The following is a 57,671-nucleotide window of genomic DNA, read 5'->3' as shown; positions in this document are numbered from 1 at the left end:
TAACGTAGTCCGAATTGACGTTAGGAATCTCTTTTTCAAGATAAACCTTATAGATGGGGAGGTTAAACCCCGGAACTTCGATGGTAAAGTCATAACCTAAAGCTCCATTGACGGCAGTTGAACCGTAACTTTGACGTCCTGTTGACGCATTGAAGTAGATGTTTGCCGGATCCATGCCGTTGCTCCGGAGATATTGGGCAATATTGGCTTCGGCGTTCTGGGTCAGACAGCCGTTGGCTTTGATCGACTCCTCGACCCGTTTGGCTCCTTCACCCAGATAGCCCTTAATCTCTGCCGCTTTATCGTATTCCACAAAGACGCCCAAGCCAACGCCGATCAGTAAAATGATCCCGAAAACCCATTGTATGGGTTTACTGACCATTGCTTTCCCCCCTTTCGTGAAAATGCAAAGAGCATAACCGAGGTTTTTTGAGAACCGGCTATGCTCTTTTGCTTGCCTTTTTCTATCCTTTCGAATTAGCTTAAGCCGGTAATTTTACCAAACTCAGTCACCAGGGTTGAACTTAGATTTCCGTTAATAAAGAGTACGATGATCCCAATGATAATTGCGACAACCACGGCCTCTCCAATCTGCCATAGAACTTCTTTAAGCATGCGCTCCCCCCCTTTCAAGTCTCTTATAGATCGTTCTATCTTTAATAAGAGCGCTTCCCACAAACGTTCCCTTTCTATTTCATCAAATTCTTGAAGGCTAGCGCTCCCACAGGAACCCCGATTCTAAGGACATTCCCGACCATGCCTCCGAGCATGAGCATCGTTAATTGAATTTCTAGATTTTCCAACGCACTTTCCTGACGATCCGCGCTGATTCTCATCATATCTTCGGCCATATCGTCAAAGACCCGGTTTCGATCCGGAATTCCCGAAAGATTATAGGTTTTGACTCGCTGCAGGACGGAGTGGAGGTCCGTGTCGTCAGCTTCAGCAATCATGCGGTCTAAGGCTTCCGCAAAGCTCATTTCTCCGTTGCTCCAACGAATGATTTTTAGCACCATTTTCTCAACTGGCCCCGAGGCAAATTCTGCCGACGATCGAAAGGCCTGTTCGATGGTATCGCCGGCTATGATATTAATTTTGAGGTTATTAATCAGCTCCGGTAAGGCATTTTTCATTTGTGTCTTGTAATTCTCTAACACAAGGATGATGGCAACCCTGAGTACAAGGTATCCTGCCAAGGCCCCTAAAAGCGCCAAAACTAAGGCGACGGTTAAAGATACTCCGATCCTCATATGGAGTACAACCCCAACGATACCCCCAAGTGTGACTCCGATGGCGGGAATTCCAAAACGCAGCATCACATAGTCTTCCGGTTCTAACTCGACCTTTTCCAGTCTTTCGAGATCTTCTTTCCCCATTTTTTTGATTACCCAACTGACCCACTGATTCAATTGGCGGGTGATCAGTTCCTGGTAGCTCTGAGGCTTCTCTGGATGGTACATAGCCGCAAGATAGGCCCGGCCATAATCATAGAAAAAGGTGTAGTGAAAAAGCATGGCAATGGAAAGACACAGTAGAACGATACTTAGTAGGTTCATCGCGTCATCAGTCCTCCTCGCCGCACAAAGAGACGGGTGAATTTTTTAAGGCCCATAGCCAGGTAGAGATCGAAGGCCGCGCCGATGCTCCAGGCCCAATGGGTTTGTCCCGTCGTCGCCTGCCAAACATCCGAACGAAATAAAAGTTCTAAAACCGGAGTCGCCAGGCCAAAAACGACAAAGACAGTTAGGAGCTTTAAATAAGATTGGATTTTATTCGCCCGTTTATGGGCTGCCTTTTCTCCCTCCCGTAAACTCTTTTCGACTTGTTCAAAAGCAAACGTCATTTCTCGCTGCCCTTCCTTCAGGCCTTTCTCCATGATCCGGCTGAGCTGTGCATAGACCGGATTGAGCAGACGCACCCCGACGTCATAGATGGCTTCCGGCAGCGTTCGGTTTCCGCGGGTACTGTTCAAGGCCAGCATGAGCTCGCCGCGCAGGGGTTCCTTGAGCTGCTGGGCAGCGTTGCGGACCGCCTCCAAGAGACTGCTTTCAATGCTTAGGTTGTCTTTGATCCCGCGCACAAACTGGTGAGTCTGTGCATCCTGCAGCTGCTCTTTATGGGCGGCTTTCAAGGCGATATAGGCTTTAAACAGCATGCGCCCAAGCATCGCATAGAAGAGGGCACTGATGATGTCCTGGGTGACCATGAATTCATAGAGTCCCATCCCGGCCATCGCAGCCAGATCCAAGAGGCGGGACTTCTGAACACTTAATCCTAAAACGGCCAGCGATCGTTCTAGCTCTGCGTCCGATTTTCGGAGCAGCAGAGGCAGGTGTACTTTGGGCAGTTCCTTCGGTTTCCATGGCTGACGTCGCTCCTTTTTGAGATTGGGAGAAATCCAAAGGAACAAGATCACAAACCAACAGCCGAAGAGAATGAGGGCTAAGTTAAGCATGAAAACCTCCTTTCGTTCGTTCCAAAAACTTGTCCGGGATGACAATACCATTTTCCAAGCAGCGCAGGTACGTTCGTTCATGAAGTTTTCCACGCTGGACATGTTTTTTCTGCTCGAAATCGTATTCATACAAGAGGTTAAATCCCTCACTGCCGGGTTCATAGGGCAAGACTTCCCACATCGATACAATCTTCCGCTTTCCACCCGTGTCAAAACGTTTGAAAAAAACAAGCCAATCCAGGGCGTCATGGAGCATTTGGCGAATGAAGCGCTCTTCCACGTTCATGCCAGTTTCCTGCAGCCAAACGACCATGAGATTCATAAATGTCCAGGGATTTTTGGAGTGCCCAGTACCTAAAACACCATCATGGCCGTGGCTGATGATTTTCATGAAGCCGCCGGCTTCGACTGCATTACGCATTTCTTCCATAATGATTCGGTCAGGCCTCATGGTTAACGCCTGTTCAATCAATTCATCGATACCAATGGGCTTTTCCTTACGCTTGACCGTCTGCATCGGGATATAATGCGGGTGTATGGGATTAAGCTCCCGGTTATCTCCCATACCGATGACCCTCTCTTTTAGGGTGTGTTCTTCAACCATGATCCTGTTGAAGGTTGTCTTCGAAGATCCCGTGGCCCCCAGGGCATTCTCGTTACAGCGGCCTTCCGTGAGCAGGCCGGAAAGTTCCATCATATCCTCAGTAGCGGCTCCGGTTTCGATAAAACTTTCTGAGGTATAACGCTTGCTGGTGTCGGGTGCTTTCCGGATGGAGAATATGGGAACCCGGACCACCGGCGGCCAGGTAACTGAGAGCCTGGAACCATCCGGAAGCTCGGCACGTTCCAGGCAGTCAAGCTTGTCCAGGCTGCGCTTTGTTTTGGCATAGAGTTTTCGAATATATTCCTCATAGGCATGAGCACTGGGAAAGGCAATTTCCGGATAGAAGTTGGTGCCAGGACCAATATCATGGAGGAGACCGTCAATTTCAACCCAGAGATGTTTATACCCGTTGCCGCCAAACTCCGTAATCGTGGCATCCGCCACTAAGGGCTGCAGGATGTCATAACCGACATAACGGTTGGCCACCCGTTGAAAAACAAAGCGTTTTTCCTCGACGTTGAGATCCTTTTCGGCCACCAGGTTGGCGACAACAATGGGCAATTCTGTTTCACGGGCCTCTTTGTCCCCGTCCAGAAGGTGACCGTATTTGTGGCTGATTTCATCGTATACTTCTCGTTCAGCATCGTAGACATCGTCATAGATAAATTCCAGGCTGACCGATTTGTTCATTAAACTTTGCGGGCTTTCCCCTCCCAAAAAATCAGCGTGTATGGTAATGCCGGCCGCCTCACTGCCAGGATTTTGGGCTTGATAGGCTCTTTGGCGCTCGACCTCACGCTTTACCCGTTCAACATCAATTTGGGGGCGCTGTCGGATTTTTAGTTTGTATTCATTCATAGACGTTCCTCCCTTCGAGCTTCTCCTTTCCTATGATTTCTTTTTCCAGCCCAACAGCCAGTTTCTCAGCGAAGGCTTCTTGGCTTGAGAGGTCGTAATCGGGACTTCGAGATCTTGAAGAACGTTCTGGCAGAATTCACCCCATGGAGAGATCCCTTTTTTGGTTTTCGGTTTATAGGGTTTTCCCTGATGTGCCGCCAGGCGATAGCCCTCAACATCCAAGGGAACCTGCAAACTGACCGGAATCTCTAAGGTTTGTGTGATGGTGCGCAGGCTCAGGAGATCGTTAGCCGTACATTTGTTAAGGATAATTCGATAGTTAGAGAGCTGAATGCCAAGATCATAGGCCTGCTCAATATGGGCCTCCGCAGAATCCAGGAACACCTTGGTGGCTTCCATAACATAAAACACGCGTTTCGCCATTTTAAGCGCCATGAAGACCGGCGGGTCAACGCAGCTATTGTTGGTATCAACGATGACGATTTGAAATTCCTTGAGGGCCGCACTGTAAAAGACTGCGGCTTGCTGGCAGGGATCGACGTTCTCTTCCTCTCCGCCGTTCAACCCTTCCAAATGAAAGGGCAAGACGACTTTTTTAGGACTTATGGGACCGACCGGAAGCACATAAAGTCCATGGACTTGGCGGCTGGTTCTGCGAATTGCTTCGATCGCCGTCCTTTCGCTGATAAAGTCTGAATGATTCCAGGCCGCCAGGCCTGGACAATCTTCGGCAGCACCGACGGCTCTGAGCAACGACGGTTTTTCGGTATCAAGCTCAATGATCAAGGTCTTATAGCCCATCTCTGCAAAAACAAACCCCATTTGTGTGGCTCCGGTGCTTTTGCCCACTCCGCCGCCAGCGCTATGGTAAGCAATAAGAGCCGGACTCAGCACTGAGGTTCGAACAGAAGGCAGGGACGTTACCGGCTTACGTTCGTCTTCCCATTTAAAAACGACATGATTCTCCGGTTGTCTTTCATATTGTCCTTTAAGAAGACTGACGAGGTGTCCGGGAAGCTCAGGAATCACTTGCCATTCAAGGTCTATTACATCAAGATGGCCTTTGTACATAGCCGAAAAATCGTCGCTTTGGCGTTCGATTAGGATAATTCGCGTTCCGGGGGCCTTTTCCCGGAGTAATTTCAGATTCTCAACCAGATTCCGTTCGAGTCCCGGCAGTTCGCGATGGACGAGTATCACCTCAAAGAATCCTTTTTCGGCGGCCCGTATAAGGTCCGCATAGGATTCTGCCACTTCTAAGACTCGGTACTCCCCTTCGCTTTTCTCCTGAATATATTGCTTTAACCGCCGTTCATCTTCGCCCAAGGATGGGAGAGCTGCGATAATATCTTTCCGCCGGCTTAATGGCCCAGATTCCTCTCTAAATTCCTCTCGAAGCTCGCCTTTGGGGTCTTCCAGAGGAGCATCCGGTGGTAGATGACGTTTTATAAGACCTCTTTGCAGCCGAATACCATGCTTTTTTTCGGGACGTTGGGGCGAAAGAGCCGGTGGAACCGTAAGGCTGCGGCTTTTCGCAAGTGTGGGATTCTCCAACGTTTCTCTGGTTTTTCGGCCAAACTCCTCAAGTTGTCTCTGGATACCTTCACCATCGTTCACATCCTTTACATACGTGATCTTTTTTTGCTGGCAGAGGGCGTTTGTTTTGGAATTCCCGACCACAATACAGCGCGGATCCTTGGCAATTGCAGGAAAGTCCTTCGCTTCGGGATCAACCCATAAGATCACATCCGCATCCTCTTGATTCGCCAGTTTAAATCCGGCCGACGTTAACCAAAATTCCCAGTCCGCTGCGCCTGGTCCCAAGACCGAGATTCCAATCGGTTGCTCTTGCTCGATTCGGGCAACATTTTCGTTGAGCACATTGATCTCCTTCCTTTCTGTCATTGAATCCTCATAAGATATATAAGTTTTTCCCACAAAAAAGCTGACTAACGCCGTTTCTTATCAAAAGAGCTTGGACCAAGAATAGGCACTGGACTTTTATTTTAATCAAATGAATGATTTCGGCTCGCATCATGTCGCTGCATCAGTTCAAAAACAAACACATGGTGCTGGGAAATATGTTCCCTTACACCATGTGCCTTGGGTGCTTGATTTGTCGGGTTTGAAAACACATTGATGTAATTTGTACTTGCACTTTACATCTTTGTCTATACATAAAATGGTTTATAATGGTAAACGGGGAAAATACAATGCATAACCGTAACGTTGTACGTCGTGGTAAAAGTATGCATGAAATTGCAAAGCGTAGTGGAATCACCTTTTACGTTTAAATCCCTGGCTTCGTCGCAATCCGAATCTTATTTACCCTGGAGAAAGAATTAGAACTTGGTAACCTAATGTCCCTGGTATTCCAATGACCCTTGGTTGCGGTGAACCCTAATCACTAGCGACCATTTTATTTCTAACGCCGAGCCACTATTAAACTTTTTACAGGCATCTCATTTATGGGCTTCAAGTTTATTTCTTAATTTATTATATTAAAACCAATGTCTTAGCTAATAGCTAGGACATTGGCGATACTGTGTTGTTATTGACAGCTACTTGCTTGGCTTTATACGACAGTTAGCAAGTGACTAGCGATTTCCATATAGTGAACTCGTTCAGCTAAAGCTGAACATCGGGGCTTCGGTGGGGGGAATCTACCCCCACCGAAGCAGAGATCGGGGACCACTCCCACAAGAAGTGGGAGTCTCACGATTGGATGAACAAGTAAAGTGTTTATTTTTTATAAGGGTTTTATCTAATGAAGTACTTGGGGTACAGTTATTGTAACAGTATGAATTGAATTATTCCCATACCCTTTTGCATTCCATAGAGCTGCTTTTGGTTGAACATTTCCGTTGCTATCATGAGCGCGAGCCAGCACAAAATAATGTCCTGGATTTATAATATTCCAAGTATACTCCCAAAAAGTCCATGTATATTCTTTATGTTCAGGGCTGGTTATGTTGGCAAGGTTCCAAGTCATCCCATTATCTACGCTCACTTCCACTTTACTGATGGTACCCTTTCCTGTCCAGGCGAGACCCCTTATGGAATGCTGACCTTTATGGATGATTTCTCCTTTCGAAGGCCAGGTGATGATAGAATTAACTTTCATCTCTGTAACCGGTACGGCATTCGAATAATCTCCTTCGTTGGTTATATAGACATAGTCAATTGCTTGAAATGGTCCTTGAAAAGGACTTGCGATAAGGTTTATCTTGGTAACCCATTTAACATGTGCCATTCCATACCAACCCGGAACAATCAAACGAAGAGGAAAACCGTGTTTATGCGGTATTGGTTCATCGTTCATTTTTAAGGCCAAAAGGCATTCCCCTAATAATTCTTTGTTCATTGGTAAGCTACGCTCAAAATTCACCGGAGTATCCATATCCGGTCGGATTCCCGAATCTGCTCCGGTAAAAACGATTTCTACAGCATTGTCCTTGGGCTTTATCTGGTCAAGGATAAATGCCAGTGGTACTCCCGTCCATTTGACATTGCCTACAGCACCAATTCCCCATTGTTCCCCAGGTACAGGAGGTTCAAACATAGCGCGTTTATTACCCGAGCATTCAATTGTTACGGATCTATCTACCTGTGGCATTTCTTTAAGTTGTTTAAAACTAAAACCAAGCGATCTTTCAACTTCCCCTCCGATAGATAAGGTCCAAGATTGAAGATTTATTGTGGGGTAAGATAAATGAGTTCGGACATAAAACAAATCGTTTGGGGTCACCCAAGTTAATACATTATTAATCGGCGACTCCAAGTTTTCGGGCAGCACCTGACAGGGTACCAATCCTGGCTTATCGTTAATGCTTCGAGGTAAATCCTGATTCATCGCATAATGCCTCTTTCCTCTTAAATTACTTTCTTTATAATTGTCAGTCCATTGTAAATAATCGTTTTCTTTTAAGCGATAATAGCCATACCCTCAAAAGCTAGGGTTTTAATACAACCTTTATACAATGATCAAGCTTCTGGTCAAACAGTTCATAAGCCCTTTTGCCTTCGGATAGTGACATTTTGTGAGTTATTATATCCGTTGCATTAAACTCTCCGCTTCTAATTAAATCTAAAATTCGATCTACATACGCATGGGCAGGACACTGCCCCATCTTTAATGTTATATTCCTGGAAAAGAAATCTCCAAAGGGGAAATTATTATATCTAGCACCGTAAACTCCAACAACAGATACCGTTCCTCCTTTACGAACCGCCTGAGATGCAATTTCAATTGCGGACTTGGAACCGCCCTGTATCTTTAATTTTGATTCGATTTTTTCAACTACAGACATCTCACCATCCATGCCAACACAATCAATCACTACATCTGCTCCACCGTGGGTTATTTCTTTAATGTATTCTCCGGTATTATCGTAGTCCTCGAAATTCAATACCTCCACATTATTAAATTTCTTAGCGTGTCTTAATCTATAGTCAATGTTGTCGATAGCAATAATTCTACTTGCTCCCATATAGTTAGCCCATTTTTGGGTCAAAAGCCCAACGGGTCCACAGCCTAAAACTACCACAGTGTTTCCACTTTTTACGCCTCCGTTTTCTACTCCCCAGTATGAGGTTGGCAGAATATCCGTAAGGAATAGAACCTGTTCGTCCGTGAGGTCTTCAGAAACCTTTCTAGGGCCTACATTAGCATAAGGTACTCGGCCTGGCCTCCATCATATCCACCCATCAACTCGCTGTAACCAAAGATCCCGCCTACTTCTCCATGCTCATTTGAATTATCACACTGACTCCAAAGTTCATGTTCACAATACCAGCAGTGTCCACATGCTATAGGAAAAGGTACTATTACCCGTTCACCTTTCTTTACCTTAGTTACATCCTTCCCGATTTCTTCTACGATGCCCATCGCTTCATGCCCAATTATGAACCCCTTCGGCATTTTGGGAATTCGGCCCCGGGTTAAATGCAAGTCTGACCCACAAATTGTGGTAGATGTAACTTTTACAACGATATCATCACTTTTTATTATTCTTGGGTCCTCAACCTCCTTAATCTGGACATTATTGACCCCTTGGTATGTTATTGCCTTCATATTTTTATTCCTTTCAATTGGCTATAGCTATTTTATTTTCCCTTCTTTGTATATTTTCATGCCACATTATGCAAGAATATTTACTGCAACACCAGCATGCGGATACCAATTCATTTGGTTCAGAACTACATACGGATCTTACACCCATTACTTGAGCAAGCGAAAAAAGTCCTTGGACTGCTATTATCTTTTGTGTACTATAGTTTTCATGATTATTATCTTAATAATAAAAATTAACGGCCAAGTGTTTAACCACATAACCGTTAATTTTAAAATTATCTTTCTCTATATAGGTTATTTAATGAATGGCAGTTAAATAGAAGTTGGCCCTTCAAATATTAAAAGATTACTCCAAGTGCGATTAAGATAAGAACTGCAATCGCGATAATTCCTGCTCCGAAGCAGCCACCGCCGTAGCCATAACCACCGCCGTAGCCGCCGCCAAAGCCGCCATATCCGTACATGAAATCTACTCCTTTCGAAAAACTTTAAAGCGTTAAAAAACGATTCCCAATGCGATCAATAGAAGAATGATGACCACAACAATACCAATTCCAGCTCCCCAGCCAAAACCGCCACCGCATCCAGCGCCTCCTGCCCCAAAAGCCATATCTCTTCCTCCTTTTTGCATATTTTGGTAATTACAATATACTATATGTCCTTAGGTGGGTACTTGCTCATATTTCTAGCTAAAATAGTTGTTTTCTTTGAAATGGTTGTTTTAAAACATAGAGCTATAACACCTATTTGAAAAATTGGCTAACGTTCTTGTCAGATCTGAGAATAAATAATTCCAATACGTAAAAAATGTAGGTAGATAAATGGGTTGAAACACCGGGAGGAAATTATGAATTACTGAAACTTAGTCTTAGGGGCAGACACAAAAGTTCATTTGGCTAATGGAAAAATGGCCCCTTCGATTTACATAGATAATGCCTCTACAACACCACCGTTTATTTCAATGATTGAAGAGATTACAAAATTTGCCCCGATGTATGCCAATGTCAATGGAAGACAATATGAGAAGGCTACCTATACAGAACAGCTATTTGAAGATGCCAGAAATATAATACTAAGCTTTTTAAATGCCGATCATTCCAAAGATACTGTCCTCTTAGATATTAATATATAATTGGCTTTGTACGGAGAAACAGTCGTGATCTTCCAAATAGTCATCCCTTATGAAATCAAGAAAAAGGAAGGCGTAATAACAGCAATGTCATTTAGTTAAGACATTAGCGAGCGCAAATCTAAAAGAGCAGAGTATATAGAAATATGTACCCTGCTCTTTTTATGTATTTTTTCAAAAAGCACTTGACAAATACCCAAAAATTTGTGGACGAAGCCACTTGAATGTAATTACATTTCAGGTAAGAGATCAATCATAGCCAACCTCCATTCAAGGATAATTGCAATCAACGGCCGTACCTCGCTTCAATCTATTAATCAGAGCCGCTTCGGAAAAGTGAGCGGAAAATAATTACATCATTAGGTACAGATATTATTGTAGAGCATTTTGACCCTGCCCCATACTCAGGTTTACGCCTTGGCCCATTGTTTGAGCCTGTTGAGACTGACCCTGGGTCGCACCTTGTTGGTTCATTGAATGAAGCTGTTGCTGGGCCTGTTCAATGAATGTTTCCATCTGGGTTAATACTTGTAATGATTGTATAGATTGATTTGTTTGGTTTAGTGCCTGAATAGCTTGTTGGGTTGACTGCTGTATCGTTTGAATTGATTGTTGCTGTTGCTGCTTTGACTGGTTTTTAAACTGGGTCATACTTTGGTCTAACTGAGTGAATTGTTGTGTTCCTTGGGTGGTTTGCTTCAACATATCTAATGATTCAATTGCCTACTCTGCGCACTATGCACATCAAAAAAGGCGAATATTTCCACCCTTTCCTGAATACCAGAGTTTAAATAAATTTGTGGTGTTGGCAAAATATGTGGAAGATCTACACTGGTCGACACACTTAAGCACTTTGGGCAGACATAAACACGGCAGTTGGCGGCCAGAACAATATTCATTCTAATGTTTCTGCAGTGCACTTAACCCACGTGCTTAAGTGGTCCGTACCCTTACAATTAGGACAACGTAATGGCATCGTCATTCAGTTCCTCAAGGTAGCTTATGAACGACTATTGATTACTGTGACAAGGTACAAGGTTATATGGATAAAGAAGCCTAGTATTTCTGCTGAGCCATATGTATTACACCTTCCCTCTGTAGGTAGAGGAAATTCTAGTGCCAACACACCTTTCAAAGCCGCCGGGTATGACATTGAGAAAAAAAAAGCCTAAACCTCATGGTTTAGGCGGTCTCAAGACTAGTATCTTAACGTTCCCTTCTATCAAGACAAAGATGTCATGGAATTACTTTCAGATCGTAAGGGTCATAAGCAAATTCTCCGTATACAGTCTCGAACCTCACTACAATAAAGAGTCCACTTTCATCATTATCAACTCGAACAACAGTTCCTTTGCAGTGTCTATACGTCTCCACATGGTCTCCAACTTGGAATTGATCTTTATAGCAAAGAGATGGGCTAATTATAAATGTAGGATTTTGCGCCAACATTATATCATATCCCCCTTTTTAAGGTTTCTATGGGAAGATTAAATCCCACACCAGCGGGCAGAAAATTTAAGGAGGTATTTTTAATGTTTAATGACAAAAACCTTACTTGCAGAGATTGTGGTCAAGAGTTCAACTTTTCTGCTTCAGAACAAGAATTCTATGCTGAAAAAAGATTCACCAATGAACCCGGTCGATGCCCGGCTTGTCGTGCGGCCAAAAAACAACAAACTCGTGGTAATGGCGGAGGATACGGTCGTCAGCAACGAGAAATGTTCCCAGCAGTTTGTGCAAATTGCGGAAAGGAAACCACCGTTCCTTTCCAACCATCCGGTGACAAACCCGTTTATTGCCGTGACTGTTACCAACCCCGCCAACGTGACAATTGGTAAAATATTCAAAAGGCTTCCCAGGATTAAAGCCTGGGAAGCCTTTTTATTTGCTGGTTAAATTAGATATTCAAACCAAGTCTGCCCCATCTGCCGCATCCCTCAGCCTCCAGCTTTCCGGTTCGGTGAGGGTTATTCGATAGGTAAGGACATCCCGTAGCATTAGGTGTTGGGGTTCTCCAGCCATTTAAGATCTCCGCACCACTCACGCAACTTTGACTGCTGGCTAGGCTTAATTACGGTGGCTATTTCTTCTTGGGGTTAGCTGGGGCACTGAGGTGATGTGGGATTTACTATTGCCGATGTTGCAGAAATAAGACAGCTCAACGTTGAGTTCTCGTTAATCATAATTCCACCATTATCCTTCATTTCCTGCATTAAGTAGCATAAAAATACCCACAGGAAACCCAAAATCCTCCGGTAGGGGTATCAAAATATTTGCTTGAGTTAAATTATTGATAAAGCTGGCTTTGCTAGCGCTAAGCCTTAGAATTTATGTTTACAAATGTATTCCGTACTTATCAAGCATTTTGTCCAGTCCTGTTAAATATTATATCTTGTAATTTTCTAAATTTGCTACTCAAGACCATAATATGTTTATCAAGTCTTTTAAATACAGACTGATAATTAGAAAGAAATTGTTGTAACTCTGAGAAATCCTGAATTTCCTTTTTATTACTAATATTTGTGTAATATTCTTCTACTTTTCTTTTAGCCTCAAGAGGTTCCTCTTCTGATGGAGACCCTTTTCGCGTTAATAAACGTTCAATGGCCTGCTTACTTATTTCATTTATTTTTATCAAATCTGTTTTAGTTATCTTACCATAATATTTGTTGATAATTTTTTGAATGTTTTCCGTATATTCAATTTCTTCTATTTCGTCTAAGTCGTTAACCAACTCTTCCCAAGCTTTGAATTTTTCATCACTATCCAACGGCTCATATAAAAACTGACCGTAATGAAAAGAAAGCAATTTACCAAAGTTACCGGGAAAAATCCTATCCAATTCCTTCATCATGTAACCGGCCCTTGTTTTGGAATCAGCTATCAAAACTTTATTTAGCTCTTCTAACTCTTCCATCGCAGAGTTAAGATTGCAGTCATTCAGTCCAGTAACAAAGTTCTCAATTAGATCTTTATTTTTATTTAGAAAATGAATTTTCTCTGTAATAAGGTGTACTTGCTCTTTCATAATATTTTTGATTTCATGCGGATTTTTGAGAATCTCACTAATGGCATATAATGGTATATCTAATCTTCGGAGAACACTGATTTGCGCAAGTGTTTTAATATCTGCATCTGAATAAACTCGATAATTGTTGTCTTTTTCCTTATAAGGACTGATTAAACCTTCTTCTTCATAATAATAAATTGCCTTCTTGGTAAGCCCCGTAACCTTCATAACTTCATTAATTTTCACGATTAACACCTCCAAGGTTACTATAAACTATTACCTTGGGGAAATGTCAATTACAATATATCCTCAGGTACTCTTGGTTTTCCTATGAATTGGTTTCAAGCCCAAAAACCACAAACGCCCAAACCGCTCCGGTGGGTGCATATTATAAAAACATAATCAACCAGTATTCCTTCACCCCTACCCGCCGAACCGAGATTCGAAAGGGCCTTCTTTTGGGAATCAGGGGAATATTTTGATAGAACCACTTGTCTCTACAAGAAAGTAGTCTCTTTGACCCCTGGCAATAAGTCATAAATCGACCTACCAATGACCTTTTCGAATTTATCTTTAATTTCAAAGGTGGATTTCCATTTTAAAACTGTGAAGTCATTGACCCCATACCGCAATGCCACATCTACCAAACGTTTTTCAAGTAAACAAAACCCTTTAGGCGTTGCTAAAGCATCGCAAAGCTGAATTAATTCATCGTACTCAGAGTAATTAATTTCAGAAATATATCTCTTAATCAATTCACTTTCTTCGGCGGTACAGTCATTGTTGCCGGAATATGATTGGAGATTTTTTAAGGGAAAGGAATGTGTTAGACAAATCCTAGCACAATCTTCATAACCCATCTGACTAAGAAAGTTATACCCATCTACGATGTGACGCATATATGACATTCCGTAACGTCTCCCTATATCATGAAGGTATCCAAGTATATACGCAATTTCTGAATCAAGATTTCGATGATTACTTGCTATATTTCTGGCCGCTTCTGCAGTAAGGATTGAATGCTCGACCCAAGGACCAGAATTAAGTGTTGCGGCTTCATACAATAATTGTTTAGTCTCTTTGATAGAAGGTATTTTCATGATGCTCTTATTCCTTTCGAAAGACTCGGTACTTGACTACTAGCTAGCCTTTAACTCAATGCGGCTTCTTGAACTTGGCAAGGGGGGCTGGTGTGGGGGTGATATAACTCTCCCTATTTTCCTATGGCAACCTGCTCCTCTAATTGCTGGAACCCCTTTATATCAACAGGGATAAATATTTTGTAATTACCTTGATTTATCAGCTTATCTGTATAATCTTGCCATGCTTTAAAAGCCTCATTTTGTCCGGCTGGAATCGAGTGTAAAACTAAGTTTCTAAGTTTCACTCTTCCTAAAAGAATTTGCGCAAATTTATCGTTTCGGGAGAATTGATGTAATCCGTGGAAGTACTAAAGCCATTGTCATTTATTGTTTTTGTATACCCTTTTTTGGCAGGGTCGCTATCTGGTAGCGAATCCATAGATTTTTTCTGTTGTTCCAAATATGAGCTAGCTTCGTCTGGAGTTACCTGCAATCCTTGGCGCATTACCTCATTATCAATTAACGCATTTTTTACTAGAAGACCCAATGCTATTTTTTCGTAGAAGAATTCATCCTGGGGCTTTTTAATATTGTTAACAAAGTCATTCTGCTTAATTAAAACTTCCCGCGTAAGCTGCAAACCGGTTATTTTGGTACCCCCTACCTCTGCAACTACTTCTGGATACTTTGTATTTTTTATATTCTTAAGATCAGGGATTGCTATGTTCGTAGTACTTCCGACAATGGGCTGTGCTATTTTGGTATGACTATTATTTTGTGATGTCATGCTTTGTACCGCTTTAAGTATGTTTGTTGGGGCTTGTTGTTCAGCTTTTTGACCACAGCCGATTAAAATTAGACTTAACAGAAGTGAAAGTACAATAGATATTGAATTCTCCTCATCAACTAAATCCCTCTTTTCTAGTAGACGCTCACCCTTCATCCTCAACAGCCAGACGTAGTGGTTAAATCAGGTATCTTAATCATAATTCCACGATTGCCCTCTGTTTCCTGCAATAAGAACGGAAAAAGAGCGTCCAAAAACGCTCCGTTAATCCAAACACTCTCCGGCTAGTAGACCCACCATCCGATAACCACACGCAAGCCCCGGCACTCTGACTACCCAGCTAACCTTAAATCCAGGCGGCTTCTTGAACTTGGCGAGGGGGGCAAGCGGTCGGTGATTTACTGCCGGTGTATGTGATTCCTTCTACTGCAATTTTTCATTTACTCCTAATCACTCCTGAGCATTGAATAATGCAATTGGTCGTATCTGATTCCCCTAATCCAATAATGTTCACGAAGTCGGCCATCAAGTTTAAACCCATTTCTCTCCAAAAGCTTAATTGAAGGAAGATTATTCGAAGAAGTGGTTGCACAAACCTTGTTTAAATTATTTTCTTGATCAAAAACCTTCTCTAATAGTAATCTTACCATGTTCTGACCTATTCCCTTGCCCCGAAACTCAGCCGGTATGTAATATCCAAATTCGGCACTGTGATTTCTTGGATTAAAATCAAACAATGTGATTCGCCCAAACGGTTTACTTATTTCTTGATCGTCTACTATCACAAAGATTTGTCTAATTTGCTGAATAATATCTTTCTCCAATTTCTCAATAAATTCGGTTTCAGTTGGTAAATCGTGCACAGGGCGACATGTATAATAATCAAAGTTTTGTTCATGCAGCCTCCATTCGTATAGTACATGCATGTGACCACTTGTTAGTGGACAAAGAATATATGCCATTTTTTCCTCCAGTATTTGTCTAAATGATTAATCACCAACGATACCGGGATGAAAATCCCCACATACACGCAATCCCCGCCACTCTGACCCCCAGCTACCCTTTAAATCAGGCGGCTTCTTGAACTTGGCGAGGGGGGCAAAGTGGCTTGATGATTTGGTATTGATGAGGTGGACGGAATAAGCGAGCTAGGTTGTTTGAATTCTATGTTCGAGGAGCCTTGTCTCTGGCAAAGCGTGAAGTAGTGCTCGATAACTATCTATACTTGTCCCTTAAATAATCAACCCATTTATCTCGAAGCTGATTTTCTGTTAACCCAAATGCTACTTTAAAATTACTGGGGTGTTTAATAAAATGTAACAACTTTTCATAACCGAATTCCTTAACCACAAATTCTATTATGGAGTAAGAATATTGATACCCATTTCTTTTAAAGAAAGTTTCGAAATCATCTCCAGTGTCCAAATCATTGAATAATGGTATTTCGTTTTCTATTATACCTTGTTTGATAGTATTTTTTATCCAAACCTCATTATTGTCTTTCGCCTCAAAAGAAGCAACCCCATCATCTAGCCATCTTGGGATATTGTTATTGATTTTGCTAAGAATAATATGTATAAATTCATGAACTGCAGTGTTTACTACATTACTATATCCCGACCCAGGAGGAGGATTTAATGGTGATGCAATAATTATTTTTCCGAATCCTAGCCCTCCTCTGATCCAATCAGGTGCATCTGGAAAACCTAGTGCTAAATGTAGTTCTTTGAGATTTGCATGAATCTCGACTATCAGTTTATCATCAAGTTTTTGCTTAAAATTCATTGTAATTCTGTTATAGCTAGATTCAAGTATACTTGCAACATCATCTATGCAGTCTTTATCTTCTTCATTGTAGTCGATTATAAAGTGTTGGGTCTCAGCTTTCAAAAAAAGTTTATCCATTATTGCATTTCCTCATTTCATTGCGGCTTCTTGAACTTGGCAAGGGGCGGGTGGCGTGGAGTGTCTTCAGCATATGGGACAGACAGGCTCTACGTAAAATAATTTAGCTGGGTTAACGTTCCGGCATGTTTGGCAAGTTATCAAACAGTTATAACTCTTGTATTTTCATCTTTCAAAAATTCGGTAAGCACTTGACCAGTGTATTTTACATTTATCCCCATGTTCTCTAACGCTTCCGAGATACCATAACTATCCGAACATGCTTTACATGCTAATAATTCCACTCCAGCATCTTTCATTTTCCCAATGTATTCCTGCAAAGATGTATCATCTGTGAGGAGTTTTGCAGATGGCCCCCAAACTATTAGGCTAACTTCGCTCCACCATTCCTTAAGTTTGGAATTTAGAGTGTACATAAATGCCATACGTATTGCAACATCCCTATCTCCGTTAGTCCAAACTACTAGCAACTTATCTGGCTGACTCATCGTAACATGCCTCCTAATCTTTCGCTTCTACTAGACTCATTGATATAACTTGTCCCCCAATCTCTCCGGCTAGAAGGCCCACCTTCTGTAACCTCACACCCATTACCACCAGCTAACCCTTTAAACAAAGGCGGCTTCTTGAACTTGGCAAGGGGGCAAGTGGTTGGGGGTAATTTGGATCGGGTGTTGGAAGGAATAATCCAGAGTGAGGTTGTACTTAATATCTTGGTAATTTGCCTTGCTCGATATAATAATTTTCTACGCCGATCTCCTTCATTTTATTATTTCTTTGAATCCATCTTTCTCTGAGTTTCCCTTCAAATTGGTCGGCACATGGAAACTCATCGCATTCGAAACAAAAATTGATGTTACGCTCCTTACGACAGGTTTTTGCATGACAATCCAAAGGGCATTGAATGTTTTCACTTTTGCAGCCGCTACAAGTACACTTAGCAAAATGATTAAGAATACTAACAAATTCAGGATATCCTTTAAAATTTGGAGTATTCTCAGCTTTCATCTTAGCCAGTCTTTCATAACCCTTCAATAGGTCGGACAATTTGGCACTTAAATTTCTTATCTCGCCATTTTCATAGTCAGCACATCTTGAACAATCCAATCCACAAACGGACAAATTATTAATGGCTTCAGTTGTATCCATCTTCATACCTCTCTTCACATATACCTATATTTCGTTAGACTCATCTCCGCCTTTAAGTACCACCAGGTAGGCCAAAGAAATCTCACCAACAGCCTCCCGGAAGAGATGGTCACTACATCACAAAGACCCTGTAATTGATTCCTGGCTAACTTTTAAACATGGCGGCTTCTTGAACTTGGCAAGGTGGGCGTGAGGTGTGGTGATTGACCCTCGATGCGGTGACTGAATGTTGTCGGAACTCATAATTTCTTTGTCATAAAAACATTATTTGAGTCCTCAACGTAATCCGAAAACGGCTCACAATATTGGAACCCAAAACCTATATATAATTTTCTGGCTGGTTCGAAAGCATCCATTGAACCCGTTTCCAAACTCAATTTCTGATATCCACGCCGCTTGGCCTCTTCAATAATATGTTGAAGAACTCCCTTGGCAACACCCTTTCTGCGATGGAATGAGGAAGTTCGCATTGATTTGATTTCTCCGTGTTGGCTATCCAGTTCTTTTAGAGCTCCGCACCCAACTAATTCATCACCCTCCCAGGCACTCCAAAAAGTAATTTCAGGTTTTTTAAGAGACTCAAGACCGAGTGCATGCATACTCTCCGGCGGAGACTGAAGGACCATACTCTGAAGATGTTCTCTCACTAATTCAGCGACTTGTGGCCCGGATAAATCATCGATTTTAAGATACATAAAAACACCTCCAATGGGTGGGATTAGTTTATAGACCGGCTTAGTACATGCACAACCAATGCTCCCGGCACTCTGACTCCTGGCTTAACTTTACACATGCGGCTTCTTGAACTTGGCAAGGTGAGTGAGTGGTGTGGGGTGATTTCTTCGGGGGAAATAAGCCAAAAAACACGCAAAACGCTCTGTTGGTAGATATGTTAGTTGGTTTTTGAGACCCTAACCATCTTCTTGAATAATCCATCGACCTCTTCTTTTTGTTTGTCGATAACTCTTAAAATGGCTGTATGGTATGTATAATACTCATAATACTCAATTTTCAAAGTAAAATAGCCTTCCTTTTTTCCCTTCCATTTATATGATCGTACTGTGCTCCAATAGATTAGACGATTTCCAGTCCAAATCCCGTTACTCATTAGACTTTTTTCAAGAGTTTTCTCCATAAATGCCATAAAATATTTGCAACGCAAACAATATAAGCCATGATATGCCAATCCTATGCTTTCTCCTCCGAAAATTTATTTATTATTGTTAAGTCTCACTGAACTCCCTATCCCATGCCCCCAACACTCCCGATATGTAATTTCCCCGATGATGTTGTAATTAAATAACGCCAACTTAAAAGTAGATTTGAACAATTGGTTATTTTTGTTAAGCTGTGCCATATTTCCAAAGGCGAACACCAGAAAGATTAAGTATAAACTCCGGTATATTTTACAATAATAGATACATATTACTATTGGAGGTTTTTCAAATGAATTGGTTATCAAGAACAGCTTTAATACTTGTAATCGTCGGAGCCTTGAATTGGTTATTAGTCGGTGCATTTCAATGGGATCTTGTGACTGCGATTTTTGGTGGCGATACGGTTAGAACTTCATCTATATTGAGTAGGTTAATTTATGTTATTGTAGGTCTTGCAGGTATTTACTCGATCTCTTTTCTTTTTAATGATTCTAAAGTTAAGTCATAATAAAAAGTCTAATAAAAATGTTTTTCAATAGCAAGTGGGGCACCTTTAGGTGCCTTATTTTTTTAACAGAAGGGCTTAGCTTAGAAGAAAATGAGCCACCGATCAGAAGGAACCTTACCGGCAAACCTTTTGAAATAAATGATAGCGAGAAAGCACTTATCATATTTATTTATAAAATTATTCAGTTCATCATCTTCAATTTTATCCAACATAGGCATTTGATCGAAGTAATGATTTAGTTGTTCATGTCCCACGAGGGATACCGAAGCCGTAAGGCTGAGGATATGCTCGCTGGGATCATAGGGACAACAGCGAATGCAGAGGCTTGCGAACCGATGGGACTTTTTAATCAGCAGATCACAAAGTACCTTCTGGCAAGCGCCGAGCAACACGTTTAATATGTTCTCTTAATTTCCCAGTGTATAATCCCTAAAAATTCCCCAGCACTCAGCTCGGTCATATTCTGAATATACAGAATTAAAATTAATCCAAATTGGTGATTCATCCAAGTATGGATGTGTCTTAAATAAAGAATTATCCCCATACCGTATACTCTCAAGCGCTAACCTCAGTTCTCTCTTGAATATCATGTCTCTATTTCTTGCACTTTCTTTTCCCATTTCACCACCCACATGGCAAAAAGCATTTAATGTACATTGATTACAACTAATTAGCCATTCTCCTAGCACCTCATCTCTCATCATGTTAATTTTATCGTAGGCAAATGTTAATCCTACAGTTAGAAATAGTTCGGCTGTAACATCAGAATGAGTTAAAGTATATCTTCTACCCAAGATCGGTCCTATTGGTGTGATTCCATTTCGAAACTCTATATGTAATTTTTCCGGATTAAATTTCATGGTGATCGCTTCCTTGTTTATAAATTTTACTTATTCTATTAACACTGCGTGCTAATTGTGTCCAGCATTCTTCATGCAAAGGAGCAACTTATAAATGGATCAACATACCGCCTCACCGTTATCCCATATATATTCTACCTTCAACCCAATCTTCAACTCAAAACAAAATGCGTTGGCGTGAGAACTTCTATCTTCTCAACCAACGCATTAAATATTTGTTTATTGAACTTTCATTTCAAGAGTTGAGAATCCCTGAATACATCCTCTAAAATACATGGATATGTTTCCATAGACGTAAGCAGAAAACATTGCGCCTGCTTTTGATTTAATTCCGAAAATTTCCATACCCTACAACCCTCATGAATAGCGGATTCTTATCCTGTGAGTGTTTTCAAATACCGATAGGTAAGGATACTCCGATGGCATTACCCATCCAGGCTCCTTTTCCCCCGGTTCACACCGTGCATGCGGGTTTCCTCGCACACGGCGTTCCATCAAACAATTTCTTGAGCTTCTAACTTGAGCCTTTCCCTAAATTTGATAATCTTTTTATGAGCTTTCTTTCCGACCAATTTTAGAACGTCTTGACCGCAGTGTATTAGCTTGTGACATGTTTGATGTGTTGATGCAAGGTTGTTGACCTTATTTATTTGATCTATGGGGAGTTTAGGGTTGATGTGATGTGTTTCCAGTTCATATCCTATAATTGGTTCCCCACATATCTTGCATTTACCTTTGTCTCGGTTGAACGCATATCCTCTGTTCATAAGATACTCAAAATTATATTTTGGTTCTGTTAATCCCCTGGCTATGAGATGAGATAATGTAAGACTCATTGTTATGTCGTCTCTTGCCAGTCTTTCCCTTTTGAGTGTGCGTTCATAATGGGCTTTTCTTCCTTCTGGTGTGTAGGGTGTTTCTACGAGATTTTTCTGGTATACCTTCCTCCATTTGACGAATCCCAGGCTAGTGACTCCAATTGTTAGATCTTTATACTTTATGGCTGGGATTTGTGTGGTGTAATCCTTATGTCGTAGGGGCAAGTTACTGCATATATTAGCCGGCGTCCATTTTCCACCTTTGGGTTTAAGTGCCTTGAATGCAGTATATTTCAGAGAATCCGCATATCTATTAAGTTCGATGTTCACCCACGTTGCAGGTTGGTAGTAGTTGCCTATTCCGATTAGGGCACTATTGAGGTCGTTGATTTGATGTACAAGTTGTTCAGCGTTGAGTTTTCGCAGTGTCTTAGTGCGTTTTCGTAGCTCTTCCACTTTCGCCTTAAGACGTTTATCGTTTGGTCTGGTTCGTGGTATCCATCCTGTTCTAGATTTCCCGGGCACTTGTTTATAGCTATATCCTAAGAATTGGATAGGGTTTTTCTTCACATTAGTAATGAGAGTCTTCTCCGGACTGAGTTTTAGTTTGAGTTTATTGTCCAAATAGTTCTCAATGTGCCTTTTCCATTTCTCAGCATTAGATTTGCTATTTGTTACCAATATCCAGTCGTCCGCGTATCTGACTAGGTACGCGGGTTTGAGGTTGGTTTTATTTAATTCTTTATTTCGGCTGTTTGGATGGTATTCATGTCTGGTTTTCTTTTCTTCCCATTCCCGTACAATCCATTGATCCAATTTGTGAAGAAAGACATTAGCTAAGAGCGGCGATATGATACCTCCCTGAGGTGTTCCGACTTCAGTAATCCTTGACTCATTCATAACTCCTGCTTTGAGCATTTTCTTGACTATCATTAGAATTCTTCTGTCATGAATGCCCATGTGCCAAAGTTGCTTAATGAGTTTGGTATGATTTATATTATCGAAACAGCCACGAATATCTCCTTCAATTATCCAGTGATATCCTGTTTTATGACATACGTCAGTTGTTCTTTCGAGTGCCATATGTGCGTCTCTCATTGGTCGAAATCCATAGGAGTGTTTAAAGAATTGCGCCTCCATAATGGGTTCGATGAGTATACGTAGAATTTCCTGGATAACTCTGTCTATGATAGCCGGGACGGTCACTGCAGACTGCACATGGTCACAAAAAGGATTTGGGATGTCTGACTATCACTCATCCATTTCATCCATTGAAGGGACAAACATTCAAGATTCTACAAGTACGTAAGGTTTACGGGGTCCGCTTATATTCTGTTGTCACAGAAAGCGGATCTCTTAGTGTGCCTGAATCATGGACCGATCATGACCCCCTTTCAGTAAACCCTTCGGATATGAACTTTCCTTTGGATGCTTTTGTCCTTAGAGATTTACTCAATTTAAGTTCTAAACTAAAAGATAAAACTCTCTCTCCGTCGAAATAGTAGATCTATTGACATATTTAGGAGAAGGGGGTAAAATCTTATTAGCATGAATACTGCTAAGAATACTTTGAAATCTATTTCTACCGATTTACTAGTTGCTCGGCGACAAGAATTAACTGGTTCCTTACCACTCCTTGATCAAATCCTTCGTGGCTCTTTAATCACCCGCTACGTCAAGTGTGGTAAAGCGAACTGTCGTTGTGCATCTGGTCAGGGCCATCCCAGTCTCTATTTATCCAGTTTGCATGAAGGAAAAACCAGATTGGTCTATGTGCCGACTAGTTGGGAGCCCTGGGTTCAACAACGCCTGGATAATTTCCACCGCATCCAAGACATCTTAGGGGAACTTGCAGAAATTAATCTGGAACTCTTACAACGACGTGTTCAAGACTAGCTATGCTACATAGGGAGGAGTGAATCATATGTCTCAAGCCGCCATCTCTTCATCTTGGTCGGCTCAAGAGTCTGTTCTGGCTAGTTTAGTAGGTGATCGTGTCGAAGAAGTGGTTTGCGTTTTTTCTTCAATTCTTCGCTCCTTTCTTGTGGCAATGCATGAGGAAGGAGATTTAGACGATGTCATCAGTGTCGATCGTGAAATCGATTCATCTGAACCGGACAGCCCTTGTATACATCCGTCAATCGACGCTTGCCCAAGTCCGGTTTCACAAGGAGAGTACCGAGCGCCAGTATGCGCTGAGGGAGAAAGCCTTGAATCTGGGCTGGAGCGAGAATCTAGTTCAAGTCATCGACGAAGACTTAGATATTTCCGGGGCCCACAAGTCCAACCGCCAAGGCTTTCAACGTTTAGTCGGTCAGGTTTCTTTGGGGCAGGTGGGAGCCATCTTTGGCTTAGAGGTCTCCCGCTTAGCCCGTTCTTCAGCAGATTTACTTCAACTGCTCGAGATTTGTGCGCTTTACGATACCATCGTTATCGACGAAGATGGCTTCTATGACTTGAATGAGTTTAATGACCGCCTCATCCTAGGCTTCAAGGGAACAATGAGTGAAGCTGAACTGCACTTTTTGCGTGCCCGTCTGATTGGCGGTAAGAAAAACAAAGCGCACAAAGGGGAGCTTCATTTCCCTTTGCCGGTTGGCTATTGCTTCGATTCCGACGGTAATACGTCTTTGGACCCTGATGAAGCGGTCCAAGCTGCTGTACGAAATGTTTTTACTTCGTTCCAAGCTTCCGGTAGTGCCTATGGTGTCGTTAAATTTTTTTCTACTAACGGTTTGCAGTTTCCTAAACGAGCCTATGGCGGTGTTTGGGCCGGCAAACTAATTTGGGGCACTTTGACTCACTCCCGGGTGCTCGGTGTTTTGTCTAACCCCGCTTATGCCGGGGCTTATTGTTTTGGCCGCTATAAATACCGCAAGAAGATTGACAACCAAGGTGCCTTTAAAACTCAAATGGTGCGTCTGCCAAGAGACCAATGGGAAGTGCTCATCCACGATCACCATCCAAGCTATATTTCTTGGGCCCAGTATGAGGAAAATTTACACCAACTACAACAAAACCGCACCAATGTAGCGGTAAGTGGCGCAGCTCGGGAAGGCAGCACCCTATTACAAGGTCTACTGATTTGCGGTAAATGCGGTAGGCACATGACGGTTCGCTATACTGGCAACGGTGGTATTCAACCTCGTTACGAATGCAAACAACGTTGGGAGCTAGGTAAAGCCTGCACATGTTCATCGATTAGAGCTGAACCCCTTGATCAGGCCGTGACCAAAAGGATCATGGAACTTCTTCAACCTGCAGAACTAGAACTTGCCCTACTTTCTCTAGACAGGCTCAGTGACGAAGATCATGCTGCCAACAAGAGTTGGCGGCTGGCTTTGGAACAATCACAATTTGAAGTGGAGCGAGCTTACCGCCAATACGATTTATCTGAGCCGGAAAACCGTCTAGTGGTACGTACGTTAGAAGCAAAATGGAATGAAAAACTACTGGCTTTGGACCAATTAAAGGAGGAATACGAACAATTTAAGGCAAATCGAGCCTGGTCTCCAACAAGCGAAGATCGCCACATGATCCTGCGCTTAGCCGAGGACATTCCCCGCATTTGGAACGCTCCAACGACCCTTATGAAGGATCGAAAGCGGCTCGTCCGCCTCTTGATAGAAGATGTCACAGTGACTTGCCAACCTCTTGACCAAAATGTGCAATTAGGCATTCGTTGGCGCAGCAGACACAGCGAACTGATTTACACAAAGAAATCCTTGCCTCCTTCAATCACCCGCAAGCACGTTCCCGAGACGGTTGAGCTTGTTAAAGAACTGGCTAAGACGATGTCGAGTGCCGAAATTGCAGACAGTTTCAACAAGAATGGATACCGTACTCCGGAAGGACGCACTTTTACCGAAAGTTCTATTGCCTGGCTAAGGTACCGTTACAAGATTCCCGGGCTTGTTAAACAGAGCAATGAACTTTCCGTTAAAGATGTGGCCTCCAAATTCAACGTGAGTCCTGGAGTTGTATACTACTGGCTTGAAACCGGCAAAATTCAGGGCAAACAATTAGGACCAGGACGGCCATACAGCATAATAATCGACGAAACTACCGAGAAAGTGCTAAGTACTTACGCTGATACTTCAACCAAGATCATTAAAGCTAGAGGCTTAAACGTTATTGAGGAGGGTGCATTATGAACATACCATCGGAATACCAAGAGGCCGTTTTTCAGTTTTACCCGGTTTGGGTATCCATTCTCTTCTCAGGAGATGTGGATTATAATTGTCTAATGCGTCTCTGATCCCTCGAATTACATCTGGATATTGTTGTTTCAAGATGTCTGTTATGGTCTTGCCGTCGGTTCCCGCTGTTTTACTGCCGTTATTAGATTTAATTTTGTGTATAGCAGTAATAATGGTTACTTCTGATTTGGCAAGTTCCAGCATATTCTTGAATTTTGGTAAATTGCCCTTTTCAAGCTCCTGTCGAGTGCTGATGTAAAAGCTATCTAGGATGGAATTTAGGTCTGTTTCATCTCTCAAATTTAAGTAGACTGATTTTTGAGCCACAGGCATCCCTCCTTTCGGAAAGATTCTTGTGGGTTTAACCAGGATTGCGCAACGGCTTCCCAGTCAGGCTCCGGTATATTGCCTTCTCTTGTTTGACTATGCCCCTTTGCTCAACAGGTATTATCCTGCTTCATTGCTACTACGGGCTGCTGCCCCCTACATTTGCCTGTCATTTCCTACATGGCGAGATTTCATAGCTTCGATAGGCTCCATCTTGCAGGGTTCCGCTGTTCCATGCTTCCTAGCCTTACATACGACTTTAGTTGCCTGCTTTGACCCGGAGTTCAACCTTTGTCCTTGGTTGGTGGACTAGGTACGCATCCTTTATGGATAGCGTCAGTCGTGGATGCAAGTATATCCTTAACCGTTTCCTCTCACCCTTTAAGGGTGTGATAATGTTGCAGCGCTCAGTGCTTTTCATTACCCACCGTTTTCGAGCCTAACATACGCAGGTTTCTGGTGTGTCAACATGGTCGTTTTATGGCGGCCCGACTACTTCCCTAACCGCTTTTCAGGTCTGGTTTTCGCCGCCTTCACCGAGCTTCATACCAGAATCACTTTCACTTTATCAAATTATCAAGCATGTCGGAGTATTAGCCTTTCTACATAGCCAACCTTCTATGCACTTGGGGATTACACCCAATGATTCGGAAACACAGTTCAATAGGCTGTAGCCTATTGCATACTTTTGATATCAAGCATTACTGCCTATATTTGTGTAAAAACAGCGCGCACACTTACCACGGTCTCAACGTGGGTTGGTGTTGATGAATTGAATGTCATTGAAGTCACACCAACGTGCCTGGAGTTGCCAAAAAGTCGGTTTAGCAAACACATTAGTAATAAGCCCATGTGATTAATGAATTTTTAATCACATGGGCTCTATGAGTTTAATCCTTATTTACCAAATTACCTATACTTCTACTCTACTTTCCTATCAACTGACTAAGCTGCTGCTCAATGCCTTTATTCGCAACAGCCTCACCGCCAAATATAGCTGCCCCAGTAAGGTTTTTGCTCTTTAAATAATTCACAACCTGATCGGACAAACTGCCGTCGGCCAGAATAATCGAGGCATTGTGGTTAGCAGCATAGACACTTCCGGCAAGAGCATCAGAAAAATTATTCCCAGTTGCTATACAGACACTTTGCCCGGCTAAGTTGAAGTATTGGGCGACGGCCAGGGAGGTATCGTAGCGATCCTGTCCGGCAATTCTTACGATATTTGTTTTGTCTAAAGTGGTGATCTGTTCTATCTGACTTTCCACCGTTGAGCTGATAACCCCTTCTCCTCCGATAATATAAACTTTGCTGGGTTTAATGGCCGCTATCTCATTCTTGACTGCATCGTCGATTCCGTCTTTTTGAACTAAGAGGATGGGGTACTGCATTTCCGCTGCCATACTGCTAATGGATAAAGCGTCCGGATAGTTTTCTCCGTAGGCCAGCACAACGGGCGTTCCGTTCTTGACCTGTAATTGATCGGCGATTTTGTCGCAAGTATCATAGCGGTCCGTTCCACCCAGGCGGGTGATCTGTTTAAAACCATCGGCTTTGATTTTAGCTTCCATATCTGCGCTGACCACGGCTGTGCCGCCTAAAATATAGACATTTCCTGACGGATCTAGATTTGCCTTCATATAATCTAAGACTTTTGCTTGATCGGCCTCTGAACTTCCAACCAGAAGAATTGGTGCATTAAGTTTGTAAGCCAGAACACTTCCTGATAAAGCGTCCGGATAGTTGTCCGCTGTGGCTAAGACAACATTAGAAATTTGGCCCGTGTATTCCGCTATGGCGATGGCGAGGGCTGTATCGACCCGGCTCTGGCCCGCCAGTCTGATCACTCCTAAGCTGGTTTGATTCATTTTGAAATTCCATTTGACGATATCCTGTTCCACAGAGATTGTCGGGCTTGTATATTGGTTATATCCATCCTTGGTGGCCACGAGGTAGTAATCTGTCGTTGGGAAGACCATGAAGCCATAGGCTCCATACGTATCACTGGTCTGAGGATCTTGATTATTGTTGGGCTTAAATCCGTCAATACCCGGTAAGGATACGACGGTATCCGGTGTTTTGCCATTGGCTTTGTTTCTATCCGTATTGGCATAATACAAGGTAACCTTTGCTCCGACAATGGGTTTGCCCGTCGCCGCATCCGTAATGATGCCATAGGGATCAATTAAGGAGCATTTTAAACTGACAGTTCCATCCTTCGAAACGATGACCTCCAGAGTTCCAAGCGTAAGCGTTTGTCCGTTACCTAAATCATAGGTGATCTTATACTGATTGTCCGTTCCTTTGGCCAGGTTCTGAAGATTGATAGTCCCATCAGCTGAAACGGTTACCGGCGAACCCCCTAACGATACGTAGCTTACTTTAGAAAGATCGCTTAAAGGGCTCGAGGTTCCGTCAGGTTGTTGGAAGGTTACAGTTTGAGCCGCTTTCATGGAGACGGTATAATTTCCGTTACTATCCGTCGTTACGGTTCCTGTCAGATTGGAAACCACTGCACCGGTCGTACCATTGATGACATTGCCAGTTATGGTCGTTCCTCCGCCGGATGTGCTTCCACCTCCGGAAAAACCTCCTCCACCGCCTTCGTGTGTAGAATCAGGTATCGCTTCAAACACTGCCGATATAATGACACTGGCCGCCGGCATCGTGAAGCTCGTGCCGCTGATCGGGTAATCCGTTGTTCCGTCATTATACTTTAGTGTCCCCGGTGTTAACTTCATTCCAGCATTCGGGGTTATCGTCAAGTTAATAGCTGTTCCTGAAGTTGCTGAAGTTGGGTTAGCCGTAATACTTCCCCCAGTCAGACTTCCGATACTCACCGTATAACTGTTTGCTGGAATCTGCTCAAACTGGGCGGAGACCGTCACACTGGCCGCCGGCATCGTGAAGCTCGTGCCGCTGATCGGGTAATCTGTTGTTCCGTCATTATACTTTAGTGTCCCCGGTGTTAACTTCATTCCGGCATTCGGGGTTATCGTCAAGTTAATAGCTGTTCCTGAAGTTGCTGAAGTTGGGTTAGCCGTAATACTTCCCCCAGTCAGACTTCCGATGGTCACGCTGTAGGTAGTAGGAACTACCGGGGCCGGATCAGTGGTTACAGTGACTGAATTAGAGTTCCCCGCATTAACTCCTCCGGTCATCATCAACCTGAAGTCATAGCCGGTTGCTGGGCTAAGACCTGTTACTGTGGCTGTCGTCGCATCAACGGCTATCGCCCCTGAAGTTGTGCTTGCCGTCGTCCAGGTGTTGGCTCCGCTCGGCGACTGCTGGATGATAACACCTGTTGCCCCGCTGGCTGCCGTCCAGGTGAATGCCGCTGTGCTGGAGGTCTTTGCCGTAGTTGCAAAGTCTGATATCGGCACTGCATCGGTGGTAAATGTTTCGTCTGAGCCGTCTGTCGTCCCTCCTGAATTGACTCCTTCCACTCTGTAATGATAGGTCATATTCGGTTGCAGACCTGTAATAGCAGCACTCACAGCTGTATCGGTTGAACCTGTCACCGGGCTTAGGCTGGCTGGCGCTGTGCTTCCATAGCTCGTTGAAGTGCCGTAGTCAAAGGTTACGGTTGTACTGTCTCCATGGGCGTTGATTGTCCCGTTCAACGTAGCGCCGCTGCTTGTTACATTTGTTGCCGTATTGGTCGTTGCTGCTGGTAGTACCTTCGCTGTGAAATTATTGGCACTTGTAGCTGAGACCGCGCCGGAGGCTAAATATCGGGTACCGCTGGTTGTAATTAAAACGGTGTCCGTCGCGGAGACTGCCGTCTGGGGCAACCACAGATAGAGTTTACCATTGTTATCCGTCGAGCAGGAAAAAGAGCTTCCCCCGTTGACTGAATACGACATGCCGGCAGAAGCCGGCAGACCCGATATTGTGACAAGATATTCTTGGTTATTGCTGCTGTTATACACGTAGGGCTGGGAGCTTGCCTTTACCGACCCGCCGTTAATGGTCAACGTGCCTTTGCTAATGAAATAGCCGGCTCCGCTGCCGATGCCGGCGCCACCTCCGCTGCCGCCTATGGCCGTGACTGTACCCCCGTTGATGGTCACGGCGCCGCCATTGCCGCCGTTGCCGCTCTCGCCTCCGCCTCCGCCGATGCCGGCGCCACCATATGAACCGCTGCCGCCTATGGCCGTGACTGTACCCCCGTTGATGGTCACTGTGCCGCAGTCGCCGCCGTCGTAGTAATTTCCAGCTCCGCCGATGCCGGCGCCACCTCCGCTGCCGCCTCCGCTGCCGCCTATAGCCGTGAGGGAACCCGTGCTGGCAGCAGTTACCTCAAGGGTGGATCCCGACCCTATGAGAAGGCCCGAAGACAGACCAGAGCCAGCGTTCAGGGTATTTTGGCCAACAAGCGTCAAATCTACATTTGTTTCATACCCTATCGAAAACGGCTGATTGCCGGAGATATTGACGTTTTCCAGGGTGATATTTAAGGTGCCAAGGCTTCTGTTTACATACACAATATTTGCAGTTGGGGTGCTTGGACTGCTGTCTGTTATGGTGATTGCCTGACTAGTTGTAATATTATCATCAGCCTGTCCGCTGCCATAGGATACTTTTATGCCGGAAGTCGTACCTGCCGATATTATGATATTCCCCTGTGATATATCATAGGTATAGGGATTCGTATTCGCCATAGCGTTGGGGGTATAACCCGGCAAAAACGTTAAAAAACACAATGCCACCACCATGGCTAAGGCTGCGTATTTGTTCCTCATCTTCACGCCTCCGTTTTTAATTTTCATCGGAAAGCATTCCATAGCTTGTTACCTGTACTTAAGAAAAACGACCCTGACTTGCGCCCATAATCATAGGGTTGATATCCAGCTGCGATATTGCATTCAACGCATTTCCTGTATGTATGTTTCGCTATTTCCTTGTTTGGCGGCGAACGCACTTAAACCTCACCCCTTGGTTTCATTGTTATTATTTCAATGGCTCATGTTCTCGCGGCTTTACATAGAAAGAATCCTTAGCCCTAAAAGCATGCAACAGGGAGCTTACAGGCATTTGTCATAATATGCGATTGATTTTTATAACAGGTGTGTGACAATCTTCACTTCCGGCGACGGAGGAAAGTGGGGATTATACTCCTGACCGCAGCGACATAGGTATTCTCCCCCACCGCAACATACCCCGCGATCCACTCCAAAGGTTTCATCAGGCTCCCCCTCGGGAATATGGGGACCGCTTTGCCTGCGCTTGTCAGAAGCACATCCTGATCGCCAAACACCTCCGCAAAGTTCCCGATTTCTCCGATAATGACAAAGCCTTCGTCCGGATACAGCTCCCGCATTTTTTTCGTGGTACAGTACGGGATTTTGCTTCGGCTGTTTTTCTCCGTGAAAATCCCGGTCTGGTTTGTTTGAGGATAAAGCCGGTAAAGCATTCCGATCACCCTTTTTCATTATACATAAAAAAGAGCCTGCATCATGGACATGGCGAAATTGACCCCTTTTTCGCCGAAATTGGTATTGAAAGACCCTGCAAAACAGGTTACAGGCTCAAGAATCCATGAATTATGATGAGCGAATGGCTGCATCCGACGGCTCACGCTCCGGCTTTCCTCCGCGGCGCATAGATTGGGAAACGCGGCCATCAGGGTGAAAACCTTCCCGCAGTGTTGAGTTTTGACGATTCCCGCCTCCGCCGCTAGGAACCGCGCCTCCGGATTGTCCAAATTCCCGCACGCCTCGATGGCGTTTTCCAAGGTATTGCCCAAAACGACACAAAGATCGCTGTCGCTCATGGAAAGTCGTTTTGGAATGCTACAGGCGCAGTGAAATGGAGTGCCGTTTTCCTTGGCCTTCAGGGAGTAATATCCCAAAATAGGATTTACCACAACATTTTCACAAAAGACCGGAAGCGGATCGGTTTCGTTCTCTTCCTCATATTCGTTCACAAACCGTTCTAGCCCTGTACAAAGGCAGTTTGTAAAAAAATGTGTTAACAGCGTTATTGACATTCATTATTCTTTATATTTTGTTATTTTCCTTTTAATTCTTTCGAATATTTAACAGCAAAAATTCTCCAATATTGACTTATCCTTTTGTATGTCAATAGTACGAATATACAATTGACAAGTTAGTTTTTTAATTGAGTACCTCCCTCTCCTTAACTCCCACCTTATACACAAACTCCGCCTCGACCATTGACCGCACTCTAACCTTTTCAATCAACTTACAAAACAAATCCCCATCAAACTTATCCAGCAGCGTACCCTGCGCTGCCTGATACGCTTTGAAATCCTCCCATTCGATTCACTCTTCCACCCTCATCCCGCTTTTTAATTCAAAAACAAAATGCGTTGGCGAGAAAATTTCTATCTTCTCGACCAACGCATTAAATATTTGCTCATCAAACTCTTCAAGCAAGGAATCCCTGCTGTTTATTGCCTGTAGGATTTCATCAAACCTTTGTTTCGAGCCATCCTTTGATTCATTTACCTTATCATGCTCAAGCCTTTTCTTTCTTACTTCCTCCAGTTCTCCAGATATGCTTTTGTATTCCTCAGTATAGACCTCAGAATCGACGCTATTATTCACCTGAAACCGAATGAGCCTCTTCAACTCATTTTTCAATTCTTCAATCCGATTATCTAAAGCCTCTGTTTCTTTGATGTTTGGCCTTTGCAAAATAATCATTTCGATATTCGAAGTCATCGTCTTGATAAAGTTTTGCCTGTCTTCATAAATTCTATTGAACATCCGCACGAAGGCATCCTTCAGAACATTCTCATCGACAGCTTTTGCACCACAAGCGTCTTTACCGTCAAAAATGTATGTTTTACACTGCCATACAATTTTCTTTGATGCATTTGTGCTGTTCCAGTGTCGCCTTTTAAAAATGTTCCCACAGTGCCCGCAAAATACTTTAGCACTAAAAGGATATTTGCTGCTATATTTATGCCTATCGCCCACCAGATTCCCCTTCAGCAATGCTCTGCGTTCCTTCTCATCCTGAACCTTGTCAAACATCTCTTTGGTGATAATCGGTGGGTGGTTTTCTTCAATATAAGTTTAATGGAAAATGGCAAAATTGAAGATGATGAAACTTTGTTATTGGAAAGATCATTATTTAATTATAGAATAAACATGTTTGTTGCTATCAATGGAAAACTTAAAATTACAGATAAAACAGTTATCTGGTATAACAAAAAGCATAATTATAGGATACCATTAGAAAAAATCACATCTATCGAACAGCGGAATTTCTTGTTTTTGATAAAGACGGGAATTAGAATTAAAACACAAGGAATGAAAAAGAAAAACCTTTCTTTTGTTAGTTTTCCTAGTGAACGGGATGATATCATTAAAGTTGTAAAATCAGAAATGAATATTATAAATGCCATTGATTTGCATTCCCTTGGTTGATTACCAGCGGGCTTATGGGGTGTCTCTTTTCAATGTTATTCTACTCCCCTATTTCTTCTACCCTCATCCTGCTCTTCAACCCAAAAACAAAATGCGTTGGTGTGAGAATTTTTCTCCACCAACGCATTAAATATTTCTTCATCGAACTCTTCCAGTAGTGATTCCCTGATGTTTATGGTCTTTAGGAGTTTATTATCGGGCATATGCATCCCTCTCTTGGTATACCAAGTATGCCACTATCCACACCCCAAGGACAAGACGAGACCCAAATAGGAAAAACCCAAAACAAACACCATAGTAAATCGATGTAAGCTAGAGAAAAACGGATTCTAGCCTTCGTATTAAAAACACGCTAAATGAGCCGGAAAACCGGAAAATGAAAACAAGTAAATTGGCTGTCAAAGAGGAATTTGGACGAAAATAGAGAATGTTTTTTTTTATGAACTTTACTAAATGTGAATTATAGGACTCGAAAAGGGAGGGACTGCCGTAAGAGATTTTTTATCCCGAATGCGACAGCCCCATTTACTTGTTGTTGATTCACTTACTTGCGGACATGGGTCACCGCCACATGTCTTGGAAAACTCATGCAATTTGACGTGGCGAAACTGGCTGCAAGCGCATTTCGCGGCCTCATCAACCCACACATTATCCGGTAGCGACAAGAATTGCCATATCAAAAGAGCTGATAACCGAAAACGGCAACCGCGGAAACATATTCCGGCTAGTAGCATAGAACTCAATCACGTTCGATGAACGGACTGCAAGTCCTTTTCCCCACCGAAAGGAAGTTGTAAAGCCGGGCACGTCCAGCTTCTTCGTATCCACTTTCGTACATGTTGCCTTCTGGAGATCGAGCTCAAAAAGGTCTATGTGGTTATTTTGGCTTAAATCGTCTCCTCCAAAAGAGAAGAGGTAAATAGTACCATCTGTTTGCGTTACTAAGCCAAGGCCGCAGCCGCCGAAATCGTCTTGCGGAAAACCTGGTATCTCGTCAAACGTAGTCGTTGCGTCCAAGACGGGGCCGCTCGACCTATAGATAGATAAATGACTCTGTTTCGCTGCGATAATATATCTACCGTCCGGCCCAATTTCCTTCGTCATTGCCACGCCATTAACTCCTTGTTCTCTCTTGATAACTCCAATGTTTTTCATGGGTTGATTATATTGAACCATGCTGATATCGTATATTCGAATCTCCGACGGATTGTTGCCATCAGCGTCTTCCTGTATTCCCATTGCCATAAAATCCCCACATGATTGCGCCCCACAGGGATGACCCCATCCGGGATGGTCGGTTTTAAAGACTTTAGGGATATTATCTGTTTCATCGCAGGGATGGTAGTCACCAATCATGTATATTCCATCACCCACTGTTATATCGATATTCGTGTATGTGAAGATAAGCTTATGGCCGAAGGCGGCAACTGCTTTGAAGTGCGACTCAATAAGACCAGGAAGGTAGTCTTCTTTATGATATGTATGGCAGAATGATTGTTTGCCCAAGTTGCTAAAAACCGATTTGACATTGTCGATTGTTGCGCTCTCTTTAGCATTAACGAAGCGCCAGTGGGTGCTATTGGAATCCCGTTCTTTTGTGGCACTGGTTGATACGCAGAGCAGATTGTCGGAATCTGGACAGCGGGTGTCCAAAAACCCACCGTCGTAACCGTATTCATTCTGAAGCCACAGATCGTCGCTTTCTTCCACCGGTTGTCCGGTCAGATTCGAGGTTATGATTAACCAAGTTCCGCTTAGGCCGTCTCTTTTTTCAGTTTCAGCTGTCGAAACGCATAGAAAGTTACCCTGACAGCCACCGCAACGCGTATCCAGATATCCTCCCAGAACTGAGGGATTTGCCGGGTACTGATTTTGCAAATAGACCGAATCTCCGGCACAAACGGGATCACCAGTATTTTTGCCTGATGCAGAGAGAATTTTCCATATGCCGCTGTTTTGATCCCGATTCCAGACGATTGCTGTGGATACAGCCAGCATATTTCCAGTGTTGCTGTAACCGCGAGTATCAAGATAACCACCATTCCAATTTCCGTACCCATTCTGAATTGCATACAATGAGCCATACTTTAAAGTTGCCATCGTTTCCTCCTTGAGTCAGTTAGTAGTGTTTACACTTACGCCGAGGTAACCTAGAATCCAAGGTAAATGATTAACAGCCCAATATAATAATACTTGAATTTAAACAAAATCTCCTTTCTTTCTAAAATAATAATCATAATGGTATCTTCGATATAAATGTACATTTACCTTTTAATTCCATGTGAGATATTTTCAAAATCACCACAGAAAACACTTTCTTTCGATCCCCTTATAGGTTCACGAATACACATCGCATAAATAATAAGAAACCGCCAATCTCGTTGTGAGAAAGGCGGTTTCATTTTTGCCATTGCTTATTCAAAATAATTTAACTGCTGATACCCCGTTTTGCTGTCAGTCGTGAAAAAAACAAGCGAGGTGGAGATAGAAAAAGTGAAGAATCAAAAGGCCAAAATGACCCTTTGATATACGCTTATGAAAAACTAGCTAAACAACACAACGTATCCCCAACAAGGGGTATGAGTACTAGGGGTATAGCAACGATTCGTTCTTTTTGGGGCCACTAATAAATGATCCCCTTTTTACACGGGGCTGTGTTGAAACTTAGTTTCTCACAGCCCCTCAATAGGTTTCGAATGGGGAAGGCTAAACTGACTGACCGTCTATCCTAAGACGACAGTCAGTTTTCTCATGTTATGGGCAATACAATGTAATCCCCTTGACCTTTTCCAATCCCTTTAGGATAAATCGTCGCACACCAAAGTTGCCTTTGATATCTCCAAAGACACTTTCCACCTCTATAGGTCTTGCTCAATAAATATTGATACACTGGAAACGTTACCCATCCAACAACCCCGAAGGTAAAAACTATAAAACCTGTAGCCGAAATAGCTTTGGCAATAGTGATGCTTTTTTTCTTTTCTATGCCTAATGAAACTTCAAAAGCATTGTACCTTGTAAATCCTCCAGCACCCAAGATTATTAGCCAGAAATGATATTTGGCAAGCCATAAAGGCAGCGCAAGGTTAACTAATTCAAACTGTTCTCGGCCAGGGATAATCTCACGTATGTAGTCCATCCTTATTCCCTCTTTAGCAATTATTTTAAGACAATGACTTTTTCAGCTTCTAGACAAGTTCTCTTACCCTTACTTCAATAGGACCGACATTATCGGCAAGCACGGAATCAGTAAGTATAACTGCTTCCTGAAATTACGGGTACCACTACAAAATCTGTACCGTAAACCTGAATGGGAACGACCGCCGTTCCTGGCACATCCATTTCCGCTGTCTGATAGACAACCCAGCAAGCTTTGTCGCTACAGACCCAGACCGGATATTGATAAACGACATGAACAACGTAATCCACCCCAATATTAACGGGAGCATCCGGGACTTGAAGCGTTGGAGCTCTGTAAGCCCAGGACGGGGTTTCTGCCAGATATTTTCCAGGCTGCCAGCCTCCCCAAGTTTCTTCAAATTGTAAGGTAGCTGTAAGGGGAGCCGTTATCGTCATCGGGTCTTGAATCGTATGAGAGAGCCATTGGGAGTCTTGAGCATACCCTTCCGGTCTGGTAACCGTGGCAGACGTTAGATATGCTGACACAAGAATATCTAAGGGGTCGGGCAACTTTGGCGTTGCTACGGTCAGATCCGCGAGAATCGTATCGCCCAAATAGGTGGTCCCGGATGGGTGCTGCATCGATAATTGACTTCTCGGCCAGGCTTTAAAGGATTCTCCCGGTTTCAGACGATTTTCCGGCAAGGCATAGCTGCCGAGGGTAAGGGTGGCCCCGTTATCGCTCACGATCCCTCCCGGTGGTTTCAGGACATCATAGGAGGCACTTGAATCAATAGGGGCTGCCGTTGAGCCTGGCGAAGTAAAACGCAACTCGACAGGAACACTGTAGGTTCCCGGATTGGATCCCACTTGGAACGGCAGCTGCCAGTGATAAATCGTTGTTCCATTCTCTCCCGGCGATTTAGAAATATAATTCATTTCTGTCGCTTGAGTGATGGGGACTGGATTCCCATTGGCATCAGGCAATTGAGCCACTACATCACTCATAGTGTTATCAATGGTGGTATCAACATTCAGCGTTGCTGTGGCGTTCGGCTGATTTTTTTCCGGATTTACGGTAGCTGTTAATTGACTCACCTGCGGTACCCAAAATTCCAGGGCACCATTTTCCCCTCCGGCAACCGCATCGTTCGTCCATGACGCAATTAGCTGATTGGGTCCGGCATCCATGAGCACCGATACATACGGCGGGGGGGCATACCCCTTCGCTGAGGTAGATAAGCCACCAGAGCCCATAAATACCCCGCCAGAGGAGCTATTATAGGCTGATATATGAACATATCCATTTGCGTCATTGACGGCCACCATACTTGTCTTCGTCGACGGATTAATCACAACGCTGGGATCGATGAAGCCCGTTGCTCCAGAAAATACGGTCCCTTCATCGGTCATTGTGTATTTATCAATCGCATGGACCTCACTATAGCCGGATTTAACAGCATAAATATAGTTAGAATCGACCGCAAGGTTTGATATGATGAGGTTCCCGTTATAGAGTGAATTATTCTGCGCCATGTAATTTCCATTGTTGTTGAAACAATAAATGTTTCCCATTTTATCCGGGACATAGATGTTTCCAGTGTCTGAATCAATAACCGGCGCGCTGGCAATGCCATATTTAATGTTTCCTCCACCTGTATAACCGACTGTCTTGCTGGATGGATGAAATACGAAGAGTACTGGGTACCCTCCGTCAACACCAAAGAGAATATCTCCGTAGCCATCACTTTGAATGGCAGGAGATGACGTGAAAATTTCGCCAGCCCAGGATGGATTAACAGACGTTGTTGTAAAACCACCTGGAATGACTGAAAGTGGATCAATATTTGACGGAACATACAACGGAGCAACTGTAAAACCACCATTCCACGAACCGGCACATGTTACAGGAACACTAAAAGTTGTTGGTTCTAAAGTATTAATATCTGTGCCTTGCCACGTATAGGACTGCTCAGTTATTGCCGGACTCATTGCAATAAGATTAGTGTCTTGAGATGGGTTTCCAGTGATCGTATACTTTGAATAGTTCTTCATCATTCCGCTACTATCAGGTACATTTGGTGATCCACCAACATTCATCGGCCAAGTGTACAGATATTCCCCTACAGCAATGCTCATATAGTTTCCATCTGGTGAAATTGATGGCCCAGGACTTCCGTCAATGCGTTCTCCAGAGGTGGCGCTAAATTTGGCTGCCCATAGCACATGAAAATCCGCAGCACTTTGAGGGTTTGTTTTTGAAATATCGACTGCAACTAAATAGCCCATATTCGAATCAGTATTCCAAGCATATTGATATAAAGTGTTTCCGTAAGCAATGGGCGTGGAATAGCTATATAACCAAGTTCCTAAAGCATCTCCGATTGAAACCGCTATCGGAGTTTCGTTGTAAAGCTGGCTCATTCCGTCTTCGGTTGCCCTAGTCCGCGAATAGTTTGTATCCCACGTAAGGTTATTCGCGGCCATGGTAGCGGTTGGGAATAATAACATTAGACATAGGATTAAACTAACAAGCTTTTTAACCATAGCCATCCCCTTTCAAACTATCTTTAATATTTAAAAGGATTCTTCCCACAAAAAGAGCCCGGTGCAATTTTGCACCAGGCTCTTCCGTGGAAATCTTTATGCTTTAAAATATTTAAGCTTTACAAAGGTGATCAATCCTAGCGCTAAAATCCCAGACCCACCAATTTCAGCATACATTGCCCATGGAGTTTTCTTTGATTGGCTATTTTGGGCTGATGGCGACTCAATCTTAGTCTGAGTTTTATCCTGCAGGGCCATAATCGGCGGATCCGTTCTTTGTGGATCCGTCTTTGATGCTGCAGCTGTCTCTTGAGCTTGAGGAACCGGATTTAGATTAGTAGTAACTTTAGGAGTCGATGTCGCTTGTTTTGGTGTTGCATTCTGAACTGAAGCTGTAGAAGATGATGAAGGAATAGGTGCTGGGGCTGTGGGAGTTGGATTTGTCGTCGCCGTCACCTTCAGGGGAGAAGAGGCTTTGCTCGTACTAGTGCTTTTACTTGCAGTTCCCAAAAAACCCGATAGATCCGGAGCAGGAACTCCAACGCCTACTAGAACCTTACCTATATTGCTACCATAGTTCGCCTTACCCACAAGATCAGCTGGAGGAGTGCTTCCTGGAGGAGCATTTGGGCCGCCTAGTTGACTTAAATTCACTCCTTGTGCTGCAAGCGATTGGAATATCGAAGGATCATAGCAAGTAGCATTCATGCTTTCTATTATATTGCTATTAATTCCATATTGTTTGATATAAGCTAAAATAGGTGCAGCAGAATCATAACCCGTCCAAGAAGGATCGTTTTCATGACCCGCAACCATCGATAAGGGAATGGGTTGTGTCGATACTAATGATGCGCCATCGCTACCGATGAAACCGAAATTAATACTTGCAGTGTTACCAACTACACCCATTTTCCATCCCTTCATTTCATAATGTGAGCTATCTGCGGCTTTGGCCGACGTTGGAAGAAGGAACATCTGTACGGTTACGGCTATTACTCCAATAAATCCAACTAACTTAGTTTTTTTCAGTTTCATGGTTCATACACCAACCTTTCACTGATTACTAAAGAACATTCCCACAAAATCAACCTCTCGTTGTCAAAATACTCTAAGGTTATATCCCATTTGCGACAGATCATTCTAAACTATTGACCAAACCCGAGACATTGGGACTTTGCCGTATTTATCAGCGATGACATTACACAAGCCCCTTATATTTATCCAGTCAATGTGGCTTATTAGCCCTTTTGATTTCATTGGAAATTTTAGAACAGTAATTACCAATATTCTAGATCGTAAGGAATAAAGCTTTTGGTTTTGAATCTTTCCTCTGAGACGCCCGCGCAATACGATGCAATATCGTTAATTTCATTTAATGCCATTTCTATGAACAAGTATCGTTATTGTTTTTTTCATAGATTACAATAACCTCCTTCTCCATATTGGTCCGGATACGTTCAAACATCGTTACAGGCTCTGCCAAATCGACCTTTCTTTTCAGCGAGGTTTCTAAACGAGCTTTAAGTCCCGAAAATGCCAATAGCCCTATTTCACCGTCAAATTCTATGACCAAATCAATATCGCTTTCCTCATCTGCCTCGCCCCTAGCATAAGACCCAAAAATACCTATTTTTCTGATAGGGTACTCCGTACAATAAGGTACAATGGTATTCTTAATATCTTCTAGGCTTAAAACATCTTGGACTGGCGGCAGCCCCTTACTCTTTATTAATCCATCCGCAAACTCTAACAACTCGTTTTTTTGTCCTTCGTCTAAATGCTCCAAACGATGTAGGAGCTTGGTTTCAATACTCGTAATTCTTATGCCCCCTTTCAAAAGATTTATCTTTTCTCTTGAAGAAAGCTTTTGTATACGTTTTTAAGTAATTCTTATTTTCCATATGTCTTCCCTTTACCGCGACAGATCTGGATGGCCTCATTAACTATCGGCCATATATCTTGAGGCCAGATAAATACTGCTTTTCCAAAGTCAAAACTATCACTTCGGCCGATAATATTTTTTGAAAACTCATAGAGCTTTTGGTGTTGTGATCCTAAGCTCTGCGCACGTTGGTCCATTACCTCCCAATCCGGACCTTCGTCATCAATTAGAATGACCTCACGCATCCCTTGTGAGGATGTCAGTATGTAAATGAGCGCATGATAGTCCCATCGGTCTGGAAATTTTTCACGATACTTCTTAAATAGTTCTTCGTGCTGGGGATCGGTAAAGTATAATTTCGGTCGATACTCTCGATTTTTTAAGACATCGTCTGAAAACCTAGAGCTTAAGTTAAATAATTCAGCAATCCGCTTACTGGAAATGATCGACTTAATTTCACACCTCGTAGTATCTTTAAGATTTTCACCATCACCTAAAGGGAACTCCCAAATTAAAAGCTCTGCGATGTAACCTCCATTGAATGGATAGTATAAGGTTAGTGAGTGACATTTCATTGAAACTTTGCTGTTATGCCATTCACGTAAGTCCTTATCGTATGACACGACATCCGGGATCTCCGGCGGCAACTCAGATTTTTCAACGTGATAACGGATAAACTCCGGAAGATTCTCATACCTCATAAACTTTTAGGACTCCCTTCTTGGTTCCAGAATTCATAGCTTTAAAAAACATTATAAGCCATTCAAAAGACATTCTCTTGCTTATTCGTGCTAAGTATTTTTGCTGAAATAATAGTCTCTACATTATTAAACGAACTATTTTTTATCAATCCCACTCCTGCCTGCGAACGACCTCTTGTAGATCATCAAGATTGGGCTTTGTGTAAATCACCGTTGTGTCAAGGTTTGGGCGTCCATTTTTCTTCATATGCCCGGCAATTCGGGCAATACGATCAAGGGGTTCTCCGTCATCCGCCATCTTTTTAAAACAAGTGTGTCTTAACCGGTGATACGTCAAGGGTTCTTCGAACTTAAGGATTTCCTGAAGATCCTGCATGATATATTGAATGGCACGGGTCGTTAATTTTGTGCCTTTCCTTAAGTTCGTAAATAGATATCCCTTGCGCCGGTCCGGATAGTCCTGCCAGTAATTCCGGATAGCCTCAATGACATTCTTATTTAAAGGAACGATTCTTCGTTTATCACCTTTTCCAAACACTTCAAGAGTTCCCTTCGTAGCCATAGCCTTTATATGTTCATTCTTGATTTCCGTAACCTCTTCGGCTCTTAATCCCGCCGAAAGACTTAAAACGACCAAGAGAATAATCCGACGATCCACGTCTCCGCGATAAAGATAATTGATCAGTTTCTTTCTCTCTCCAGGACTTAACCATTTTGGGCCTGGATCCACTTGTTCCGGAAACTTGATCGAATGAGCCGGATCATAATCAATCATTTGTTTATCGTACGCCCATAACGTAAACATCTTTATGACGACTAGATTCTTAGTGATGTAGGTTGGGGACTTTTCCCTTATGGATTGCTTATAGTCTTCAATAAGCATTTTACTTAATTGTTCAGGAGAAAAAGGATCACCCGTTGTCCCTTCCACCCATTTTTGAAATCGCCGGAGCACATAATTATAGCTTTTTATGGATGCCTCAGAGACATTACAATTATCTAAAAACCTCTCAATATAATCTGTCATATTATCTTCTATGGCCTTCTCTCATAAAGTTCTTTGTGTTCTACGACATATAAAACTGCCCTTTTTCAGAGTCCTTTTTTATTATTCTACGACATAACTATACCACTTTGCGTCTTAGAATACAATATTCTACGACCTAATTCCAATTCAAGGTTACACTGTATTTTTCTATTAACATTCCCGCATCCACTTTTTGATTATTGATTAGTGATTATCGTTTATAATTTTGCCCGAGATAAATGTAGTCTGGGGCCCCACGCATACTTTGAACTTGATATTCCTTTACATTACAAAAGTATTGCTTTAAGCGATTATGAAAATTTACTGATGACGAAGAACTCCAAAATGAAACTACTCCATATGGATTAAGAATCTTAGAAAGTGAATATAGACCTTTTTCAGTGTATAAACGGCAATTAGATTCCATAACAGTCCACTCAGGACCATTATCAATATCTATACAAACGGTATCAAATTTGTCTTCGGCAGAATCTAGCCAGGTCAGTAAGTCCTGTTGTATAATCCGAATCCGAGAATCCTTTAAATAATTACCCATTAGTGGAGAAAAATAATTATAATTCCATTCAATGATCTTTGCCTCAAGTTCAAGTACTACAACTTCTTTAACTTCAGTTTCATCAAGCATTTCTTGAAGAGAATAACCTACACCTAAACCCGCAACTAAAACTTTTTGTGGATTGGATGAGAATTTTAAAGCCATGGAAACCAATTTCCGTTCAGAATCACCATTGTACGTTGACATTAAGAATACTCCATTGCTTATTATTTCATAATCTTGATTACGTTTTTGTAATTGTAGTTCTCCCCTTTGAGTTATGCAGCGTTCGATTACCTTAATATCATTTTGCACAAATACAGTCTCCTTAATTTTAAATTGTTTATTGTTTTCCTTCAAATATTACATAATTACTGTGACCATTTCCTAATCTCTTCTCTATATATTGCCAACAAAATTCGGAAAGGGAATTATGTCAAACCAACATAAATAGATTAGTCAGTGGTCGCAAAAAATAAATTTTGCTAAGCTTCTATCAACGACCAGTAAAGTTTGCTTATAGATCAAAGACCATCCATATCTTTATTTCCCTCAAATCTTATTAGAACCCTGAATAACTTCAACATCTTTACGTTTATACGATTTATACATCAAAGTATAGAGTAGACCAGAACAAAAAATTATTATTGCTCCTAAATCACCTACATGTTGAGGAGCAACCCTACTCGTTAACAACCCAACGAGCATCATGGATATCCCAAGAAGGGTTGCTTTCAGTGTTTCGGATACAGAAAAAACTCTTCCCTGTATCTCATTTGGCGTTAAGGAAGCGATAATCGTCAGTTCCATCGCATTACTTAACGCACTTGCATAGCCTACGCCTATGAGCCCAAGCATCGCTCCACTAAGGTTCGGACTATTGACAAAAAAGATCTGAAACAATGCTTCAAGGACTAAGGTTAAGCCCACAGTTGCTTGCATTCGTTTATGGTTCCCTTTAAACAAACGCTCTGTTGTAAAACTACCCACTATGGTTCCGGCCCCCAACGAAGCATACAGAAGCCCTAACCCCTTGCTCCCTCCACCAAACACCTGATCCACCATGACAGAAATTAAAACATTGATGGCCCCCCCTCCGATCGCCCCACCCATGAAGAGATAAACAACGAATGCAACAGGTTTATTCCGAGTAATTCCGTATACACCGATTTTAAAGGATGCCCAATAACTGACGATTAGCTTCGTAACATCAACATTTGCATTTTTACTCTTAGCGATAGGCATAACGGAATCCCTATATTGAGCAAATTCACTACGAGCGCCTTTTACAAGAAAGAAAGCTGAAAAGATAAAGGAGAACGCATTGAACACAAAGGCAATCGAAACGCCAAACTCCGCAATAGTAATTCCAGCCAAGCTAAATCCCAAAATCATGGCAATGCCATTAAGCCCAGTCGTAATAGAACTGGCAATGCCGATATTTTCTTTCTTAACTATGCTCGAAAGATAGGCCGAGCGGGCAGGACCATAAAAAGCTGAAAAGAATACGAGAGTAGTGCTTAATACATAGAGAAGCCATATATCTTCCATACGCAAAACAAATAAAAAACCGAGGGCCAAAACGGAGCGAATAAGGTCACAAGCAATCATCACCTGTGTCCTACGCAATCGGTCACTTAGAACCCCCCCGATCGGACCCGCGATGAGGTATGGAATCACGCGCATCGCCAAGGTCACTCCCACAGCAAGAGAAGAATGAGTTAGAGTTAGAACTAACGTTATGACAGCAATACTATTAAACCAATCTCCCAATGAACTGACAAACGCCGCGTAAATTATGCGTCGGAATAATATATTGTCACGGATTAAACCCACTTTTCCCCACACTGTCTTAATCCTCTCTTTTCCATAGTTCTGGAGGATTCATTTCATAGATCCCATTGTCTCGGTACATATATCGGTAGATAATGAACTCGCGCCGAATGGTTGCGTAATCAGGATAAAAGGTTTTAATGTGCTCGTTAATCTCTTTTTCCGAATACTTTCGCCCTACCACTAATCCTTCTAACATCCGTTCCAAAACAAATCGTTTTTTCTTATGCTGAACAGGAATTTGTTTCAGTTTACCATCAGGTGTAAAGAAATTCCTGAGAACACCATCACGTTCTTTTTCCAGACTATCTAAAATGCTTGCCTCCCATTCAATTTTCATGACCCTATTGTTTGCTGGTTCAAGGATGACATTTACCGTTGCCTGAGCATCCTGTTGTAATGTCATTTCCTCCAAAGAAAAATAAATCGTATTCTTCTCTCGTCTAGTTTTCACAAGACCTGCATCGCGAAGTCTTGCCATGTGGTGAGTAATCGTCGAAGGGGTTATTCCAAGGCGTTCAGCAAGGGCCTGACCATGGTGAGGCTCCTTCGCCAAAATTGCCAGAATACGAATACGTGTAGGGTCAGATAATGCCTTGTGAAAATTAATAATTCGATTTAGTTGCAATGGTTTATCACTCCTTTTTCTACAACCCCTGACAACACCCTATTTTCAGTATAAGAATCACCAAGAATAATTCTATGAACAACTAATTAGATCACTATCTAATTAGATTTTAATCTAATTAGTATTGTTGTCAAGTTTCTGCGTATTTCCACTCCTGCACCGTTTTTGTCTTTGCTCAGAGAAGCATCATCACGCATCCTCAGACAAATGATCCAACACGCATGCCCCGACACCCGGTATTTAGATGTCATTGCGTCTGCCTGGAATTTAAAGATTAGGCCTTTCTCCCTAAGGAAAAGGGCAGATTGAATAAGCCTCTTTAATAAAAACGTGGTCTTAACCTTTCCTTACAAGATGGATGAACCTTGTCATTTTTATCCCGAAATAGTACGTGAAAGTCTAACAAAGAAAGAATTTTTACCCAATTAGGTTTAATTCAATTCGAATTATTCTAAATTCAAACAAGAAGAAGCAGAATACATTAACCTTTTCGAGTCAATGTATTCTGCTCAGAATCCTGTTTACCACTCCGCATTAATCACTCTAAGTAAATTAATTGTAGAATATTGTTCAGTTTGGTAAACAATTGGTGTCACTACACATACTGAGTGGAGTTGGAACATGTGTCGAACACTTCTGCCGTGACTTCCTTGGTTAAAGCTTCTTCTTGGAGTTGTTTCAGTATTTCTTTACTCAAACCTAATTCCTCCTTTCGATTAGATATTTGCGTTGTGCCAATTGGCAAACTCGATAAACCCTAATAAAACGTAGGTTTATTGAGTAATATATATAGAACTTCTCCTCTTAAGCATTTGCACGAAAAGGAAAAGTCTACACCTATAACAATAAGCTACTTTATAAGATATAGAATTTCTTCCTTGAGGCATTTAGTAACTAATAATCTTATTGCACTTTCAGAAATACGAATATTATTGTCTTGAAGTACTAAAACAATCTCCGAAAGATGTTTAGAATCTGCAAATAGGCTTAACAATGTTTTAGAAACCTTACTTAACCTCACTAGACTATTCGAATGAGGATTCATACAGATATACATATCGAATTGGTCATCATAATCCCACATGACATCTTCTACTATTCCAATCCTATGCTCATCAATTGTGTCTGTATAAGGCTCTGCCGATTCACGAATTTTGATTAAGCCATAATACACTAAATCAGAAACGTATGAATTAATATCTTCTTCTGACCATTTATTCTTCATTGCCGAAATTGTTTCTCCATTTCGTATCATATCTGACATTGAAATTTGGGCAATTGGCGCACTATATGTTTTTCTATTTGGAACATTGTAAAAAATGATATTGTTGCCTATTTCGACAATGTAAGTGTGTTCAGTAAGTTCGATATGACAATGTTCCAGACTATTAATATAGTTGTGGCTATACTTCACTTTATAATAATCTTCAGTTGAAGACGTTTTATAGATTGCATCCATTACACTTACTTTTTCAGATAGAACAACTTCTTTTGGCAGTGGGAACGCAAGTCTTGAAAAGATTGGATAATTTCCCTTCTGCTTATTAACGAGTAATTCGCTTTGTTCTTGTGTCAAACCAACTTTTGCAGTGTAATCAACATTCAACTTTAAATCTTGCAAACCAGAAACAGGCTTAACCTCAACAAAATAATCACCTGGATTAAACCAAACATCAGAACCAATCTCTAAACCAAATTGGCCAAAGCCATACGTTGATGTGGGTACATGATATTCTTCACGAGATTCTGCAAGCATTCTGCGAGTGAAAGCGTACGTCGTTAAAGCTTCTTCAGAAGTTTCTGTAGGGAAGCCGGTAAAAAAGAACAAATGAACAGGGATATGTGCTTTATATAAATTACGAATTGAGGGCTCAATCCATTCAATCTTGACATTCTTTTTCATCTTATCAAGAACCCTTTGGCAATACGATTCCAACCCGAATTGAATTTGCCTACATCCTCCTTTATACAATTTTTCGCATAGCAATTCTGATATATTGGGAGAAAAACGAGTTTCGCCGTACCAATAGATTTCTTCCTGTTCATTGATTATCATTTGGCATAGTTTTTCCATGTTTTTAAGGTTTAAAGTTTCATCAACAAAACAAAATATGCTAACACCGTACTTTGCCTTTAATTCCCTCATAATACTGAAAACTTTATCTACTTTAAAACTCCGATACTTTCCAGATGTTGCTTTTGGAACTGTGCAAAAAGCACAATTAGAAAAACAGCTTCTTGAACTATATATTGGTAGAATTAACTCTGGAACGAAGTACTTATCAAGTGGGAAGCCATCAAAATCTGGTGTATAAATATTGATATAGTCAGTCTCAACTATCGTATTTTTAATTATTAAATTTGATGTTTTATGAACAAAATATAGGTTATTAATGTTTTCGAATGTTTTATTATCTTTAACAGATTCGATAAGATCTCCAATTGAGATTTCTCCATCATAAACTAATATTGAATCTACAAATTCAAAAAATGGATGTGTTTCTCCGAATCGTAAAGCCATTCGCGTGATATAATTTCCACCTAGTGAAATATGAGTAACAGATGGGCAAAGTTTTTTAATTAATCTAGCAAGTGTAATGGCAGGAATTATTTGTGAGTTTCCACTAATTGAGATTCCAACAAATTTATACTTAAGCAAGTTAATTTCTTGAATAATACCCTTTTCATAAAAATTAATATAAGGATTATGGCGCTTATCTACTGTGGATTTCATTACTTCTTCGGATGAGTACCTACTATGATACAAGTCGATATTTTTGAAACTCAGATCTTGTCCTTCAAAAGCCTCATTAATTACATATAATGCATTTGCAATTGTATTAACAGCAAATTTTCTGTCATTGCTGTTAAAAAATTTCTGAGATTTACTTATTTCCTTTGCCTTTTCAATTAAAAGAGTAGATTCCCTGACCAATTTCAAAATATCATTCATCCTGTTTTCAGCTTTAATTTTGTCATAGCATTGCTTGATATAGTTTTTTGAAAAAATATGATCAAAATATTCAATATTAAGATCTCTGATATCAGCTGAAATTCCTCTCTCATTTTTGAGGAAAGACTTAAGTATGGGTAAGGCAAGATAAGGCCCATTTGGATGCCATCCTGGCGGAAAAACTAAAAGTGTTTTCATAATAAGCTCTATTCCTTTCACTATGGTCAAAACAAAAAATCAAAACTGAAATGCTACGAGTTGATTTAATACATACATTTAATAAGCATACAATCTACGGAATATAAGGTTTCTGCACCTTAAGGAACGATTTTGAAAATAAGATAATATTTAGATCCTTAAACGAGAGTTTTTTTTCTGGGATTCGCTTGACTGTGACCCTACCTCGGATTACTTCAATGCTTCATTCATTCGACTTATTCGTTTTTTAACTTCTTCCATTACAAGGGTAGGATCTGGCACCCATCGCGATACTATTTTTAATAACTTCATTTTCAAATATTTTCGATTTTGAATCAGATCATTATTTAGAGAATAACCTGAATTAGCTTTGGCTTATAGCAGGCTAAATGTATAACAAAAGGATTGCCCAATATAAATGCATGAACCAAAAAAACTTGTTCTCATCCTTTCCTCTCTCAATTTTCTTTAGTGCTTATGTTAACAAAATCAATAAAGAATTTGAGATGATGCATTATATACTAATTTGTCGAAGTTCTCAGGAGAGACAAAAAACGACAAAACACATGGTTAAATATGTCACCATGTGTTTTATAGCAAGGAAAAATCCGAACCTTTCAGAATCCTTTCTTGTTTTTATTTTAGTTTATGTCTTTTTATTTCGTTACGGTAGAATTCCGCGGCTTTTGGTTCTTTTAAAGCCGAATACACCTCACTAAGTAAACGGCAACTCTCTTGAAGTTCCGTAGAAATAGAAGGGGAGAGAGATTTTAATAGTATGTAGGCTTTTCTAGTAATAGAAATCACGAGAGTATATTCACTTTGTTCAAAATACTTCTTGCCCATAATATTTAAATGTCTAGCAACCAAGAGAACATCCTCAGTACCTGATAATTCTAATTCCAGAGTCTGCATTAAAGTTTCAAATTCTATCTCCTTGCCTTGTCTTAAAAAGAGCTTAGCAAGTTCTAGCTCAGCCCATTGTTTTGTCCGGAAATCCCCAGAAATAATAGCAACCTGAATAGCCCTCTGATAAAAGCCTTTAGAGAGGTTAAGTTTTCCAATAGCAGAATAATACTCAGCAATATTGCAATAGAGGTCGCATTTACCACGCGGTGATTCCAAAGTTTTTGCCTGTCTAAATCCTCTAATGACCCATTTCCTTGCTGTTTTATAATCTTCATTATCAAGTGCAACCTGGATCAAACCAACAATAGAATAGAGTTTAATGGCCACTGTTCCAAATTCATAAGCTTTCTCATATGCACTAACCGAAAGCTTATATTTAGTAAGTCTTCTATAGACCGTACCAAGGTTCATATATACTCGAGCTGCTTGATACCCGTCAGACCATAAAAATAGGCTCTTGCGAAAAGCCTTTAGACCTTGTTGATACTTTCCTCTAGCAGTATAAGCTGCACCTAACCCCAAAAGCACCTTTCCTTTAAAACGTTTTTCAATTTCATGTTTTGGAACAAATTTTGACGCTTCGAGGAACAATTGGATAGCTAATTCAAATTTGTTTTGAGAAGTTAAATTATAAGCGTCATACCAGTATAAATAATATCTTTTTAAATGGGTCGAGTCAGGGATATCGGAAGAAATTACCTTCTGGAGATGGGAAAGCATTGAAAAATCATTCAGCTCCGAGGCATCCAGAATTTGTTGTAAATAGGCAAGCAAATGATTTTCGGCAACACTTTCCAATAATACCTTTTCTGGGATCAACGAATCGTAGGAAGTACGAAGGAGTTCCTGAACAGTATGCAATGGTAAGTCAAGTTCTGCCGCCATACGAACAAGTATCGGTAATCGGGGATTTGTACGTTTAGCATTTAGAATATTACTCATATAGTTCTCACTAATGTGGCATCTCATAGCTAAAGATGATGGGAGTATATTGTTTCTTTTTAAATAAGCCTTTAATGCTGTGGCCTTTATTGTTTTTTGCATAATCAATTTTCCTCCCCATCAACTGCTGTTGTACATAAAAGCAGACCTTTGTATACACAGAAAGGCTGATCGATATACTCGATCACTTACTTCATCGCCCAAACAAAACCTTTTCTAAATTCCTCTCGATGACCCTTTTTGACTGCAATTCAAATACCAACTTATTTTTTGCCGCACTGTGCCTCGAACAGCGTTTTAAGTTCTAGGCGTCTCGCCATTCTGACATCTCGTTTTGTGAGTTCAGTCATCCAATCCGATCATTAAGTTTGAAACATATCACTTTTAAACAATCCTAATGTTTGTCGTTTTTTGTCAACTCAGAAATCTTCGACAAAATAGGATGTTTTATTTTCACCCTAATATTTACTTGGTTTTGTTATATTACAAAAAGGAAGGAGGGATTGGAATGAAAAAAGTTCTTTTATGTATTTTGTCCTGTAGCTGTTTAATTCTGACTTTACAGTTTGCTCCAAATTTGAACACCCATAAATCTGGTTACTCTCAGACAACTTTAACACAAAATACCATCTACCGTCCCAATATAGATCCAATTCAGGCTTAATTAATGGACCCCTTAGTCTTGGATAATCTTTAATAAGTATCCCAACGAAAGGCTTTTTAAACGCAAAAAAGATGAGGAGGTAAAATATTTAAATGAAAAAATTTCTATCATTTGCGTTCCTATCGTTAGTTATCTTAATCTTATCCGTTAGTCCTGTATATGCCACAAGTATGTGGGATTATAACATTAATGGCCAACAAATTCCAATCTCGTTTACTGAGTATTTTGATGCTCCAGACGGATCCTCATACGGGGTTACATATCCGCTTTCAGTCAATGGTTGTTGGCAGGAATGTTGGGACGGTACTCCATATGGGGAAGCCTATTTAGGTACATTATACTTAGGGGGAGAGGTAGATTATAATCCAGATAATGCTGATGTAACAGTAACCCCTGACGTTACTTACAATTATTCAAATACTTATCGCATTTCAACGCCTCAATCGTGGACATTGCATTCATCTGGTCAGCTTTATGATGAAGGGTACTCAAATCCTTGGGCAGAGTACAATACAGCATCAGTTTATACAGAAGGTCATGTAAACTTTTACAGCGACGGTTACAGCCCCAATAGCCAAGATATATATTACGATTGGACTTCACACAATTAAAATATTTATTAGAATGAGGTGAAATAATGCATAAGAAACATATTAAAATCTTGACTATAGCATTTGCATTAACAATGCTATTAGGAATGACTACTGTTGTATCAGCCGAAACTAATCCTTCAAATTCAGGTTCTACAAGTATTACATTAACTCCTTCCGGTCGTGCTGTTACAAATACTGATTCTACGATCTTGCCCCCTAAAGTAACTAACACAAAATATCCAAATGTTGTGGCTAAAATTTATTCAGAAGAAATTTCTGGAGCGCAACTAACTTCTCGAATTGCTTTAATTAAAAGGGATTATGAAAGATCGAATAAACCAAAAGCTGATACTCAGTATGAACAAATAGCTTTGCAACAATTAGTAAGGCGAGCGCTTATAAACCACGAAGTACAAGTCAGAGGAATTACAACCTCTGAGGAAGACGCTGCAACGGCAGCAACAAAGTCGGTCCAATATTTAATGAACTTAGACAACAATAATATTTATAAAAAGCAGTTTCTTGAAATGATAAAAGAGATGGGTTATTCAAGTCCGAACCAGTATGAAACAGACCCAATTATAATAGGATTTTATCAGGAACACTTAAATAGCGCTAAGTTGGAAAAGCAAGTTGTCAAGGAAATTTTACCCCCTACTGATAATGAAGTTGACTCTTACTTAGCCGCCCATGGTATAAAAAATAATTCTTCAATTAGTGATGAGATAAAACAAAAAGTTAAAATTAGCTTATATCAGCAAAGACAATCAGCCTATTGGACCAATTTTACCCAAAAGTTGATAGATGGAAATAACTACAATTTATTTGTAAACGTCAATATTCATTCTATCAATTAGGAAAAAGGAGTCGTCCAGAAACTCAAGTTTCTCGCGACTCCATAGAAAATATTCAATTCAAAAGTTTAACCGGAAATGTCCTTCCCGAGACAATAACCAGTTTTCTCATAATGTGGGCGCGATACAGTGCAATCCATTGTAGTTTAACATTACCTTTTCTAATCCATTGAGGATAAAACGGACACCAAAATAATATTTGGCATATCCAAAGACACTTTCTACCTCAATCGGTCTCGATCTACGCATTTTCTATCGTAATCACTGATTAGATTTGATTAATTCAGACCTCTTCCTTAAGCCCTTGAAGAATGAGAAGCATATATTGAGAATAATATAGACCAATTGACTGCAGGATTCGAATAAAACTTCATAAGGGGCTTGATATCACGATGTTCTCTTAAGAATATTATGGCACCAATAAAGTACAGGTTTCTAGCTTGAAAATAAATATTATTTCCAATATTATTGAAATAATTCTATATATTGTTTCTATTTTTTGTCCATATAATAAAAAGATAGGAGGATTATCATGTTTCGTAGAAAGATAATTTTTCTTGGAATACTCTCGTTATCGTTATTTCTGTTTGGCTGTAATCAAAAAAAAGTTGAAGAAGCACAAGTTAATCAAACACAGGTTCAAATACCAGTTCAGAAAGGTGATCACTTTCAGGTAGTTCAGGGTACTGTCGGGAATACTTCAAGTCCAAATATGGCAGATATAAATAATTTAAGAAATACTAAGTTTCCCGAGATAGTTGCAGAGGTCGGGGATTATAAAATCACAGGGTTACAATTAACTAAGGAAATTGCTTTAAAGAGAAATGATTATATTAATAATATTAAAAAGCCCCAGAGCGAAGCATTTTATGAAAAAGTTGCACTTGGATTATTAGTAAAAAACGCCCTAATTGATAATGAAGTGAAGAAGCAAGGATTAACGGTAACAGTGGAGGAAGCTAAAGCATATCTAGAGCAACAGGAAAAATCGATGACCTCACTACCAGATAGCGACCCTGCTAAAGAGGCTTATTTAAAAGATATAAAGATCAATGGGTTTGATAATGTATCCGAATATATTAATTCACAAAATGTAATCAATATGACTCAAACGATACTAGGTAGGGCCAAACTTAAAAACGCTGTATTACAGTCGATTTCACAAGATCAGAACGAGGCATCAAAGGCTTGGGATGATTATACGGAAAAGCTATTAGATCAAGGTAACTTCAAAATCTTATTACCTATTGATATAAAAGGTTATCAACAATTGGAAGCGCAGGTTGCTTTAAATAGATAATATTTCTCTGCTGATTTACTGGAGACAACCGGAGCGCCTTAATTGGTATGCCTTGCCAGTGGCCTAGGAGCAATTTTCCTTTATCTTCATTATTACAGGATTACCCATCCGGTTGTTATTTGCCAAACACATTTTAACCAATTGCATACAAAAAACACACTTAACATTCTTTGTTAATGCTTTTTTTAGTACATTTTCTAAATCTCAAACACTTATCCATAAAGGATTAGAGTGGTTTTAGTACATCGACAACTATATTTACCTTTTGGACCTATTTTTTATTGTATTCTTTTAGATCTTTCCCGGTAGCTGCATACCCGCAAATCGGACATCGATACAACCAGAACCTTTTTCCATAGTCCTCGCTGATGGGTTTACAACCATCGCCGTAGTATCTGGCGTTTTCAGCATCCAATTCGGCCGCCGTGCGAGCCTTTCCGCAACTTGGGCATTTTAGATTTTTCATTTAAACCAGCCTCGCTTTCTACTAGACCGTGATTACATCTTAAATAAGAACCACTTGCAAGTGCTTATTTCGTACTTAACTTCATAAATTTTCTGCAAACCATTGATAACACTTTGGCAACGAAAAATAATCATCTTATTTCCGGCCAATTTTTCCTCAGTCCGTAGAATAACCTTATCAACCTTAACAACAATCGGCTCACTCTGTTCAGTTGTGATCCTATACCTTATTGGATTTATCACACCCTCTTTCGTGAACCAGGAAAGCATTTCAATAGGCCGCATGAGAATTTTCATAGTTAATCACCTTTAAGCAGCTATTTGACTATTTGTCATATCGTAAGTTTGATAATTCGATATGAGTAATTCGTTTTTTAGGGAACTCTTGTCCTTTCGAGAAATAGAATAGCGAAGACTCACTTCTTCGATATTGAACCCACTATACAACTCCCTAATGTCTGGGTGGTCATTAATGCTTAGTAAGTATCGTCCTTGGAGACAAGATAAAGTATCTCTAAGCCTTATATGATCTTCTACCGTGAATGCCTCACTCCCCTGGGAACTATATCCCGTCAACCCGTAATACGGAGGATCACAGTAAAACAAGGTGCTGGGCCGATCATAACTTAAAATCAACTTCTCAAAATCCCTATTTTCAATGATCGTATTTAATAGCCGCGCTCTGGTCTGTTTTATTTCTTGTTCCAAGGTCTTAAGGACAAGTTTAGCTCCGGTAGGACTAATGATAAAACTTTGCATTCTTGCCCCAAAGCTAAAATGTACTAAATAATAGAATCGAACGGCCCGTTCTATATCATCTAATTCTTGCGGGTTTGCCCTTTTATAGTCTTCGAAAATCTGCCTGGAGACCAAAAGATATTCAAACGCTCGTATAAACTCCTGCGTTTTGTCACGTACAACTTTAAAAAAGTTAATAAGTTCACCATTGACATCATTCAGGACTTCTATCTTAGAGAGGGATTTTGCGAAGAGTACCCATCCCGCCCCGCCGAATACTTCAACATAACAAAGATGATCTTGGGGCAACATCTCTAGGATTCTATTTCGTAAGCGAAATTTTCCACCCATCCATTTTATCGGACTATTCATTATCCTCACTCCTCATGCAATTTTTAGAACGTATGTTTACTGTATTTGAACGTATGTTCTGTATCTATTTTATCAACTTCACAACCCATATGCAAGCAAAAGCACCCCAATTTTGAGGTGCAATTTACTTAGAGTACAACCATATTTCATTTCAGAACACGTTATCTTACCTTAAGTTCTATCGCGTAGAATATCCATGCTTTGCCGTTTTCATCGATGACCCGCGCCATAAGTTCGTTTGTCACGTCATGATGGAAGGTGGAGAGTAACTCAAATGTTGCTCCATCGATGGTTTGGACTTTCCTGTTTTTCTTGGTCATTGCTGTTACCGCTTGATGAGCTATAGCCATCGATATCTTCTCCCTTTATCTTTTCATGGTTAGGATTTCAGCCCGAATGCTTCATCAATCTCCTGAAAGGATACTATCCACCCTTCTTCCATTCCCCACAATCGTACCAATTCCATATACGTATCTCGAATTGTTTTGATCTCTCTGATGTTGGCGATCTCTGCCTTAGGGCCTCTTGCTCCGATCATCTTCATCCTGTCGATTGCCTTATCTAACAGGCCTCTTAATGTCTCTTCAACAGATTCTCTGTCGTCCACTTAATCATCCTCCTATGCCCTATGCTCTACGAGTATATATAATTCATCGCTCTGTTTTTGGAGCATTGCAAGAGGTTTTTATCGGCCTGGTACAGATTGTATGTCCACGTCATCTCCAGCAGCTTAGATTTTAGTGAACGTTGTTTTCTTACTTCCTCGTAGGCTTGGTTTATCATATGGGCTCTCAGCTGTTTAAACCATCGATGATGACTTTGATTTATGTTGATAAAGCCGGTTTGTTCCGCTGAGGTTCGATATTCCTTTAGCTCACCACTCGCCCAAGCACGAGCCAGACTAACCAAACCGTCAAAGGATGCCATAAAAACTGATGAACTCCAAACAATAGGCTGCGGGTACCCACGGAACCTAACGTTTTCATGCTAACCCCTCTCTTCTTGAGCCCATGTTATTGTGCCGGCCAGGGCCATCCAAAGGCCAATGACGATTAGAACATGGATCATTCGGCTCCCCCTCTTTCAAGAACCCTTAACTTATTCTCGACAGCCCACCATCCGCACTGATTGTGTACATAGTCACGTTGTCTCCGCAAATTGTAAACTCCATACAGCAATCCGCGCAGAAATAATGGCTTGCGCCAATACTTCTTACTGCCCGGCTTTGACAATGAACGCATTGTTGTTGTTTTACCGGAAGCATAACGTTGGTATATCTAGCTTTGGCTTTTTTACCCATCGTTTCAACCTCTCTCCTAGTCACAAGTAAAATGGTTCATATTTGCCCGTTATAACGCTGCCCGACTTTTTTAGGACAGTGTCACTTTTATTTTTAACAGGATTTTGGGGATTCTTTCGGTTTTGATTCAAGCGATTAACTTGTTCAACCGTCGTAATATTATGGAACTCGTAGTTTTCAAGAACCCTGTTTAAGTAAGCAATCAAACTGGAAAGGTCGTGCTTGATAACACAGCGTTTTAATCCGGCGATCACCACCGCCTCGGGATCGTGACAATTCGGGTTCGCACGGAATTTAGCACACCAGTCTCTAAGTATTTCGCGCTCAAACTCAGAGAGCTCACGTTTAAGGTTTATCTCGGCAAATTCAATCGCTTTCAGCCCCGTCACCTTACCAGGTTGCAGGGGTGGCGAAGTACTCTTTCCGTTACGCTCAAGGGGCTCTGCCTGACGAATATCGTTTTGACGCGTGCGAATATCAACATCATCATCAACATCAATAACGTTCTTTAGAGTCATCTCTGGGGTAATCTGTGGAGTAATCTGTGGTATTGTCGTGTCATTTTGAAACAGGGTTGTGTCATTTTGGATCAGGGTTGTCTCATCATGACACAAGGGTGTCTCATTTTGACTTAGGGGAATTTTATCGTGTAGCTGAAGGGGTGTGTCATTTTGAGACAGGGGTGTCTCACTCCTATTTCCATTATATTCTTTAATCATGATACTCCTGAGCTTCGACAATTCTTTGTGATTCAGGGCAAACCAGCG

At 41.4% G+C, this 57,671-nt stretch carries 58 protein-coding genes and 2 pseudogenes (2 of these 60 only partly in view); 12 read left to right on the top strand and 48 right to left on the bottom strand.

Going from position 1 to position 57,671, the window contains the following annotated elements; all coding sequences use genetic code 11:
- The 9 genes and pseudogenes from DESACI_RS06875 to DESACI_RS25410 form a co-directional block, all read right to left on the bottom strand.
- Nucleotides 1-382, bottom strand: the beginning of a protein-coding gene (locus DESACI_RS06875; RefSeq protein WP_014826464.1) for a beta strand repeat-containing protein. The gene continues 2,714 nt to the left of window position 1, outside the view; only the first 382 of its 3,096 coding nucleotides appear in the window; the start codon lies at nucleotides 380-382; its stop codon lies beyond the left edge, outside the window.
- Nucleotides 383-477: 95 nt separating this feature from the next.
- Nucleotides 478-615 (bottom strand): hypothetical protein, encoded by a 138-nt coding sequence (locus DESACI_RS24470; RefSeq protein ID WP_014826463.1) that lies wholly within the window; start codon nucleotides 613-615, stop codon nucleotides 478-480.
- Between the two features lie 74 nt (nucleotides 616-689).
- Entirely contained in the window at nucleotides 690-1,556 is an 867-nt protein-coding gene (locus tag DESACI_RS06870; RefSeq protein ID WP_014826462.1) for a hypothetical protein, read from the bottom strand.
- A complete protein-coding gene (locus tag DESACI_RS06865; RefSeq protein WP_014826461.1) occupies nucleotides 1,553-2,455 on the bottom strand; it encodes a hypothetical protein in 903 nt (300 codons plus the stop codon). The genes DESACI_RS06870 and DESACI_RS06865 overlap by 4 nt, the downstream gene beginning before the upstream one ends.
- A complete protein-coding gene (locus tag DESACI_RS06860; protein ID WP_014826460.1) occupies nucleotides 2,448-3,917 on the bottom strand; it encodes an ATPase, T2SS/T4P/T4SS family in 1,470 nt (489 codons plus the stop codon). Before DESACI_RS06860 ends, DESACI_RS06865 begins: the two co-directional genes overlap by 8 nt.
- Before the next feature lie 30 nt (nucleotides 3,918-3,947).
- Nucleotides 3,948-5,822 (bottom strand): nucleotide-binding protein, encoded by a 1,875-nt coding sequence (locus DESACI_RS06855; protein ID WP_014826459.1) that lies wholly within the window; start codon nucleotides 5,820-5,822, stop codon nucleotides 3,948-3,950.
- A gap of 859 nt (nucleotides 5,823-6,681) precedes the next feature.
- On the bottom strand, nucleotides 6,682-7,770 hold the full coding sequence (locus DESACI_RS06850; RefSeq protein WP_014826458.1) for a sulfite oxidase: 1,089 nt from the start codon (nucleotides 7,768-7,770) through the stop codon (nucleotides 6,682-6,684).
- A gap of 100 nt (nucleotides 7,771-7,870) precedes the next feature.
- Nucleotides 7,871-8,991, bottom strand: a pseudogene (locus tag DESACI_RS06845) (zinc-dependent alcohol dehydrogenase).
- Nucleotides 8,992-9,329: 338 nt separating this feature from the next.
- Nucleotides 9,330-9,455 (bottom strand): hypothetical protein, encoded by a 126-nt coding sequence (locus tag DESACI_RS25410; RefSeq protein ID WP_014826457.1) that lies wholly within the window; start codon nucleotides 9,453-9,455, stop codon nucleotides 9,330-9,332.
- A 428-nt stretch (nucleotides 9,456-9,883) separates the two neighbouring features.
- Here DESACI_RS25410 and DESACI_RS06830 point away from each other — a divergent pair, with 428 nt between their 5' ends.
- Complete coding sequence (locus DESACI_RS06830) at nucleotides 9,884-10,123, top strand: aminotransferase class V-fold PLP-dependent enzyme (protein WP_041275993.1); 240 nt, start codon at nucleotides 9,884-9,886, stop codon at nucleotides 10,121-10,123.
- Between the two features lie 369 nt (nucleotides 10,124-10,492).
- On the opposite strand, the gene DESACI_RS06825 is transcribed toward DESACI_RS06830, so the two are convergent.
- Nucleotides 10,493-10,825, bottom strand: a complete 333-nt coding sequence (locus DESACI_RS06825; protein WP_014826455.1) for a hypothetical protein — start codon at nucleotides 10,823-10,825, stop codon at nucleotides 10,493-10,495.
- 531 nt (nucleotides 10,826-11,356) lie between these two features.
- Complete coding sequence (locus DESACI_RS06820) at nucleotides 11,357-11,569, bottom strand: hypothetical protein (protein WP_014826454.1); 213 nt, start codon at nucleotides 11,567-11,569, stop codon at nucleotides 11,357-11,359.
- A gap of 83 nt (nucleotides 11,570-11,652) precedes the next feature.
- Between DESACI_RS06820 and DESACI_RS06815 the strand changes: the two genes are divergently transcribed.
- Nucleotides 11,653-11,958 (top strand): zinc-ribbon domain containing protein, encoded by a 306-nt coding sequence (locus DESACI_RS06815; RefSeq protein WP_014826453.1) that lies wholly within the window; start codon nucleotides 11,653-11,655, stop codon nucleotides 11,956-11,958.
- A 518-nt stretch (nucleotides 11,959-12,476) separates the two neighbouring features.
- On the opposite strand, the gene DESACI_RS06810 is transcribed toward DESACI_RS06815, so the two are convergent.
- The 9 genes from DESACI_RS06810 to DESACI_RS06775 all read right to left on the bottom strand — a co-directional run bounded on the left by DESACI_RS06810 (nucleotide 12,477) and on the right by DESACI_RS06775 (nucleotide 18,748).
- The gene (locus DESACI_RS06810; protein WP_014826452.1) at nucleotides 12,477-13,376 is read right to left on the bottom strand and encodes a MerR family transcriptional regulator; all 900 of its coding nucleotides are present in this window, start codon (nucleotides 13,374-13,376) and stop codon (nucleotides 12,477-12,479) included.
- Nucleotides 13,377-13,627: 251 nt separating this feature from the next.
- A complete protein-coding gene (locus tag DESACI_RS06805; protein ID WP_014826451.1) occupies nucleotides 13,628-14,230 on the bottom strand; it encodes an HD domain-containing protein in 603 nt (200 codons plus the stop codon).
- A gap of 113 nt (nucleotides 14,231-14,343) precedes the next feature.
- Complete coding sequence (locus DESACI_RS25105; protein WP_242833140.1) at nucleotides 14,344-14,517, bottom strand: hypothetical protein; 174 nt, start codon at nucleotides 14,515-14,517, stop codon at nucleotides 14,344-14,346.
- Between the two features lie 5 nt (nucleotides 14,518-14,522).
- Nucleotides 14,523-15,155, bottom strand: a complete 633-nt coding sequence (locus tag DESACI_RS06800; protein WP_014826450.1) for a SurA N-terminal domain-containing protein — start codon at nucleotides 15,153-15,155, stop codon at nucleotides 14,523-14,525.
- Between the two features lie 290 nt (nucleotides 15,156-15,445).
- Nucleotides 15,446-15,961, bottom strand: a complete 516-nt coding sequence (locus DESACI_RS06795; RefSeq protein ID WP_014826449.1) for a GNAT family N-acetyltransferase — start codon at nucleotides 15,959-15,961, stop codon at nucleotides 15,446-15,448.
- Between the two features lie 253 nt (nucleotides 15,962-16,214).
- Complete coding sequence (locus tag DESACI_RS06790) at nucleotides 16,215-16,904, bottom strand: gluzincin family metallopeptidase (RefSeq protein WP_014826448.1); 690 nt, start codon at nucleotides 16,902-16,904, stop codon at nucleotides 16,215-16,217.
- 140 nt (nucleotides 16,905-17,044) lie between these two features.
- Nucleotides 17,045-17,392 carry a DsrE family protein gene (locus tag DESACI_RS06785; RefSeq protein ID WP_014826447.1) on the bottom strand — a complete coding sequence of 116 codons (348 nt, stop codon included), beginning with the start codon at nucleotides 17,390-17,392 and terminating at the stop codon, nucleotides 17,045-17,047.
- Nucleotides 17,393-17,609: 217 nt separating this feature from the next.
- Nucleotides 17,610-18,053 (bottom strand): DUF3795 domain-containing protein, encoded by a 444-nt coding sequence (locus tag DESACI_RS06780; RefSeq protein WP_014826446.1) that lies wholly within the window; start codon nucleotides 18,051-18,053, stop codon nucleotides 17,610-17,612.
- A 239-nt stretch (nucleotides 18,054-18,292) separates the two neighbouring features.
- Entirely contained in the window at nucleotides 18,293-18,748 is a 456-nt protein-coding gene (locus DESACI_RS06775) for a GNAT family N-acetyltransferase (protein ID WP_014826445.1), read from the bottom strand.
- A gap of 751 nt (nucleotides 18,749-19,499) precedes the next feature.
- Between DESACI_RS06775 and DESACI_RS06765 the strand changes: the two genes are divergently transcribed.
- Both DESACI_RS06765 and DESACI_RS24465 read left to right on the top strand, forming a co-directional pair.
- Nucleotides 19,500-19,718, top strand: coding sequence for a DUF378 domain-containing protein (locus DESACI_RS06765; RefSeq protein ID WP_014826443.1), 219 nt, complete (start codon nucleotides 19,500-19,502; stop codon nucleotides 19,716-19,718).
- 245 nt (nucleotides 19,719-19,963) lie between these two features.
- On the top strand, nucleotides 19,964-20,116 hold the full coding sequence (locus tag DESACI_RS24465; RefSeq protein ID WP_158310156.1) for a hypothetical protein: 153 nt from the start codon (nucleotides 19,964-19,966) through the stop codon (nucleotides 20,114-20,116).
- Nucleotides 20,117-20,125: 9 nt separating this feature from the next.
- On the opposite strand, the gene DESACI_RS06755 is transcribed toward DESACI_RS24465, so the two are convergent.
- From DESACI_RS06755 to DESACI_RS06750, 3 genes are all read right to left on the bottom strand, one after another.
- On the bottom strand, nucleotides 20,126-20,578 hold the full coding sequence (locus tag DESACI_RS06755; protein WP_014826441.1) for a staygreen family protein: 453 nt from the start codon (nucleotides 20,576-20,578) through the stop codon (nucleotides 20,126-20,128).
- A 219-nt stretch (nucleotides 20,579-20,797) separates the two neighbouring features.
- Entirely contained in the window at nucleotides 20,798-20,923 is a 126-nt protein-coding gene (locus DESACI_RS25405) for a hypothetical protein (protein ID WP_282434156.1), read from the bottom strand.
- A gap of 149 nt (nucleotides 20,924-21,072) precedes the next feature.
- Entirely contained in the window at nucleotides 21,073-22,602 is a 1,530-nt protein-coding gene (locus DESACI_RS06750) for a group II intron reverse transcriptase (RefSeq protein ID WP_242833175.1), read from the bottom strand.
- On the opposite strand from DESACI_RS06750, the gene DESACI_RS24695 reads away from it, so the two are divergent.
- From DESACI_RS24695 to DESACI_RS06740, 4 genes are all read left to right on the top strand, one after another.
- Nucleotides 22,547-22,705, top strand: coding sequence for a hypothetical protein (locus tag DESACI_RS24695; protein ID WP_162470960.1), 159 nt, complete (start codon nucleotides 22,547-22,549; stop codon nucleotides 22,703-22,705). The genes DESACI_RS06750 and DESACI_RS24695 overlap by 56 nt on opposite strands.
- The gene (locus DESACI_RS25740; RefSeq protein WP_427846740.1) at nucleotides 22,632-22,898 is read left to right on the top strand and encodes a DUF5372 family protein; all 267 of its coding nucleotides are present in this window, start codon (nucleotides 22,632-22,634) and stop codon (nucleotides 22,896-22,898) included. The genes DESACI_RS24695 and DESACI_RS25740 overlap by 74 nt, the downstream gene beginning before the upstream one ends.
- A 46-nt stretch (nucleotides 22,899-22,944) precedes the next feature.
- Complete coding sequence (locus DESACI_RS06745; RefSeq protein WP_014826440.1) at nucleotides 22,945-23,292, top strand: DUF6788 family protein; 348 nt, start codon at nucleotides 22,945-22,947, stop codon at nucleotides 23,290-23,292.
- A gap of 179 nt (nucleotides 23,293-23,471) precedes the next feature.
- On the top strand, nucleotides 23,472-25,550 hold the full coding sequence (locus DESACI_RS06740) for a recombinase family protein (protein WP_014826439.1): 2,079 nt from the start codon (nucleotides 23,472-23,474) through the stop codon (nucleotides 25,548-25,550).
- Here the strand turns inward: DESACI_RS06740 and DESACI_RS06735 are convergent.
- From DESACI_RS06735 to DESACI_RS06715, 5 genes are all read right to left on the bottom strand, one after another.
- The gene (locus DESACI_RS06735; protein ID WP_041275992.1) at nucleotides 25,545-25,922 is read right to left on the bottom strand and encodes a hypothetical protein; all 378 of its coding nucleotides are present in this window, start codon (nucleotides 25,920-25,922) and stop codon (nucleotides 25,545-25,547) included. The two genes, DESACI_RS06740 and DESACI_RS06735, sit on opposite strands and share 6 nt — an antisense overlap.
- A 926-nt stretch (nucleotides 25,923-26,848) precedes the next feature.
- Nucleotides 26,849-30,667 carry a cell wall-binding repeat-containing protein gene (locus DESACI_RS25400; protein ID WP_014826438.1) on the bottom strand — a complete coding sequence of 1,273 codons (3,819 nt, stop codon included), beginning with the start codon at nucleotides 30,665-30,667 and terminating at the stop codon, nucleotides 26,849-26,851.
- 315 nt (nucleotides 30,668-30,982) lie between these two features.
- Nucleotides 30,983-31,357: a hypothetical protein gene (locus DESACI_RS06725; protein WP_014826437.1), complete on the bottom strand. Its 375-nt coding sequence runs from the start codon at nucleotides 31,355-31,357 to the stop codon at nucleotides 30,983-30,985.
- The gene (locus tag DESACI_RS06720; RefSeq protein ID WP_242833139.1) at nucleotides 31,357-31,851 is read right to left on the bottom strand and encodes an ATP-binding protein; all 495 of its coding nucleotides are present in this window, start codon (nucleotides 31,849-31,851) and stop codon (nucleotides 31,357-31,359) included. Before DESACI_RS06720 ends, DESACI_RS06725 begins: the two co-directional genes overlap by 1 nt.
- A 358-nt stretch (nucleotides 31,852-32,209) precedes the next feature.
- A complete protein-coding gene (locus tag DESACI_RS06715) occupies nucleotides 32,210-32,926 on the bottom strand; it encodes a recombinase zinc ribbon domain-containing protein (RefSeq protein ID WP_083845553.1) in 717 nt (238 codons plus the stop codon).
- A 45-nt stretch (nucleotides 32,927-32,971) separates the two neighbouring features.
- Here DESACI_RS06715 and DESACI_RS06710 point away from each other — a divergent pair, with 45 nt between their 5' ends.
- A complete protein-coding gene (locus tag DESACI_RS06710; protein ID WP_014826436.1) occupies nucleotides 32,972-33,322 on the top strand; it encodes a GRAM domain-containing protein in 351 nt (116 codons plus the stop codon).
- A gap of 35 nt (nucleotides 33,323-33,357) precedes the next feature.
- On the opposite strand, the gene DESACI_RS24455 is transcribed toward DESACI_RS06710, so the two are convergent.
- The 13 genes and pseudogenes from DESACI_RS24455 to DESACI_RS06650 all read right to left on the bottom strand — a co-directional run bounded on the left by DESACI_RS24455 (nucleotide 33,358) and on the right by DESACI_RS06650 (nucleotide 50,720).
- The gene (locus tag DESACI_RS24455) at nucleotides 33,358-33,525 is read right to left on the bottom strand and encodes a hypothetical protein (protein ID WP_014826435.1); all 168 of its coding nucleotides are present in this window, start codon (nucleotides 33,523-33,525) and stop codon (nucleotides 33,358-33,360) included.
- Between the two features lie 445 nt (nucleotides 33,526-33,970).
- Nucleotides 33,971-35,422: a hypothetical protein gene (locus tag DESACI_RS22995; protein WP_014826434.1), complete on the bottom strand. Its 1,452-nt coding sequence runs from the start codon at nucleotides 35,420-35,422 to the stop codon at nucleotides 33,971-33,973.
- A 623-nt stretch (nucleotides 35,423-36,045) separates the two neighbouring features.
- Nucleotides 36,046-36,190, bottom strand: a pseudogene (locus DESACI_RS25735) (transposase); the annotation flags it as partial.
- Between the two features lie 378 nt (nucleotides 36,191-36,568).
- On the bottom strand, nucleotides 36,569-38,989 hold the full coding sequence (locus tag DESACI_RS06695; protein WP_014826432.1) for a hypothetical protein: 2,421 nt from the start codon (nucleotides 38,987-38,989) through the stop codon (nucleotides 36,569-36,571).
- A gap of 96 nt (nucleotides 38,990-39,085) precedes the next feature.
- A complete protein-coding gene (locus tag DESACI_RS06690) occupies nucleotides 39,086-40,024 on the bottom strand; it encodes a hypothetical protein (RefSeq protein ID WP_014826431.1) in 939 nt (312 codons plus the stop codon).
- Nucleotides 40,025-40,373: 349 nt separating this feature from the next.
- On the bottom strand, nucleotides 40,374-40,826 hold the full coding sequence (locus DESACI_RS06685; RefSeq protein WP_014826430.1) for a nucleotidyltransferase family protein: 453 nt from the start codon (nucleotides 40,824-40,826) through the stop codon (nucleotides 40,374-40,376).
- Between the two features lie 53 nt (nucleotides 40,827-40,879).
- Nucleotides 40,880-41,572, bottom strand: coding sequence for a hypothetical protein (locus tag DESACI_RS06680; protein WP_014826429.1), 693 nt, complete (start codon nucleotides 41,570-41,572; stop codon nucleotides 40,880-40,882).
- 145 nt (nucleotides 41,573-41,717) lie between these two features.
- Nucleotides 41,718-42,599, bottom strand: a complete 882-nt coding sequence (locus tag DESACI_RS06675; RefSeq protein WP_014826428.1) for a tyrosine-type recombinase/integrase — start codon at nucleotides 42,597-42,599, stop codon at nucleotides 41,718-41,720.
- Between the two features lie 211 nt (nucleotides 42,600-42,810).
- Complete coding sequence (locus DESACI_RS06670) at nucleotides 42,811-43,515, bottom strand: spermidine synthase (RefSeq protein ID WP_202947870.1); 705 nt, start codon at nucleotides 43,513-43,515, stop codon at nucleotides 42,811-42,813.
- Between the two features lie 192 nt (nucleotides 43,516-43,707).
- Nucleotides 43,708-44,991 carry an MFS transporter gene (locus DESACI_RS06665; protein ID WP_242833138.1) on the bottom strand — a complete coding sequence of 428 codons (1,284 nt, stop codon included), beginning with the start codon at nucleotides 44,989-44,991 and terminating at the stop codon, nucleotides 43,708-43,710.
- 16 nt (nucleotides 44,992-45,007) lie between these two features.
- Nucleotides 45,008-45,616, bottom strand: a complete 609-nt coding sequence (locus DESACI_RS06660) for a DUF2087 domain-containing protein (RefSeq protein ID WP_014826425.1) — start codon at nucleotides 45,614-45,616, stop codon at nucleotides 45,008-45,010.
- Between the two features lie 850 nt (nucleotides 45,617-46,466).
- Nucleotides 46,467-48,767: a B12-binding domain-containing radical SAM protein gene (locus DESACI_RS06655; RefSeq protein ID WP_014826424.1), complete on the bottom strand. Its 2,301-nt coding sequence runs from the start codon at nucleotides 48,765-48,767 to the stop codon at nucleotides 46,467-46,469.
- Between the two features lie 636 nt (nucleotides 48,768-49,403).
- On the bottom strand, nucleotides 49,404-50,720 hold the full coding sequence (locus tag DESACI_RS06650) for a tetratricopeptide repeat protein (RefSeq protein WP_014826422.1): 1,317 nt from the start codon (nucleotides 50,718-50,720) through the stop codon (nucleotides 49,404-49,406).
- A gap of 654 nt (nucleotides 50,721-51,374) precedes the next feature.
- On the opposite strand from DESACI_RS06650, the gene DESACI_RS06645 reads away from it, so the two are divergent.
- From DESACI_RS06645 to DESACI_RS06635, 3 genes are all read left to right on the top strand, one after another.
- The gene (locus tag DESACI_RS06645) at nucleotides 51,375-51,893 is read left to right on the top strand and encodes a hypothetical protein (protein WP_014826420.1); all 519 of its coding nucleotides are present in this window, start codon (nucleotides 51,375-51,377) and stop codon (nucleotides 51,891-51,893) included.
- Between the two features lie 26 nt (nucleotides 51,894-51,919).
- Nucleotides 51,920-52,732, top strand: a complete 813-nt coding sequence (locus DESACI_RS06640; protein WP_014826419.1) for a SurA N-terminal domain-containing protein — start codon at nucleotides 51,920-51,922, stop codon at nucleotides 52,730-52,732.
- Nucleotides 52,733-53,261: 529 nt separating this feature from the next.
- Nucleotides 53,262-54,029, top strand: a complete 768-nt coding sequence (locus tag DESACI_RS06635) for a SurA N-terminal domain-containing protein (protein ID WP_014826418.1) — start codon at nucleotides 53,262-53,264, stop codon at nucleotides 54,027-54,029.
- Between the two features lie 271 nt (nucleotides 54,030-54,300).
- On the opposite strand, the gene DESACI_RS06630 is transcribed toward DESACI_RS06635, so the two are convergent.
- The 7 genes from DESACI_RS06630 to DESACI_RS06600 all read right to left on the bottom strand — a co-directional run.
- On the bottom strand, nucleotides 54,301-54,495 hold the full coding sequence (locus DESACI_RS06630; RefSeq protein WP_014826417.1) for a hypothetical protein: 195 nt from the start codon (nucleotides 54,493-54,495) through the stop codon (nucleotides 54,301-54,303).
- A 32-nt stretch (nucleotides 54,496-54,527) separates the two neighbouring features.
- Nucleotides 54,528-54,791 (bottom strand): hypothetical protein, encoded by a 264-nt coding sequence (locus tag DESACI_RS06625; RefSeq protein WP_014826416.1) that lies wholly within the window; start codon nucleotides 54,789-54,791, stop codon nucleotides 54,528-54,530.
- 12 nt (nucleotides 54,792-54,803) lie between these two features.
- Entirely contained in the window at nucleotides 54,804-55,604 is an 801-nt protein-coding gene (locus DESACI_RS06620) for a DNA adenine methylase (RefSeq protein WP_014826415.1), read from the bottom strand.
- A gap of 161 nt (nucleotides 55,605-55,765) precedes the next feature.
- The gene (locus DESACI_RS06615) at nucleotides 55,766-55,954 is read right to left on the bottom strand and encodes a hypothetical protein (RefSeq protein WP_014826414.1); all 189 of its coding nucleotides are present in this window, start codon (nucleotides 55,952-55,954) and stop codon (nucleotides 55,766-55,768) included.
- A 29-nt stretch (nucleotides 55,955-55,983) separates the two neighbouring features.
- A complete protein-coding gene (locus tag DESACI_RS06610) occupies nucleotides 55,984-56,211 on the bottom strand; it encodes a hypothetical protein (RefSeq protein ID WP_014826413.1) in 228 nt (75 codons plus the stop codon).
- Between the two features lie 457 nt (nucleotides 56,212-56,668).
- Complete coding sequence (locus DESACI_RS23510; protein WP_158310151.1) at nucleotides 56,669-56,845, bottom strand: hypothetical protein; 177 nt, start codon at nucleotides 56,843-56,845, stop codon at nucleotides 56,669-56,671.
- A 79-nt stretch (nucleotides 56,846-56,924) separates the two neighbouring features.
- On the bottom strand, nucleotides 56,925-57,671 hold the 3' portion of the coding sequence (locus DESACI_RS06600) for a DnaD domain-containing protein (protein WP_014826411.1). Its footprint extends 318 nt past the window's final position; only the last 747 of its 1,065 coding nucleotides appear in the window; its start codon lies beyond the right edge, outside the window — the gene reads right to left on this strand; its stop codon occupies nucleotides 56,925-56,927.

The organism is Desulfosporosinus acidiphilus SJ4, assembly GCF_000255115.2.
Classification (GTDB): domain Bacteria; phylum Bacillota; class Desulfitobacteriia; order Desulfitobacteriales; family Desulfitobacteriaceae; genus Desulfosporosinus; species Desulfosporosinus acidiphilus.
The sequence above is the reverse complement of the archived record's forward strand: the minus strand, read 5'-3'. Positions and strand labels throughout refer to the sequence as shown.

Coding starts and splice junctions, on each gene's coding strand:
- DESACI_RS24470 (WP_014826463.1), bottom strand. CDS start 615: ATGCTTAAAGAAGTTCTATGGCAGATTGGAGAGGCCGTGGTTGTCGCA.
- DESACI_RS06870 (WP_014826462.1), bottom strand. CDS start 1,556: ATGAACCTACTAAGTATCGTTCTACTGTGTCTTTCCATTGCCATGCTT.
- DESACI_RS06865 (WP_014826461.1), bottom strand. CDS start 2,455: ATGCTTAACTTAGCCCTCATTCTCTTCGGCTGTTGGTTTGTGATCTTG.
- DESACI_RS06860 (WP_014826460.1), bottom strand. CDS start 3,917: ATGAATGAATACAAACTAAAAATCCGACAGCGCCCCCAAATTGATGTT.
- DESACI_RS06855 (WP_014826459.1), bottom strand. CDS start 5,822: ATGACAGAAAGGAAGGAGATCAATGTGCTCAACGAAAATGTTGCCCGA.
- DESACI_RS06850 (WP_014826458.1), bottom strand. CDS start 7,770: ATGAATCAGGATTTACCTCGAAGCATTAACGATAAGCCAGGATTGGTA.
- DESACI_RS25410 (WP_014826457.1), bottom strand. CDS start 9,455: ATGTACGGATATGGCGGCTTTGGCGGCGGCTACGGCGGTGGTTATGGC.
- DESACI_RS06825 (WP_014826455.1), bottom strand. CDS start 10,825: ATGTTGAAGCAAACCACCCAAGGAACACAACAATTCACTCAGTTAGAC.
- DESACI_RS06820 (WP_014826454.1), bottom strand. CDS start 11,569: ATGTTGGCGCAAAATCCTACATTTATAATTAGCCCATCTCTTTGCTAT.
- DESACI_RS06815 (WP_014826453.1), top strand. CDS start 11,653: ATGTTTAATGACAAAAACCTTACTTGCAGAGATTGTGGTCAAGAGTTC.
- DESACI_RS06805 (WP_014826451.1), bottom strand. CDS start 14,230: ATGAAAATACCTTCTATCAAAGAGACTAAACAATTATTGTATGAAGCC.
- DESACI_RS06800 (WP_014826450.1), bottom strand. CDS start 15,155: ATGAAGGGTGAGCGTCTACTAGAAAAGAGGGATTTAGTTGATGAGGAG.
- DESACI_RS06795 (WP_014826449.1), bottom strand. CDS start 15,961: ATGGCATATATTCTTTGTCCACTAACAAGTGGTCACATGCATGTACTA.
- DESACI_RS06790 (WP_014826448.1), bottom strand. CDS start 16,904: ATGGATAAACTTTTTTTGAAAGCTGAGACCCAACACTTTATAATCGAC.
- DESACI_RS06785 (WP_014826447.1), bottom strand. CDS start 17,392: ATGAGTCAGCCAGATAAGTTGCTAGTAGTTTGGACTAACGGAGATAGG.
- DESACI_RS06780 (WP_014826446.1), bottom strand. CDS start 18,053: ATGGATACAACTGAAGCCATTAATAATTTGTCCGTTTGTGGATTGGAT.
- DESACI_RS06775 (WP_014826445.1), bottom strand. CDS start 18,748: ATGTATCTTAAAATCGATGATTTATCCGGGCCACAAGTCGCTGAATTA.
- DESACI_RS06765 (WP_014826443.1), top strand. CDS start 19,500: ATGAATTGGTTATCAAGAACAGCTTTAATACTTGTAATCGTCGGAGCC.
- DESACI_RS24465 (WP_158310156.1), top strand. CDS start 19,964: ATGTCCCACGAGGGATACCGAAGCCGTAAGGCTGAGGATATGCTCGCT.
- DESACI_RS06755 (WP_014826441.1), bottom strand. CDS start 20,578: ATGAAATTTAATCCGGAAAAATTACATATAGAGTTTCGAAATGGAATC.
- DESACI_RS25405 (WP_282434156.1), bottom strand. CDS start 20,923: ATGGAAATTTTCGGAATTAAATCAAAAGCAGGCGCAATGTTTTCTGCT.
- DESACI_RS24695 (WP_162470960.1), top strand. CDS start 22,547: ATGAGTATACGTAGAATTTCCTGGATAACTCTGTCTATGATAGCCGGG.
- DESACI_RS06745 (WP_014826440.1), top strand. CDS start 22,945: ATGAATACTGCTAAGAATACTTTGAAATCTATTTCTACCGATTTACTA.
- DESACI_RS06740 (WP_014826439.1), top strand. CDS start 23,472: ATGTCATCAGTGTCGATCGTGAAATCGATTCATCTGAACCGGACAGCC.
- DESACI_RS25400 (WP_014826438.1), bottom strand. CDS start 30,667: ATGAGGAACAAATACGCAGCCTTAGCCATGGTGGTGGCATTGTGTTTT.
- DESACI_RS06725 (WP_014826437.1), bottom strand. CDS start 31,357: ATGAAAAAGGGTGATCGGAATGCTTTACCGGCTTTATCCTCAAACAAA.
- DESACI_RS06715 (WP_083845553.1), bottom strand. CDS start 32,926: ATGTTTGACAAGGTTCAGGATGAGAAGGAACGCAGAGCATTGCTGAAG.
- DESACI_RS06710 (WP_014826436.1), top strand. CDS start 32,972: ATGGAAAATGGCAAAATTGAAGATGATGAAACTTTGTTATTGGAAAGA.
- DESACI_RS24455 (WP_014826435.1), bottom strand. CDS start 33,525: ATGCCCGATAATAAACTCCTAAAGACCATAAACATCAGGGAATCACTA.
- DESACI_RS22995 (WP_014826434.1), bottom strand. CDS start 35,422: ATGGCAACTTTAAAGTATGGCTCATTGTATGCAATTCAGAATGGGTAC.
- DESACI_RS06695 (WP_014826432.1), bottom strand. CDS start 38,989: ATGGTTAAAAAGCTTGTTAGTTTAATCCTATGTCTAATGTTATTATTC.
- DESACI_RS06690 (WP_014826431.1), bottom strand. CDS start 40,024: ATGAAACTGAAAAAAACTAAGTTAGTTGGATTTATTGGAGTAATAGCC.
- DESACI_RS06680 (WP_014826429.1), bottom strand. CDS start 41,572: ATGAGGTATGAGAATCTTCCGGAGTTTATCCGTTATCACGTTGAAAAA.
- DESACI_RS06675 (WP_014826428.1), bottom strand. CDS start 42,599: ATGACAGATTATATTGAGAGGTTTTTAGATAATTGTAATGTCTCTGAG.
- DESACI_RS06655 (WP_014826424.1), bottom strand. CDS start 48,767: ATGAAAACACTTTTAGTTTTTCCGCCAGGATGGCATCCAAATGGGCCT.
- DESACI_RS06650 (WP_014826422.1), bottom strand. CDS start 50,720: ATGCAAAAAACAATAAAGGCCACAGCATTAAAGGCTTATTTAAAAAGA.
- DESACI_RS06645 (WP_014826420.1), top strand. CDS start 51,375: ATGAAAAAATTTCTATCATTTGCGTTCCTATCGTTAGTTATCTTAATC.
- DESACI_RS06640 (WP_014826419.1), top strand. CDS start 51,920: ATGCATAAGAAACATATTAAAATCTTGACTATAGCATTTGCATTAACA.
- DESACI_RS06635 (WP_014826418.1), top strand. CDS start 53,262: ATGTTTCGTAGAAAGATAATTTTTCTTGGAATACTCTCGTTATCGTTA.
- DESACI_RS06630 (WP_014826417.1), bottom strand. CDS start 54,495: ATGAAAAATCTAAAATGCCCAAGTTGCGGAAAGGCTCGCACGGCGGCC.
- DESACI_RS06625 (WP_014826416.1), bottom strand. CDS start 54,791: ATGAAAATTCTCATGCGGCCTATTGAAATGCTTTCCTGGTTCACGAAA.
- DESACI_RS06620 (WP_014826415.1), bottom strand. CDS start 55,604: ATGAATAGTCCGATAAAATGGATGGGTGGAAAATTTCGCTTACGAAAT.
- DESACI_RS06615 (WP_014826414.1), bottom strand. CDS start 55,954: ATGGCTATAGCTCATCAAGCGGTAACAGCAATGACCAAGAAAAACAGG.
- DESACI_RS23510 (WP_158310151.1), bottom strand. CDS start 56,845: ATGCGTTCATTGTCAAAGCCGGGCAGTAAGAAGTATTGGCGCAAGCCA.